The organism is Saccharomonospora sp. CUA-673, assembly GCF_001942305.1.
GTDB lineage: Bacteria > Actinomycetota > Actinomycetes > Mycobacteriales > Pseudonocardiaceae > Prauserella.
Genome location: NZ_MKKE01000024.1, coordinates 1 through 57,671, shown reverse-complemented (window position 1 = coordinate 57,671; position 57,671 = coordinate 1). Strand labels below are relative to the sequence as shown.

Below are 57,671 nucleotides of genomic sequence, written 5' to 3'. Positions count from 1 at the left end.
CCAGGCCGGCGGCCGCGCCCGCGGACAGTCCGTACGCGGCGACGAGGAACGGCTGGCCCAGTACGGCCGTGAACGACACGAACGTGCCCATGAGCACGAAATGCGTCAGCAGCGCGTGCCACACGCCGCGCGTGCGCCACGTGCCGCGCAGGCTCGCGCCGAGACGTTCCACCGGCGCAGGACGGTCGGCCCGGGCCGGACGCCGTTCGGGCGATTCCCGCAGCGCCACGGCGGTCGCGACGAGCGCGAGCACGGTCACGACGCTCGCGGCGAGGAACGCGCGCGTCCAACCCTGGGAGTTCAGCAGCGCGGCCAGCGGCGACGTCGCGACGAGCTGGCCGAGTCCGCCGATCATGCCGGTCAACGCGGCGACGAAGGCGTACCGGCTGCCGGGGAACCAGTTGCGCGCGATGCGCAGGACGCTGACGAACATGCACGCGTCCCCCGCACCGATGAGCGCGCGCCCCACCATCGCGCCGGGGTAGGCCGTGGACAGGGCGAACACGACCGACCCGGCGGCCATCAACGCCATGCCGCCGACGAGCAGCACCCGCGGGCCCCACCGGTCGTTGCCCACGCCGACGGGCACCTGCAGCAACGCGTACAGCGCCAGCTGCACCACCGCGAAGGCGGCCAGTCCGGTCGCGTCGATGTCGAACCGCTCCTGCGCCGTCAGACCCGCCGCCGACAGGCTCATACGGTGGAACATCGCCGTCAGGTAGCACAGCGCCCCGAGCGACCACATCGCCCAGGGCACCCACGCCGACCTGGCCTCGACTGAACGCACACCCGTCCCCTCACGCCACCCCGAGACACTGCTCCGCGGGGTGGATACAACTTGTATCTATGTCGTGTTCAACGATGCGGCTAGACTCCGGGCATGTCAACGCGCGACCGGTCACACCCCACTGCCGCCGAGGATCCGACCCGGCCCCGCCCGGCCAGTGAGCGCGTCTACGACTGGGTCAAGGAGCGCATCCTCGACGGCCGCCTTCCCGGCGGGCACCTGATCAGCGAGGGTGAGGCGGCGGGGGCGCTCGAACTGTCCCGCACGCCGGCCCGCGAGGCGTTCCTGCGCCTGGAGGTCGAGGGCCTGCTGCGGCTCTACCCGAAACGCGGCGCGCTGGTGGTGCCGGTCTCGCCGGACGAGGTCGGCGAGGTGACCGAGGCGCGGATCCTCACCGAGTGCCACGCGGCCGAGCGCGTCATCGCCCTCGGCACCGCCGTCGACGTCGCGGCGCGCATGCGCGGCATCCTCGCCACCCAGAGTGAGGTCGACCCGGACGACGTCACCGCCCGTTTCTCCACCCTGGACCGCGAGTTCCACGCGACCCTCGTCGAGGCGGCAGGCAACAGCCTCATCTCGCACTTCTACTCGGGCCTGCACGACCGACAGGTACGCATGGCCAACTGGGCGATCCACCGCATCCCGGGCAGGCGGGCCGCGATCCTCGACGAGCACGACGCACTGTGCACACTCCTCGAGGCCGGCGACGCGACGGGTTCCGGCGCAGCCTCACCGCCCACATCGGCACCACCCACGGAGCCCTGCTCGACAGCTGACCGGGGCTGCCTACTCTGGTGCCGTGCGTTTCGTTCTCGCCTCCGCATCCCCCGCCCGCCTGTCCGTGCTGCGCGCCGCCGGCCTCGACCCGGACGTCGTGGTCTCCGGCGTCGACGAGGACGCCGTGGCGGCGAGCCTGCCCGACCCGGCGCCGGCCGAGCTCGTCACCGCGCTCGCGGCCGCGAAGGCCCGTGACGTCGCCGCGACCCTGGACTCGTCGGCCGAGACCGTCGTCGTGGGCTGCGATTCGATGCTGTCGATCGGCGGCGCCTGGTGGGCAAGCCGCACACGCCCGAGGTGGCGCGCAAGCGCTGGGCCGAGATGGCGGGCAGCACCGGGGAGCTGCTCACCGGGCACGCGGTGCTGCGCCTGTCCGGTGGCGAGGTCGTCGCGGAGGCCACCGGAACCCGCACCACCGTCGTCCGGTTCGCGACCCCGCCGCAGCACGAGATCGACGCCTACATCGCCACCGAGGAGCCGCTGGCCGTGGCGGGATCGTTCACGTTGGACGGTCTCGGCGGCTGGTTCGTCGAGGGCATCGACGGCGACCCGTCGAGCGTGATCGGCATCAGCCTGCCGTTGACGCGCGAGCTGCTCGGCCGCGACGTGAGCGTCGTCGACCTCTGGCGGTAACCCGACCGACTGATGGACCGCACATAACGGACACACCACGGGACGGTCAACCGGCAGGCCACTGTGGACGTTCGAGCGCGGCGAAACCCGAAAGAGATTCGAATGTGGACTGTCGTCATTCGACAGTGGGACCCGCGATCCGGTCGCAGCAAAAACGTTGTGTGACAACGCGTCACTCGTTCATGTTCCCCCATGTCACGATCGCATGGGACGGCTTGCGCGTTACATCTCCGCAGGTTCACGATCTTCGTGGCGGGTCACCCCGGCCCACCGCATGAACGTGTTTTTCACCTAGGGAGACTGGAAATTGCGTAAGACCCTGGCTCGTACCACCGCCGCTACCGCCATCGTCCTCGGTGCCCTGACCGCCGGTGCCGGCGCCGCCTCGGCCACGACGGTCGACGTGCCGCAGGTTCCCTCCGAGCCGACCGGCGCCGACTACGTGAACGCCTGGAACGAGTCCGGTGCCCACTTCGGCGCCGGTGCCGCCGGCCTGGTCAGCTCCGCCTGGGCGGGCGCGATCCCGTCGATCCTCGGCGCCTGATTCGGCTCGCGGAACGGCTTCAGCCAAGCCTGATACCGAAATCCCGGACGTGGACGATGTCCCGTCCGGGATTTCGTGTGTCCGCGTCCGCCATATTTCTGCCTCCGCCATGCTTCTCCCGTCCTCTGTGTGTGGTCAGGCCGACATGCGATGACCGGCGTCGATGTCGCACGTTCGGGTTAGGGTCGAGGTCCCGAACCGACTCACCGAGACATCTGCAGACGAGGAGCTGGCGTGGATCAGCAGGAGTTCGCCGGGAAGGTCGCGTTCGTGACGGGCGCGGGACAGGGCATCGGGGCGGCCGTCGCCCGGCAGTTGCGGGACGCGGGGGCCACGGTCGTGGCCACGGACCGGAATCCCGACGTGGTCGAGCGGTACGCCGATGCCGAACGCATCACCGGATTGTCGTGTGACGTCACCGATTCCGCGCAGGTCGACGCGGCCGTGGCGCAGGCCGAGGACACGGTCGGGCCGATCGACGTCCTCGCCAACGTCGCCGGCGTACTCGCGAAGGGCCCGGTGTCGTCCTTTTCGGACTCCGACTGGCGGTTCACGTTCGGGGTGAACACCGACGGCGTGTTCCACACGTCGCGGGCCGTGGCGAGTCGGATGATCCCGCGCGGCCGCGGCAGCATCGTGACGGTGTCGTCGAACGCCAGTGGCGTGCCGCGACGGAACATGGCCGCGTACGCGGCGTCGAAGGCGGCGGCGACGATGTTCACCAAGTCGCTCGGTCTCGAACTGGCCGACCACGGCATCCGCTGCAACGTGGTGTGCCCGGGGTCCACCGACACGCCCATGCAGCGGGCGATGTGGGAACACGACGGTGGCGGCCCGGAGCCGATCCTCAACGGCGACCCGGCCAACTACCGGGTCGGCATCCCGCTGCGCCGCATCGCCGACCCCGACGACGTCGCCGACGCCGTGCTCTACCTGGCTTCCGACCGCGCCCGCCACGTCACGATGCAAGAGCTCTACGTAGACGGCGGTGCCACCCTCCGGTAGAAGCTCCCAAGGGCCCTTTGGTCCCGCTCAACGCGACTATGGGGCCCTCGGGAGCATCTCTCAGGTGCGGCGGGGTGGGGTCTTGGGGAGGCGGAGGGAGCCGAGGAGGGCCAGGACGCACAGGCCGAGGACGCACCAGAACGCGGTGGAGAAGGCAGCATCGACGTCACCGCCGCCGAGGGCCAGGCGGACCTCGAGGAGCACGGCGAGCCCGGCCGTGCCGATCGCCCCGCCGACGTAGTTGACGAGGCTCAACGCGCTCGACGCCCGTGGCAGCAGCTGTTTGTCCACACCGGAGTAGACGATGTTCATCACCGGTGAGGCGATCATGGCGGTGCCGAGTCCGCGCACGAGCAGCGTCGCGACGAGCCACCCGTCGGGCAGGTCGCCGAGCCGCGTCAGCGGCACGGTCGCCGCGATGATCAGCGTGAAGCCGGTCAGCACGAGCGTCCGCGGCGGGACTCGGTCGATCAGCGGTTTGACCACCAGCAGCGATCCGAGCACAGCGCCGACGCCCTGCGGCGCGAGCATCAGGCCCGCGTCCCACGCGGACAGTCCCCGTCCGGTCTGCAGGTACATCGGCAGCAGGAACATCGTGCCGAACACCGACGCCGCCGCGACGAACAGCGCCAGCACGGCCGCACTGAACGGCGGCGTGCGGAACAGGCGCGGGTCGACCAGCGGCACCCGGTTCGCCCGCAATGCGTGCACGAGGAACGCACCCAACAGCCCCGCGCCGACGACGACCGCACCCACGGCGAGCGGCGTGTTCCGGTCCTGCGAGCCGAGGTCCGTCAGACCGAGGATCAGCGCGGCGAGACCGGGCGAGAGCAGCAACGCGCCGCGCAGGTCGAACGGCGACACGTCGTCGGAGGCGGGCACCCGCGGCACGAGCCACACGGCGAGCAGCATCGCGACCAGCCCGACGGGGATGTTGATGAGGAACAGCCATTCCCAGTCGGCCACGCGCAGCACCGTGCCGCCGGCGAGCGGGCCGAACACGGGCGCGAGCATCGGCACGACACCGACGATGCTCATCAGCCGCCCGGTGCGCGCCCTGCCGGCGACCCGGGCGAGCAGCGCCTGTCCCGTCGGCGGCAGCAGCCCGCCGCCGAGGCCCTGCAGCACGCGGAACACGGCCAGCGACGCCGTCGACCACGCCAGCGCACACGCCACCGAGCCGAGCAGGAACAGGGCCACCGCGCACAGCCACACCCGTTTGGCGCCGAACCGTTCGGCCAGCCAGCCCGACGTCGGCGCGGCCGCGACGACCGCCAGCAGGTAGGCCGTGCTGGCCCACTGCACCTCGGTGATGGTCGCGCCGAACTCCGCGCTGAGCGTGCTCAGGCCGACGTTGACGATCGTCGCGTCGAGCGAGGCCATGAACGTGCCCAGCACGAGCACGAGCGCCATGGCCAACAGCCGCCCGTCGATCCGGTCCGACTCGACGGGTTCGTCGCGGGTCCCGGCGGTCATGCGGGGCCCGCCCGCAACCGCTGCGCCGCCAACGCCCGCTCCGCGACCGCCACCAGCTCGGCGACGTCAGTACCCGAATCAGCACGGCCCAGCAGTTCCGGCAGCGCACCCAGCGTGGCCTGCAACGCGGCGGCGAGGGCCGACGCGCTCGTGTCGGTGGCCATGCCGGGCCGGCAGGCCACGATGCCGCGCCACCCGGCGCCCTCGGGCATCACCGTCACCGTCACCGGGTGGTGGGTGAACTCGCGGAACCGCATGCCCGTCAGGCGCAGACCCGGCGCCGGTTCGGCGAGCCGGTCGGGGTCGACGGGGTAGTTCTCGAACACCAGCAGGCTGTCGAAGAGCCGCTTGACGCCGACGGACCGTTCGAGCGCGGGCAGCGCCACCGTGTGGTGGTCGACCATCGACTGCTGCCGGTCCTGCAGATCGCGCAGCGCGGCGACGAGCTCCCCGCTCGCCGAGGCACGCACCGGAACGGTGTTGGCCAGCAGGCCGATGATGTCCTCGACGCCGTCCACCTCGGGCGGACGCCCGGACACCATCGCTCCGAAGTGGACGTCCTTGCGTCCCGTGCGGGCGGCCAGCACCGCCGACCACGCGCCCTGCACGAGGGTGTTCACGGTCAGCCCGCGGGCGGCGGACGCGGCGCCGAGCGTGCGCACCGCCGCGGCGTCGAGGTCGAACGTCACCGGCTCGGGCGAGTCGACCGCTTCCGGCAGCGCCCGGTCGTAGCGGTCGACGGAGGCCAGTTCGTCCTGCCAGGCCGCGACGTCGGCGGCCCGGTCGCGCGCCGACAGCCACGACAGGTACCGGGCGAACGGCACCGGCTCGGGCAGGGGCTCGGCAGCGCCCGCGGTCCGCGCGGTGTAGGCGGTGAAGATCTCGCCCAGCATGCGCGGTGCGGACCAGCCGTCGCTCAGCAGGTGGTGCGTCGTGAGGACGAACTCGACGCGGTCGGCGGCGCGTCGCACCACGGTCGCCCGCACGAGCGAACCCGCCGTGACGTCGAAAGGTTCGGCCAGATCGTCCGCCAACACCCGCTCCACCGCGGCATCCACGGCATCCACGACATCCACGGCGTCCATGGCATCCACAGCGTCCGAGGAGTACACAGCGTCCGAATCGGACACGTCGACGTAGCGCACATCGGGTGCCGCGTCGGCGAGGATCACCTGGCCCTCGATCCGTGCCGGGAACGCGGCCCCCAGGTTCGGATGCCGCGCCACGAGGTCGCCGACGGCGGCGTGCAGCGCCTCGACGTCGACGTGCCCGGCGAGCGAGAACGTGGCCTGCACCGTGTACGGATCGTGTCCGCCGTCGGGAACCTGCCGCGTGTGCCGCAGCATCAGCTCCTGCAACGGACTCAGCGGGAGCACGTCGATGACCCGGTAGCGCGACTCCAGAGTGTCCACCGTGGACTGGGTGAGCCCGTCGAGGGTGAGGTCGGACGGCGTCCGCCCAGCACCGGCGAGGGCCTCCTCGTCCCCGGCGATCGCGACGAGTTCCGCTCGGAAGGTGTCGGCGAGCGCGGCGATGTCGTCGGTGGCGAACAGCGCCCGCGGCCACGTGATGCGCACGTGCAGGGCCTGCCCCTCACCGTCGTCCCAGGTCATCGCGTTGAACATGAGGCTGTGCGGCACGGGCAGCTCGTCGCCGCCGGAGCCGAACGGTGCCGAACCGGGCGGCGCCTGCCATGCCCGCGGCGTCTCGGGCGCGGCGGCGAACTGGCCGAGGTAGTTCCAGCTCAGCTCGGGCCGGGCGTACGGCACCTCGCCCGCGCCGGCGAGCACGCCGTGGCCGAGTCCGTCTCCCTGGGCGTGCAGGCGCTGCTTGACGTCCTTGAGCTGCGCCGACGTCGGCCCGTCCGGCAGGGTGATCCGCGCCGGGTGCACCGCGGTGAACCAGCCGACCGTGCGCGAGAGGTCGACCTCGCGTGCCGGGTCGGGCGCGTGCCGGCCGTGGCCTTCGAGGGCGACGTACAGGTCCGCCGGGCGCTTGCGCCAGCGACCGACGGCGCGTGCGAGTGCGGTCAACAGCACCGTGTCCGGGGTGCCGTGGTACGCCGACGGGACCGTGCTCAGCACCGCGGTAGTGGTCTCCGGGTCGAGTGCGAACTCGTGGTGCACCGCGGTGGAGCCGAGGTCGCGTGCGCTGTCGAACACCGTGCGGGACATGCGTTTCGGCGGCTGCTGCCCGACGGCCCGCCAGTGCTCGGTCTCGCCCGCGCGCGCGGCCGCGGCGCCCGCGAGTTCACGGGCCCAGCCGAGGAACGGGGTGGGCCGCGGCAGATCCCGGCCCGCGTAGGCGTCGGCGAGGTCGTCCACGAGCACCCGCCACGACACCCCGTCGACGAGCAGGTGGTGGGCCACCAGCACGAACCGGCCGAGCTCGGCGGGCCCGCGGTCCACCCACAGCGCGCGCACCAACGGGGCCGTCGTGACGTCGAAGCGGGACCGCACATCGGCTATCCAGCCGTCGATCAGCTCCCGCACGTCACCGCCGGCGCCAACCTCCGTGACGGTCAGGACGTCGGACGCGGTGACCGCTCCGGCCTCGGGGATGCGCAACACGGCGGTGCCGTCGGCGCTGCGGGCGAGGTGCGCGCGCAGCACGTCGTGGGTCCGCAGCAGGGCGTCGACCGCGCGGGTCCAGTCGTCCTTGCCGCCGCCTGCCGGGACGCAGATCTCGGTCCACTGGCAGAAGTCGTCGGGCCGGGGCGACCGTTCGAGCAGGTCCCGCATGACGGGCGTGAGCGGCGCGTCGCCTGTGGACGGTCCGATGTCGACAGATACGGCGTCGGCGGTCGTGCACCGGGCGGCGATGCCGGCGACCGTGCCGCCGTCGAGCACGTCCCGCGGGCCGAGCCGCAGACCCTGCCGCCGCGCCCGCGACACGACCTGGAGCGAGACGATGCTGTCGCCGCCGACCTCGAGGAAGTGGTCGTCGAGCCGGATGTCGTCGCTGCCGAGCACGTCGCGAACGATGTCCAGCAGCGCCTGCTCGGCGTGGGTCTCGGGCGCGCGTCCCTCGCCGTCCTCGCCGTGGTCGGGCGCGGGCAGGGCGCGTTCGTCGAGCTTCCCGCCCGGGGTGAGCGGCAACCGGTCGAGGGCCACGAACGCCGTCGGCACCATGTACTCCGGCAGTTCGGCGAGCAGATCGGCCCGCAGTCGCACCGCGTCCACGGTGTCGCCCTCGGCGGGGATGACGTAACCGACCAGCTGCCGGCCGTCGCGTACCACGACGGCGCAGCCGCGCACGTCGGGATGCCGGGTCAGCGCGCTCTCGATCTCGGCGAGCTCGATCCGGAATCCGCGCACCTTCACCTGCCGGTCGGCGCGACCCAGGAACACGAGCTGCCCGTCGGGACGCCACGCGGCGACGTCGCCGGTGCGGTACATCCGCGACCCCGGTTCGCCGTGCGGATCGGCGACGAACGCCTGCGCCGTCTGACCGGGCCGGCCGAGGTAGCCGCGGGCGAGCTTCGGACCCGCCAGGTACAGCTCACCGGGCACACCCGTGCCGACCGGCTGCAAACCGTCGTCGAGGACGTAGGCGCGCACGTTCGGGTCGGGCCGTCCGATGGGGACGGCGCCCCGCTCCCCCGGTTCGTAGTGCCAGGTCACCGAGTTGATCGTGACCTCGGTGGGACCGTAGGCGTTGAACAGGGCGCGCCGGCCCTTGCCCCACCGATCGGCCAGCTCCGGGTCGAGCCGTTCCGCGCCGACGACGAAGAACACGCCCGGATCGACGATGCGGTCCTCCGGCACGGCCGACAGGAACGACGGCAGCAGGTTGATGCCGGTGAGCCGGTGCCGCTCGATGTAGTCGAGCAGTTCGTCGCCGGGCACCCGCACCTCCTCGGGCGCGACGACGAGCGTGCCGCCCGAGGCCAGCGGCACCATCGTCTGCCAGAACGCGACGTCGAAGCTCGTCGACGCGAAGTGCAGGTAGCGGTCGCCGGACGTGACGCCGACGACCTCCTCCTGCAGCGAGATCAGATCCGGTACGCCGCGGTGCGGCACCGCGACGCCCTTCGGCTTCCCGGTCGTGCCCGAGGTGTAGATGATGTAGGCCAACGAGTCCGCGGTGAGCGTCGCCCGCGCCTCGACCGGGTCCGTGTCGGCTGCGGGATCGGTGTCGGTTCCGGTGCTGCCGTGCAGGACGTCGGGGTCGTCGATGCGCACCACGGCACCCTCACCGGGAACCGCGCCGCCGAGCTTGGCCAGCGCGGCGGCGTCGGTGACGAACGCGGCGGGCCGGGCGTCGGAGATCATGTAGGCGAGCCGGTCGTTCGGGTAGTCCGGGTCGAGCGGCAGGTACACCGCACCGGCCTTGAGGATGCCGAACAACGCGATGATCATCTCGACGTCGCGGCCGAGCAGCATACCGACCGGCGTCTCCGGTCCGACGCCGCTCGCGAGCAGGCGGCGGGCCAGCTGGTTCGCCTGCCGGTCCAGTTCGGCGTAGGTCAGGCTGCGGTCGCGGCACACGAGCGCTTCGGCGTCGGGCTGCCGGGCGACCCACCCGGCGAACGTCTCCAGCACGCCCTCGCGCGGCACCGCCGGGAGGTACTTCGTGCCCTGGTGCAGGATCTCGGCGGTCTCGTCGGCCGCCAGCATCGGCAGCCGGCCGACGGGCCGGTCGGCGTCGGCGACGAGCTCGGCCAGCAGCGTGTGCAGCCAGCGCGCGTAGCCGGCGACGGTGTCGTCGTCGAAGGCCTGCGGCTGGTAGCTGAGCACGAGGGTGAGCGCCTCGCCGGGCAGCGCGATGACGGTCAGCGGGTAGTGCGTCGCGTCGGTGATGTCCACACCGGACAGTGCGGCCCGCTCGTCGACCACGATTCCCGCGCCGTTGAACGGGAAGTTCTCCATCACGAGCATCGTGTCGAACAGTTCGCCGACCCCGATGGTGCGCTGGATGTCGGGCAGGCCGAGATGATGGTGGTCGGTGAGCGCGACGGACTCGTCGTGGATCTCGGCCAGCAGCGACGCCGCCGACTGCTCCGGCCGGTAGCGCACGCGCACCGGGATCGTGTTGCCGAGCTGGCCGATCATCGACTCGACCCCGTCCACCTCGGCCGGACGGCCGGAGACCGGGCAGCCGAACACGACGTCGCGTCGCCGCGTCAGCCTGCCGAGCAGCAGACCCCACGCCGCCTGCAACACCGTGGTCACGGTGACGCCGCGCTCGCGGGCGAACGTCTGCAGACCGGCGGTGAAGTCCTCGCCCAGCTCGACCCGCACGCTGCCGGGCCGGGTGACGCCGCGGCGGGCGGCGACGGGCGCCAACCGAGTCCCCTCGTCCACTCCCGACAGTGCCGCGCGCCAGGCCTCGAGTGCCGCGTCGCGGTCGCGTGCGGCGAGCCACCGGTGGTAGTCCTGCGGCGACGCCGACGACGGCACCGCCGGACCACCGCCCAGTTCGCGGTACAGCCCGAGCAACGTGCGGCCGACGAGCGGCATCGACCAGCCGTCGAGCAGCGCGTGATGGTTGGTGATCAGCAGCCGGTGCTCGCCCGGCCCCGTGCGGAAGAGGCGGAACCGGATCAGCGGCGGCGTCTCCGGGTCGAACGGCCGGGCCAGTTCGGCGGCTCGGGCGGCCTCGATGTCGGCCGGGTCCAGGTCGGCGACCTGCCAGTCGGGTTCGGCGTCGGCGGGCACGACCTGCACGACCTCGCCGGAGGCCGTCGTGCTCAGGTGCATGCGCAGTGCCGGTTGCCGGCGCAGCAACTCCCGCGCCGCGGCGCGCAGGCGCGTCTCGTCGAGTTCGCCGGTGAGGGTGAGCGCGGCCTGGACGACGTAGACGTCCGTGTCGCCCTCGTCGGCGGCGAGGGTGTGGAACGACAGTCCGGCCTGCAGCGCGGTCGCGGGCAGCACGTCGGCGACCGGTCCGTGCACCTCGAAGGCGTCGATGTCGGCCTGGTCCAGCGACACGAGCGGCAGGTCGGACGGGGTGAGCCCGCCGCCGTCGGGACCGATCCGCTCGGCGTGCGCGGCAAGCGCCTCGAGCGCCGCGTCCCAGGCACGCTGCAGCGCGGCCAGGGTGTCGGCGTCGACGAGCCGGCCGGCCGCGGTCCACTCCACCGACAGCACCGGACCGCCCGGTGTGGACCCAGCGGCGTGGGTGTCGGCGGTGTGGGCGGTGTCGGTCGTCTCGCCGGCCTCGTGGACGAAGCAGTTGAGTGCCAGGACCTGTTCGAGGGCCTTGGTCTCCGGTTCGACGACGGCGAACGCCTCGCGTTCGGGCAGCCGCCAGTCGCCACTCTCGGCCGCGCCGAAGCGGCGAGGTAGTTCAGCAGCACCTCGGGTGTCGTGTCGAGTGCGGTCTTCGCGTCCGGGTCGATGCCCGCGCCGAATCCGCTGTCGAGGTAGCGCAGGACGCCGTAGCCGATGCCGCCGTCCGGGACGGCGCGGCGGGCCTCCTTCACCGCGCGCAGCAGCCGGCCCGCGGTGTCGCCGCCGGAGAGCGCGTCGCGCAGGTCGACGTCCGTGCCCAGCGGAGTCGCGGGCACGCGCACGGGGAACTCGCCGGTGAACCAGCCGACGGTGCGCGACAGGTCCGCCCCGGGCACCTGCCCCTCCCGCCCGTGCGTCTCCACGGTGACCCCGAACGCCTCCCGCGGAACTCCCGCGCCGCGAGCACTGCGGAGAGCGAGGACGAGGCTGCCAGGAGGACTTCGTCGGTGCCGGTTCGGTAGGCCGCCGGCAGGGTCGTCAGGGCTGCTTCCGACGCTCGGGGGCCGGCGACCGTTGTCGCCTTGCGGGCCGTGGCGACCGTGTCGCGCAGCGGGTCCAGTGCGGGTAGACCGAGCGGGCGGATGTCCGGGTCGGTCGCCGCACGCCAGTGGTCCAGCTCCGCCCGCCGCGCACCGCTCTCGCCCTGTTCGGCGAGCGCCAGCGCGTGCGACCGGAACGACGTCCCCTCCGCAGGCAACGCCTCCCCGCGGGACGCGGCCCGCAGCGCCGGGATCAGCACCCGCCACGACACCCCGTCCATCACGAGGTGGTGCGCGACGAGCACGATGCGGTACTCGCCCAGCAGCGCCACCCGCAACAGGGCGCCCTCGGCCGGGTCGAGTTCGGCGGCCAGCGCGGACGCGACCCGTCCGGCCGATGCGTCCGCGTCCTCGACGGTGACGGCGCGCTCGGCCGCCGCGGCGAGCGCGGACTCGTCGGCGGGCGGGACCTCGAGGCCCGCGTCGGTGCGGCGCAGCCGGAGGGCGGCGTGCGTGGTCAGCACGGTGCGCAGGCCGGTCACGAGCGCGGCCCGGTCGACCGATTCGGTGGTGCTCAGCACCGTCCACTGTGCATAGCCGGCGATCGCGGCCGGGTCGGGGTTCGGGTCGAGCAGGCCGCGGATGATCGGCGTGGCGGGCACCTCGCCGACCGGTTCGTCGACGGCCGTCTCGACCTCACCGTCCAACGACTCCAGCCCCGCCGCGAGGGACGCGATGTCCCGGCGGGCCAGCAGATCGCGCGGCCGCAGGTCGAAGCCGTGCGCGCGCAGCCGGCTGCTGACGCTGATCGCGCTGATGCTGTCACCGCCGATGCCGAAGAAGTCGTCGTCCGGTCCGACCTCATCGGCGTCGAGGTCGAACACCTCGGCCACGACCGCGCACAGCACGCGTTCGCGCGCGGTGGACGGGCGGCGGCCGCTCGAGGTCGCTCGCGGCACGGGCAGCGCCGCACGGTCGACCTTGCCGTTCACGGTGACGGGCAGTTCGTCGAGCACGACCACGGCCGACGGGACCAGGTGGTCGGGCAGGCGTGCGGCCAGCTCGTCGCGCACGCGTTCCGGGGTGAGGTCGGCGGTCACACCGGCACCACCATCGGCAGACTCCCGTGCGGGCACGACGTAGCCGACGAGTCGTGGGGTCGCCGTCTCGGTGCGCACCATGGCGGCCGCGGCGCTCACGCCGGGCAGCGCGCCGAGCTCGGCCTCGACCTCGCCGACCTCCACACGGTGTCCGCGGATCTTGACCTGGCCGTCGGCGCGTCCGATGTAGACGAACCCGCGGTCGGTCCAGCGCGCGAGGTCGCCCGTGCGGTACATGCGCTCCCCCGGCGGTCCGTACGGGTCGGCGACGAACCGCTCGGCGGTGCCGCCGAACCGGCCGAGGTAGCCCCTGGCCAGTTGCGGTCCCGCCAGGTACAGCTCGCCCGTGCCACCGGGGGCGACCGGCTGCAGGGCGTTGTCCAGCAGGTACACCCGCATCCCGGCGAGCGGACGGCCGATCACCGGTTCGTCGCCGGCGATCTCGGCGTAGGCGGCGTCGACGGTGGCCTCGGTGGGCCCGTAGATGTTCCGGCCGTCCACACCGGACTCGACGATGCGCCGCCACAGCGCGGGCGGGGTCGCCTCCCCGCCGAGCACGACCAGCGCGGGACGGTGCGACCCGTCCAGCAGACCGGCGTCGGCCAGCGGCGCCGCCAGCGACGGTGTCGTGTCGACGACGTCGATGCGGTCGCGCGTGTAGGCGGCCAGCAGCGCGTCGGCGTCCTTGAGCATCTCCCCCGCGTACAGGTGCAGCTGATGTCCACACAGGAGCCACACCAGCTGGTCCAGTGCGGAGTCGAACGCGAACGAGTACGTGTGCGCGACGCGCAGTCGCCGGCCGGCCGACCGTTCGGTCTGGGCGACGACGGTCGCCCGCTGGTGGTGCAGCAGCGAGCGCAGGCCGCGGTCGGGCACCTGCACGCCCTTGGGCCGACCCGTCGAACCGGACGTGTAGATGACGTAGGCCAGATCGTCGGGGCGGCGTCCGCGCGCCCGCTCGGCGTCGGCGAGCGGCCCGTCCGGGAACGCCGCGGCATCGGAGACCTCGAGCGTCGGCCGTTCGCCGAGCTCGCGGTCGACCGACGGCTCGGTGACGAGCACGGCCGGGCGGGCGTCGTCGAGCAGCATGCGGAGCCGGTCGTCGGGGTGGTCGAGGTCCAGCGGCAGGAATCCGCCACCGGCGTCGAGCGCGGCGAGCAGGGTCACGACGTAGTCGACCGAGCGGGGCAGCGCGATCGCGACGAGGTCGTCCGGGCCGACCCTGCGGGCGCGCAGGGCCCTGGCCAGCCGGTGCACGCGGGCCGCCAGCTCGGCGTAGGTCACCTGCTCGTCGTCGTGGACGAGCGCGACGTCGTCGCCGCGCGCGGTCGCCAGCGCCGCCAGCACGTCCGGCACGGAGGCGGGCTCCCCCGGCACAGCCGGCGGGGCCCATGCGGTCAGCAACGCGGCCCGGTCGTCGGGCGAGACGACGGAGACGCCGCCCGCCGCCGGCGCGTCCTCGCCGGTCAGCTCCCGCACGAGGGTGCACACGGTCGCCAACCGCCCGTCCACATCGGACTGGGTGTGCGTGCGGGCGTCGACCTCGAAGCCGAGCAGCAGACCGCCGTCGCGCGTCGGCAGGACGCTCAGTCCCATGTCCTCGGGCGGCCCGCCCGCGACGTTGCGCATGACGCCCGTCGAACCGGCGAAGTCGAGCGTCAGGTCGAACGCCTTCAGGTTGACGCCCGCGCCGTGCAGGATCGCGCCCGCACCGACCGCGGCGAGGTCGCGCGGCAGGTTCTCGCCGCGGTAGCGCTGGTGCGCCCGCATCTCGGCCATCGCCTCGGCGACCCGGCGCGCGACGACACCCAGCGTGTCCTGACCGCGCACCTCGAGCCGCAGCGGCAGGACGTTGACGGCCATGCCCGGGGTGCGCAGTTCGGCGCCGCTCGTGCGGCACATCAGCGGCAACGCGAACACGACGTCGGTGCGACCCAGCACGCGGTGCAGGAACACCGCGTAGCAACCGAGGAGGGCGTCGCCCCACGTGACGCCCTCCCGGTCGGCGAAGGCGCGCAGCGCCGCCAGATCGTCGGCCGGCAGCACGGTCTTCGCCGACACGGTCTCGGCCAGCCCGGATCCGGGCGCAGTCCACTCGGGAAGGTCGGGCAGCGGCGTCATCCGGTCGACCCAGTACGCCCGGTCCTCGGCGGGCTTGTCGCCGGCGAGGTAGTCGCGGTCGGCGGCGACGAAGTCGGCGAACGAGCCGAAGTTGCACTTCGGCACGGGCTTGCCCGCGACGGCCGCCGTGTAGCGCGCCGCCGTTCGGCGCGCGAGCATCGCCGCGCTGTAGCCGTCGAAGACGAGGTGGTGCCCGAGCTGGGTGTACCAGACCTCCGTCGCCGACAGCACGATGATCGTCTGCGTGTACAGCTGCCGGTCGGTCATGCGCCGGGTCGCCTCGGCCAGGGCGAACCGTTCCGCCGTGACCAGTTCCTCGGCCGCGGCACGCGGATCGCTCACGTCGCTGACGTCGACGACGCGCGGACGGGGCACCGGCTCGTCGCTGACCCACTGCCGCGGGCCGTCAGCCGTGTCGGCCACGCGCAGCCGCAACGACTCCGCGTCGGCGATGGTGCCGGTCATCGCCTCGACCAGCAGCTCGGTGTCGACCGGCCCGCCGTCGGCGATCTGCACGACGTCGCCCACCACGTAGTACGGCGAATCCGGTTCGAGCCGCTGCGCGTTCCAGATGCCGAGCTGCGCACTCGTCAGCTCGTACGACTCCGGCGGCTGGGACGGCTTGGACAACACGTGCTCCTCGGTACAAGGGTTCTCAAAGGCAGGGGTTCTTGAAGGCAGGAAAGCCGCGCTGTGGTGGGAAGGCGCTCGGTTCCGGTGGTCGGTATCGGTGTCGGTGGCGCTATTCCGGGACGACCATCGGCGTCCCGCTGACCGGGTCGGGCACGATCACGCTCGGCAGATCGAACACGTCCTTGATCAACGCCGAGTCGACGACGTCGGCCGCCGAGCCCTCGGCCACGACGCGGCCGTCCTTCATGGCCACGAGGTGATCGGCGAACCGGCACGCCTGGTTGATGTCGTGCAGGACCGCGATCACGGTCCTGCCCTCGTCGCGCAGCCGCGACAGCAGCGCCAACAGTCGGTACTGGTGCGTGATGTCCAGAAAGGACGTCGGCTCGTCGAGCAGCAGGTACGGCGTCCGTTGCGCCAGCACCATCGCCACCCACACGCGCTGGCGCTGCCCGCCGGACAGTTCCGCCACCGGCCGTTCGGCGAAGTCCTCCACCTCGGCGGTGACCATGGCCTCGGCGACGGCGTCCTCGTCCTCGTCGGTCCACAGTGCCAACAGCGACTGGTGCGGATACCGCCCGCGGGACACCAGTTGGCGCACCTTGATGCCCTCGGGCGCGAGCGGATCCTGCGGCAGGAACGCGAGTTCGCGGGCGAGCGCCTTCGGCGGCAACGCCGACACCGACGTGCCGTCCAGCGACACGCTGCCCTTGCCGGGCTTGAGCAGGCGCACGAACGCGCGCAGCAGCGTCGACTTGCCGCAGCCGTTCGGCCCGACGACGGCGGTGAACGCACCGTCCGGGACATCCAGGCTGAGTCCGGTCGACACGACGCGTTCGCCGTAGCCGAGCGTCACATCCTGGGCACACAGCCGTGCGGTCATCTGCGCCTCACCTCCTGGGCCAGCAGCCAGATCAGGTAACAACCGCCGATCGCCGTGGTGACGACGCCGACGGGAAGGGACACCGGGGCCAGCAGCATCTGCGCGATCAGGTCGGCCACCTGCAACAGCACGGCACCGCACAGCGCCGCGGGCAGCAGCGGGATGCCGGGTGCGCGGGCGAGCCGCCGTCCGATCTGGGGTGCGGCGAGCGCGACGAACACGACCGGCCCCGCCACCGACGTCACCGTGGCGGTGCAGCCGACGCCGATGAACACCATCAGCAACCGCTGCCGTTCCAGTCCGACGCCCGTCGAGATCGCGACCGAATCGCCCAGCGCCGACTGGTGCATGGCGTGCGCGCGCAGCGCGATCCCGAGCAGCAGCACGCCGATGATCGCGGCGGGCATGACGAGGTCTTCCCAGTCGATACCGTTCAGCGAACCGGAGTTCCAGCCGACCGCGGCCATCGCGACCTCAAGCTCGGCGCGCAGGATCAGCCAGTTGTTCAGCGCCGTGACCATCGCGTTCACGGCGATGCCGATGACGACCAGGCGCATCCCGGACAGGCCGTTCGAGCGCGAGAGCACGTACACCACGACCGCGGTGATCAGCCCGCCGACGACGGAGCCGAACGCGACGGTCGCGCCCGCCCCGGCGAACACGGTCATCACCAGCAGCGCGCCGGTGTAGGCGCCCGCGTCCAGTCCGATGATGTCCGGACTGCCCATCGGGTTGCGGGTCAGGTTCTGGAAGATCGCGCCGGCGACGCCGAGTGCCGCGCCGAACAGGATCGCCGCGACGACGCGGGGGCCGCGCCATTCGGCGATGACCACCGACGGCTGGGTCCCGGTCAGCGCACCGAAGACCTCGCCGGGCGTCGACCAGCTCGATCCGAACGACAGTCCGATGTAGGCGAGCACCAGCATCGCCGCCCCGGCGCCGATGATCAGCCCGAGGGTGCGGCGTTCGATCCACAGTGCGCGCCCGCGCACGGGAATCCGGACCTGGTTCGGCCGGTGCGGCCGGTCGGCCTGCGGCGGTTCGGGCCGTGGGGCCGGTGCGATCAGCTCGTTGCCGCTCATAGTGATCCCGCCCCGTACTTGCGAACGACCCAGATCAGCATCGGCCCGCCGAGGAAGGCGGTGACGATCGCGACCGGCACCTCGCCGGTGTGCAACACCACGCGGGCGAGCGTGTCGGCGACGAGCATCAGGATCGGCCCCGCCACGGCCGAGAGCGTCACCAGCCACGGCACCGAGCCGACGGTGAGCCTGCGCAGCAGGTGCGGCACGATCAGGCCGACGAACAGGATCGGCCCGGCCACGGCCGTCGCGGCGCCCGCCAGGACGGTGATCAGCACGAGCGTCACGGTCCGCGTGCGGGCGACGTTCGCGCCGAGCGTGTGCGCCACGGTCTCGCCGAGTGCCACGGCGTTCAGCGACCGGGCGACGAGCAACGCGCCGATGAGGGCGAGCGCGATCGCGACGAGCGGGATCGTCAGATCGGTCTGTTCCCGGCCCGCCAGCGAGCCGACGGCCCAGAACCGGTACTTGTCCAATGTGTCCGGTGACGTGAGCCGGACACCCAGTGACACACCCTGCAGCACGGCCGACAACGCGACACCGGCCAGCAGCAGCCGCAACGTCGAGTGGCGGCGACGGCATAGACGACCACGGTCGCCAGGACCGCGCCCACCACGCCGAGGCCGAGTTCGTTGATCGCCGAGCCCGCCAGCCCCATGGCCGCGCCGAGGGTCAGGGCGAACCCGGCGCCGTGCGTGACGCCGAGGATTCCCGGTTCCGCCAACGGGTTCCGGGACAACGTCTGGATGAGCGCACCGCCCACCGCGAGCGCCGCACCGACCGCGATGCCGAGCAGCGTCCGCGGGATGCGGATCTCCCGAACGACCAGGTGGTCACCGGCGAGCGGGTCGAAGTCGACGAGGGCACGCCAGATCTCGCCGACCGGCACGTTCTGCGCGCCGACGGAGATGCTGGCGACGATCGCGGCGAGGAGCACGACGAGACCCCCGGCGAGGAGGGCCGGGCGGCCCAACCTCGCGGGGTGCGACTCGTCGGCGGAGTCCCGCCTGTCACTGAGGGTGCGGTCGGCACGGGCGCGACGTCACCTCTGCTGCTGCAGCAGCGGCGCGAACGTCTCGTCCAGCGCCTCGAGCGCCGTCGTGGCCTGGCCGTACGTCGCCGCCTCGGTGTACTTGATCGGGAATGTCTGGTCGTCCTGCACGGCGGGCAGGTTGTTCCACAGGTTCGAGTCGAGCACGTACTTGACCGGCTCGGGCAGCGAACCGTCGTGGTTGACGCTGTAGGTGATCGCGTCGGCCTCGCCGAGCGCCGAGGGCAGCTCCTCGAGCGACGGGTACTCGCTGACCGCGCGGGAACCCTCGCCCTTCTCTGCCACCTCGCCGAAGTACTCGACGCCGATGTCGTTGGCGACGTTGGTGCCCCACGAACCGTCGAACTCGCGCTGGAACGTGCCGTTCTCGACCTCGCCGTACCCGCCGATGTGGGCGAGCTGCACGCCGTCGAGCGCCTCGGCGTACTTGCCCTTCAGCTCCTCGGCCTTCTCCTCGTAGGTGGCCTTGACCTCGTCGAACTGCTCGAGCGCACCCGCGGCGTCGGCCTGCTTGTGCGAGACCTCCTTCCACTGGGAGGGCACGTCGGGGCCGATCGCGACGACCGGTGCGATCGACTCGAGCCGTTCGGCGTCGATCTCCTGGAAGATCGGCTGCGGGACGCCGATCACGATCAGGTCGGGGTTCTGCTCGGCGATCGCCTCGTAGTTGGTCTCGGCGGCCGTCTCGCCGGCGACCCGGGGCAGGTCCTGATAGGTCTGCATGTCCTCATCGGACATCATCGGCTCACCGCGCTGCCACGAGGAGATCCCGACGAGCGGCGCGCCGGCCTCGATGAGCGTCGGCACCGCGTAACCGGTCGCGACGACGCGCTCAGGGTTCTCCGGGATCTCGACGGTGCCGTTGTCCGCCTCGAACTGGCGCGTCTCGCCGGTCGCTTCCCCGCCGCCGGTGCCGCAGCCCGCGACGGTGGCGGTGAGGGCGAACGCGGCCACGGCGACGGCGCCCTTGGTGAGTCGGGAGGATCTGAGCAGAGTCATCGGTGTCGTCCTTGAATCTCGATGGGGATGGGGATAAGCAACCAGATTCAGTTAGGTCGTGCGGTTGTATGTCTTCGTGGTGACCAGGCTTCGAGGTGCGCCGCCGCTGCGACCGCGCCGGCCACCGGCACCGCCGCGGGTTCTCAGCGGGTTCCTGGCGAGGACAGCGCCGACGAGGAGATTGGGCATTCGTGAGGAGGGGATCCCGCAGCCAGGGGCCCGCTGAGGTTCCGCCACCCGCACCGGCCATCAGGCCGTCCACTGTCAATGTCCATGGCCGTGCTCGTGGTCGTCGTCGTAGTCGGCTACGCCGCGCTTCCAGTACCCGGTGATGTCGTGATCCGCTTTGGACAGACCGAGCTCGTTGCGGACCCAGCGGCGGAGGGGCTTGAGGGTGCCGGCCTCGCCGGCGAGCCAGACGTAGAGCCGTTCGGTGTCCGACGAGCCGGGCAGCGGCAGCGCGCGCACGGTGCGTTCGATGAGGTCGGTGGTGCCCGGCGCGGCGCCGTCGCGGTGCAGCCAGCGCACCTCGACGCCCTCGGGATGGTCGAGGGGGATTTCCTCGCCGGCGTCGGCGACCTCGATCACGGCCCACCCCTCGGTGGTGGGCGGCATCTCCTCGAGCCACCGCGCGATCGCGGGCAGCGCGGTGATGTCACCGGCCAGCAGGTACTTGTCGTAGCTGGTGGGCACGATGAGCCCGCCGGGCGGGCCGGCGACGTGCACCTGCTCGCCGCTGCGCGCGGTGCGCGCCCATTCGGCGGCCAGGCCGCCGTCGTGCACGGCGATGTCGATGTCGAGTTCCCGTGCGTCCGGGTCGAACCGCCGCACCGTGTACTCGCGCGACGTCGGCGACGGCCGCGGCCACTTCAGCATCGCCCCGTCGGGCTCCGGCAGCCGCAGCGTGCCGTCCGGGTCGGTGAAGATCAGCTTGACGTGCTCGTCGGGCGCGTGCGCCTCGAAGCCGTCCACACCGGACCCGCCGAGCGTGAGCCGGATCAGGCCCGAGCCGACGGGCGCGGTGCGCACGACCTCGACGGTGCGGATCCCGATCGGGTAGCCCACCTTCTCGCTGCTGCGCCCCGCCCGCACCTCGGCGATCCGGTCCAGGTGCCGGTGCCGGTGATCGACCCGCGTCACGACCCCTCCTGTGTCTTGCGGGACACCCGCACCCGGTCGGACGCCATGACCGGGGCTTCGCGATTGTCGGTCATGCGTCCTCCTCGGCAACCAGCGAGATCCAGTGGCCCAGTTCCGGCTGTTCGGCCAGGTCCGGGAACTCCACGCTGTCGACGCCGGCAGCGCGCCAGCGTTCGATCAGGCTCATGATGCGGATGGAGTCGAGCCCGGCGTCCATGAGGTTCTCGTCGTCGCCGATGCTCGCGGCATCGCGGCCGAGCAGTTCGGCCACGTCGGCACGGACGGTCTCCGCGGTCGGTGCCGCGGTGTCGGTGGTCGGATCGGTCATGTCGCGTCCTTGCTGTGGTGGATGTTCGGGTTACAGCGCGCCGGCGGGAACCGGTGCGGCCAGGGCATCCCGGGCGGTGGCGGTGTCCACAACGGACCCGCACACACCGGCCACGTAGGCGCATGCCTGGTCGTGGCGTTCCCGGGAGAAGTCGGCGACCGCGTCGGCGATGAGGAACGGGCGAACGTCGCGCATGAACGCCTCCTGCGCCGTGGCCTGACAGCCGATGTGCGCGTACACCCCCGTGATCATCAGCTGGTCCCGGCCGGCGGCGGCGAGGCGTTCGGCGAAATCGCTGCGCTGGAACGCGCTGTAGCGCCACTTCACCAGCACGGTGTCGCCGACCGCCGGCGTCAACTCGTCGACGACGTCGGCCACGCTCGGGTCGGCGTCGACGTGCGCGCGCATGCCCTCGCCCCAGAAGTCCGTCTGCAGCCCGCGTTCGGACTGCGGCGGGCTCGCCGGCTGGGCCGTGTAGTACACGGGAACGCCCTGCTCGTGGCACGTCCTGATCAGGGCGGCCATGTTGGCGACGGCCTCGTCGACCGGCGCACCCGCGAACGGCCGCAGGAAGTAGCGCTGCATGTCGTGCACGAGCAGCGCAGCCCGACCGGACTCGAGTCGCCAATCCACGCGGCCCGTCGGAAGTTCGTCCGATGTGGGCAGTCGGTACGGCTCGATGGTGGGCAGGGACATCGACATCACCCGTTCTTCGCCTGAGCGGCGAGCAGTGCCCGCAGCTCCCGTTTGCTCGTCTTGCCGACACCCGTGGTCGGGAACCGTCCGGTCAGCACGACCCGGTCGGGGATCTTGTAGGCGGCGACCCCGCGCTCGCGGACGAACCGGCGCAGCTCCGCCTCGGCGGGTTCGGCACCGTCGGCGGCGACCACGTAGGCGCACGTGCGCTCGCCGAGATAGTCGTCGGCCACGCCGACGACGGCCGCGTCGACGACGGACGGATGCGCCATGAGGTGGTTCTCGACCTCCTCGGGCGCGACCTTCTCGCCGCCGCGGTTGATCTGTTCCTTCACGCGCCCGACGACCTCGACGTGCCCGGACGGATGGAACTTGACCAGGTCTCCCGTGCGGTAGAAGCCGTCGGCGGTGAACGCCGACGCGTTGTGCTCGGCGGCGCGGTAGTAGCCGCGGATCGTGTACGGCCCGCGCGTCAGCAAAGCCCCGGCCTGGCCGGGTTCGACGACGTCGGCCGAGCTCGCCTCCGGGTCGTCCGGGTCGACCACGCGGATCTCGTCGTCGAGCGAGATCGGCCTGCCCTGGGTGGACAGCACGAGCTCGTCCGGATCGTCGAGTCGCGTGTAGAACACCAGACCCTCGGCCATGCCGAACACCTGCTGCAACCGGCAGCCCAACGCGGGTTCGATGCGTTCGGCGAGTTCCCTGCCGCACTTGGCACCGCCGACGAGCAGTACCTCCAATGTGGACAGGTCGCGCTTCGTGCGTCCTGCCGCCTGCACCCATGCCGCGGCCAACGGCGGGACGACGCCGCACATCGTGACGCCCTCGGCCTCGATCAGCCCGAACGCGGTGTCGGCGTCGGGCCGCGGCGAGAGCACCACCGTCGCGCCGGAGTGCAGCGCGCCGAGGATGCCCGGCGAGCTCATCGGATAGTTGTGCGCCACCGGCAACACGACGAGGTAGACACTGTCCGGCCGCAGCCGGCAGATCCGCGCGCTCTCGCGCACGCTGTAGAGGTAGTCGTCGTGGGTGCGCGGGATCAATTTGGACATTCCCGTGCTGCCGCCCGACAGTTGCAGGAACGCCAGTCCCGACGGATCAGGGTCGGCCAGCTCCTTGGGCTCGGCGGCCGCCAGCTCGGCGAACTCCGCGCTTCCGACGGCCAGCACATGGCGCACCGACGGCACGTCGCCGGCCACGGCCCGCGCCTCGGCCGCGAAATCGTGCCGCTCGTGCACGCCGACCGTGATGATCGCCGACGCCTCGGCGTGTGCGGCGAAATGCGTCAACTCCGAACGCCGATGCGCGGGCAACGCGAACACGGGCAACGCGCCTGCGCGCCACAGCGCGAAGATCACCGGCACGTACTCGGCGACGTTCGGCAGCTGCACGATGACCCGCTGCCCGTCGGCGATGCCGGTGTCGACCAACCCGGCGGCGAGGCGGTGCGCACGCTCGTCGAGTTCGGCGTAGGTCCAGCGGACCTGCTCACCGGTCTCCGCACTGACGCCCACCACCGCGGTGCGTTCGGCGTACGCCTCGGCCAGACCGCTCAGCCACGTGCCGAACGTCTGCCCCTGCCAGTAACCGAGTGCCCGGTACCGCGCGGCGTCCGCGGCGGGCCACGGCGTGAGGTCCGGGCCGGCGGTCATTCCGCCGCTCCCCGCGGGACCCCAGCGCGCCGAGGAGCGTGCGGAACTTGGCGCTTGTCTCGGCCAGTTCGGCGTCCGGGTCGGAACCGGCGACGACGCCCGCGCCGCATACACGCGCACGGTGCGCTCGGCCGCTCGGCGCAGCGGATCGTCACGACCCACTCGCCGTCTCCGTCGGCGTCGGTCCAGCCGACGAGTCCCGCGTAGTAGCCGCGGTCGGTCGGCTCGAGGTCGGCGATCACGTCCCGCGCGGTCGTCGTCGGCACCCCGCACACGGCGGGCGTCGGGTGCAGCGCCTCGGCGATCGCCAGCGACGACGACGCCGGGTCGTCGGGCGCGGCGAGCGTGCCGGTGATGCGCGTGGACAGATGCCACATCGTGGGCGTGCCGATGACCTCGGGCTCGGGCACGTCGAGGTCGGAGCAGACCGTGCGCAGCACGTCGACGACCTGGCGGATGACGATCTCGTGCTCGGCACGGTCCTTCTCGGCGGTGCGCAGATCGTCGATGCGGCGGCGGTTCTCGGCGTCGTCGGCCGAGCGGGGCCGCGACCCGGCCAGCGGGTTCACGACGACCGTGTCCCCGCGGCGGGAGATCAACAGCTCGGGGCTCGCGCCGAACAACGTGCGGGCGGCCGAGTCACCGGGGGCGGTGACGTCGACGGCGAACGCGTGCGCCGCCGGGTTCGCCTGCACCAGCCGGGCCAACAACGGCGGCACCGACACCGGCTCGTCGGCGGTCAGGTCGAGCGCGCGGGCCAGCACGACCTTGTCGAGGTCGCCGGTCTCGATGTGCAGGAGCGCCTTCCGGACGGCCTCCACATAGTGCTCGGGCTCCGGCGCCGGGGTGACATTCCACGGGCCGGGGGTCGGCGCGGTGGCCGTGCCGGCGTGGGCCTCCGGGCCCGGCGCGGGGGCACGGCGCACGACGGCGGGGACGACGAGGCTCGCCTGGCCGTCGTCACGGAAACCGATGGCCCCGGCAACGATCGGGTCCTCCAGCCCGGACTCGCGTGCCTGCGTCAGCGCCCGTGCGGCCGCCGCGGCGTGCGAGTCGTGCGCATTGCCCGGTTGTCGGCGCACCACGGAGTGCACCCCGTCGGCGAGCAGCGTGCCGCCCTGCGACGAGTAGTAGAACGAACCGGGAAGGTACGCCGCCAGCAGATCGGCGGCCGCGTACGCGGGCCGCGGCCGGACGAGGACCGGTGAGGACACTCAGACAACTCCCTCGAGAGACACCCTCGGACTCGGACGCTAGTTAGCCTTACCTAACGAACCAGAACCGTACGTTAGGTTAGCCTTAGATGAAAGACGCGCCCGTGAGATCCGGTTCACAGACCGGGACAAACCGCCGCACGGCGCGAGGGAGCAACGAGGTTCAGCTGCAGGGGATGAGTTCGGACTGGTCGACGTCGACCTCGGGCCAGCCGCGCAGCGAGCCGGGTGAGCCGTAGATGTCGGTGCAGCCGACGGTCCCGCCGGTCAGGTCGAACACCTCGACCAGCACGGGCGCCACCTGGCATTCGGCGACGCTGTCGACGTCGCTGCAGTCGTGGCTGACGACGACCACCTCGGGCACGTCGTCGGCGTCGACGTCGTCGAGGGTCACGCTGCCGGCATCGGAGAAGTAGGGCCGCTGGTCCGAGCGCCAGCTGTCGCCCTGCCAGATGAGCACCTCGCCGACCATGCCGCCGTCGTGCGGACCCCGCACCAGGCAGACGGGCGTCGTGGATTCCTCGCACCGCAGCGAGTCCCGGTTCAGCGGCACCCCCATCGCCGCGACGGTGACCTCGGCGACGCTGCCCGACGTCGGTCCGCCCGCGCGCAGGCGCGCCACGGTGCCCTCGGCGTCGGCGAGCAGTTCGACGGGCATGCCGTTGACGGATTCGGACGCGACGACCCGGCACGGCCCGCCACCGCAGCCGGCGTCCTGGGTGCCGGTCGGCATGGACAGCCCGTCGGCGGCGGCGCGATCGTCGTCGGGCCGCAGCAGGACGGCGACCACCAACGACGTCGCCACGACCACCGCGGCGACGGCCGCGGTGATCAGCACCGACCTCGGCGGCCGCGACCACGACTGGCTGAACACCCCACAGAGCCTAGAGGTGCCGCCGGAGGCGCACCCCTCGTCCGTGGGACATCGCGCGGTCGTGGGACATCGGACGTCACGGACCGCGCACGGCTACCGTCGGCGCCGTGACGAATCCCCAGCTCCCGCCCGTCGTGTACCTGCCGACCGGTCCGCACGACGGCGAAGCCACCCAGCAGGCCGACATCGAACTGCGCCGCACCCCGGACGGCCGGCTCGCGCTGCTCGCCTACTCCGCCGTCGACCGGCTCGTCGAATGCTGCGGGCCGCACCAACCGTGGATCCTCGCGCAGACCTCCGATCTGCCGAAGCTCCACGAGCGGCAGCCGTACGAGATGATCCTGCTCGACGCCGAGATCCCCGAGGAGTTGCGCCACCCGGCGTGACCCGCCCACCCCCACGCGCACCCGCCCGCGGCCCCGGTTCGGTGCGCTGACCTCCGTGACTCGGGTCTCACCGATGCCCTCCCCCGGGTCCGTAGACTCCGGCACGAGGACGTGCGTGACATGGAGGTAGGCGTGCCGCAACGAGGCAGCGTGACGAAGGTACTCATCGCGAACCGTGGCGAGATCGCGGTGCGCGTGATCCGGGCCGCGAGGGACGCGGGCATCGCGAGCGTGGCCGTCTACGCCGATCCGGACCGGGACGCACCGCACGTGCGGCTCGCCGACGAGGCGTTCGCGCTCGGCGGCGAGACGGCCGCCGACAGCTATCTGGTGTTCGACAAGCTGCTCGACGCGGCGAAGCGCTCCGGTGCCGACGCCGTGCACCCCGGATACGGCTTCCTGTCCGAGAACGCCGACTTCGCGCAGGCCGTCATCGACGCGGACCTGACGTGGATCGGCCCGTCGCCGCAGGCGATCCGCGACCTCGGCGACAAGGTGACCGCGCGGCACATCGCGTTGAAGGCGGGCGCACCGCTGGTGCCCGGCACGAAGGACCCGGCGGCAGGCGCCGACGAGATCGTCGCGTTCGCCGAGGAGCACGGACTTCCCGTGGCCATCAAGGCCGCGTTCGGGGGCGGCGGCCGCGGCCTGAAGGTCGCGCGCACCCTCGAGGAGATCCCCGAGCTGTTCGAATCGGCCACCCGCGAGGCGGTGTCGGCCTTCGGTCGCGGCGAGTGCTTCGTGGAGCGCTACCTCGACAAGCCGCGGCACGTCGAGGCCCAGGTGCTGGCCGACCAGCACGGCAACGTCGTCGTCGTGGGCACCCGCGACTGCTCGCTGCAGCGCCGGCACCAGAAGCTCGTCGAGGAGGCGCCCGCGCCGTTCCTCACCGACGAGCAGCGCGAGACCATCCACGCCTCGGCCAAGGCGATCTGCTCCGAGGCCGGCTACTACGGCGCCGGCACGGTCGAGTACCTGGTCGGCATCGACGGCACGATCTCGTTCCTCGAGGTCAACACGCGACTGCAGGTCGAACACCCCGTGTCGGAGGAGACGACGGGCCTCGACCTGGTGCGCGAGCAGTTCCGCATCGCCGAGGGCGGCGTGCTGCCGCTGACCGACGACCCCGCCCCGCGCGGACACTCCATCGAGTTCCGCATCAACGGCGAGGACGCGGGCCGGGGCTTCCTGCCCGCACCGGGCACGGTGACGCGGCTCGACTTCCCCTCCGGCCCCGGCGTGCGCGTCGACGCCGGCATGGAGACCGGCACCGTCATCGGCGGCCAGTTCGACTCGATGCTGGCGAAGGTGATCGTCACCGGCGCGACCGGGATCAGGCCATCGAACGGTCCCGAAGGGCCCTCGACGAGATGGTCGCCGAGGGCATCGCCACCGTGCTGCCGTTCCACCGCACGATCCTGCGCGACCCGGCGTTCGTCGGCGACGGCAAGAGCTTCTCGGTGCACACGCGGTGGATCGAGACCGAGTTCGACAACACCATCGAGCCCTACACCGGCGACGCCGACGCCGAGGACGACGCGGAGCCGCGGCAGAACGTCGTGGTCGAGGTCGGCGGCCGGCGCCTCGAGGTGTCGCTGCCCGCGGGCCTCGCGTCCGGCGGTGGCGGTGGTGGCGCCGCGGCCACGAAGGCCAAGCCGCGCAAGCGTGGTGGCGGCGGCAAGGCGGCCGTGAGCGGCGACGCCGTGACCGCGCCCATGCAGGGCACCGTGATCAAGGTCGCCGTCGAGGAGGGCCAGCAGGTCGAGGCGGGCGAACTGATCGTGGTCCTGGAGGCCATGAAGATGGAGAACCCCGTGACGGCCCACAAGTCGGGCACCGTCACCGGCCTGTCCGCCGAGGTCGGCGCCACCGTCACCCAGGGCACGGTCCTCCTCGAACTCAAGGACTGACCGAAGCTCCCGGGAGTGCTGAACAGGGGGCAACGGTTCTGCGACGTCGTGGCACCGGCGGGCGCGCGGCGCCTACGATCGACGTGTGGCCGCTGACCGATCCGAAGTCCGCCTCAGCGACGCTGAGCGCCAGGAAGCCCTCGACGCGCTGTCCGAGCACGTGCGGACGGGCCGGCTCGAGCTCTCCGAGTTCGACGAACGGTCGGCCCAGGTCAGCACCGCCAAGTTCCGCAAGGACCTGAGGCCGCTGTTCGCCGACCTGCCCGATCCGCGGCCGAGCGTCCTCGACGCCCCGCCGCCGCGGGCGAGCACCGCGCGCGCCCCGGAACCCCCGCGCACCTCGGCACCGCAGCCGTGGTCGCAGAAGCTCGCCTCCACCGCGGTGCCGATCGCCGCCGTGGTCGCGATCGTGCTGTTCTTCACCGTCGCCAAGGCGTGGGTCGTGTTCCTGCTGCCGGCCGTCGTCGCCTTCGTCGTCGGCGCCCTGGTCAACCGCCGCCGCTGATCGCGTTCCATATCGGACGTCCGAAGTAGACGCCGGACCGGGGTCGTCCGGCTCGAAACCGGACCGACCCCCGGCGGTGTCAGGACGTCGGGGCCGCCAGGCCGTCCCGGGCCTCGGGGGCGGCGACACGGCGGGCGTCGGCGGCCTCGTCGTCCGGCTGGGCCTGCGAGTCCCGTTCGGCCTCGACGCGTGCCCGGTACACCTCGATCTCGCGGGCCCGCTGGTCGGCGTCCCAGCCGAGGACCTCGCCCATCAGGTCGGCGACCTGTTCGGCGCTGTCGACGCCGCGGTGCGGGTACTCGATGGAGATCCGCGTGCGCCGCGCGAGCACGTCCTCGAGGTGCAGGCGCCCTCGTCGGTGGCCGCGTAGACGACCTCGACGCGCAGGTAGTCCGGCGCCGCCTCGATCGGCTTGAGCAGGTCCGGCCTGCCCTCGGCCAGACCGAGCACGTCGCTGATCAACGAGCCGTACCGGTCGAGCAGGTGTCGCACCCGGTACGGGTGCAGGCCGTGGTCGCCTGCGAGGTGGTCGGCCTGGTTGACCAGCGCGTGGTAGCCGTCCGCGCCGACGAGCGGCACCTTGTCGGTGATCGACTCCTGCACGCGCTCGGGCACGTCCACGACGGCGGCGTCGACGGCGTCGGCCGCCATCACACGGTACGTCGTGTACTTGCCGCCCGCGATCGCGACGAGCCCCGGGGCCACGCGCGCCACGGCGTGCTCGCGCGAGAGCTTCGAGGTCTCCTCGCTCTCGCCCGCGAGCAGCGGCCGCAGTCCGGCGTAGACACCCTCGATGTCGTCGTGGGTCAGCGGCGTCGCGAGCACCTTGTTGACGTGTTCGAGCAAGTAGTCGATATCGCCGCGGGTGGCCGACGGGTGCGCGAGGTCGAGGTTCCAGTCCGTGTCGGTGGTGCCGACGATCCAGTGGTTGCGCCAGGGAATCACGAACAGCACGGACTTCTCGGTGCGCAGGATCATGCCGCTCTCGGCGACGATCCGGTCCCGCGGCACGACGATGTGGACGCCCTTGCTGGAGCGCACGCGGAAACGTCCGCGGCTGCCGGACAGGCTCTGCAGCTCGTCGGTCCACACGCCGGTCGCGTTGATCACCGCGTGGGCACGGACGTCGACCTCCTGTCCGTTCTCGACATCGCGCACGCGCACGCCGGAGACCCGGTCGGCCTCGCGCAGGAACCCGACGACCTGCGTCGAGTTCCGCACGACGGCGCCGTAGTGCGCGGCCGTGCGGGCCAACGTCATGGTGTGCCGGGCGTCGTCGGCCTGCGCGTCGTAGTACCGGATGCCACCGATCAGCGCGTCACGTTTGAGCGCGGGCACCATGCGCAACGCGCCCGCGCGCGAGAGGTGCTTCTGGCCGGGAACCGACCGCGCGCCGCCCATCGTGTCGTACATCAGCAGGCCCGCCGCGGTGTACGGCCGCTCCCAGACGCGATTCGTCAGCGGGTACAGGAAGCTCACCGGCTTGACCAGGTGCGGCGCGATCCGCGTGAGCATCAGCTCCCGCTCGCGCAGCGCCTCGCGCACCAGGCCGAACTCGAGCTGCTCGAGATAGCGCAGTCCACCGTGGAACAACTTGCTGGACCGGCTCGACGTGCCCGACGCGAGATCACGCGCCTCGACGAGCGCCACCCGCAGACCGCGGGTCGCCGCGTCGAGCGCCGTGCCCGCGCCGACGACACCACCGCCGATGACCACGAGGTCGAACGTCTCGTCCTCGAGCCGCCGCCATGTCTCCGTGCGGGTCACCGGACCGAGTCGTGCCGGAGCCGCTGCCCTCGCGTCGCGTCCACGCTGCCCTGTCACGCCAGTTCCTCCTCGCACTGCTCACCACCACGTATCCCGATCATCGGATACGCCTCCAGCATGTCACGTTCACCGTCGCTCGCACGTTTGCGCACACGCGATGCGCCGAACGACGCTTTGAGCGATGAACCACATCCGAGTAGCGTTCCTCCCGAGTGGAACGGCAGGGGCGCCGTCCGGCACCCGGCCGGCCCGCGCCCACCAACCCGAGAGCGGAACCGGCCGGGCGGGTTCTGCAGTGCCGAAGCTGGAGGATGCGAGCTATGAACGCCGGATCGATTTTCGTATGGGAGATGCTGGGCACCTCGGTGCTCGTCCTCCTCGGTACCGCTGTCGTCGCGAACAACGTGTTGCGCAAGACCAACGGCAACGGCGGCGGCATCCTGTTCATCACCGTCGGTTGGGCCTTCGCGGTCTTCGCGGGCGCCAGCATCGCCGACCCGTCGGGGGCCCACATCAACCCGGCCGTCACCTTCGGACTCGCGGTCTCCGGCGAGATGGCCTGGGCGGACGTGCCGATCTACTGGGCCGGCCAGATGGTCGGTGCCGTGCTCGGTGCGATGTTGACGTGGCTGGCCTACAAGCTGCAGTTCGACGACCACCCCGAGCCGGAGAACACGCTCGGCATCTTCTCGACCATTCCCACGATCCCGAACAAGGTGTGGAACACGGTCACCGAGATCATCGGTACGTTCGTGCTCGTGGCGTGGATCCTGCTGAACCCGGGCTTCGGCCAGACGGCCGCGGGCGAACCGGAGTTCGGCAATGCCGCGCTCGGGTACGCGGGTGTGGCCCTGGTCGTGTTGGTGATCGGTAACTCGCTCGGCGGCCCGACCGGCTACGCCATCAACCCGGCGCGTGACCTCGGGCCCCGCATCGCGTACGCGATCCTGCCGATCAAGGGCAAGGGCAGTCCGCAGTGGGGCTATTCCTGGGTACCCGTCGTAGGACCGCTCATCGGCGGCGCGCTCGCCGGTGCCCTCTTCCTCGCCGTGAACGGCCTGAGCTGAGTTTGGAGCAACTGTGTCTCGTTTCGTCGCTGCCATCGACCAGGGCACCACATCGACCCGGACGATGATCTTCGATCACTCGGGCAGTGTGGTGGCCGTCGACCAACGGGAACACCAGCAGATCTTCCCCCAGGCCGGGTGGGTCGAACACGACCCGGAGGAGGTCTGGGCCAACACCAGGGCGACCGCCGCGGGCGCGCTCGCCAACGCCGACATCACCGCGTCCGATGTGGTGGCCGTCGGCATCACCAATCAGCGTGAGACCACCGTCGTGTGGGACCGCAACACCGGCAAGCCGGTGTACAACGCGATCGTCTGGCAGGACACCCGCACCGACCGGATCATCACCGAGCTCGGCGAGCTGGGAGGAGGTCAGGAGCGGTACCGGGACAAGACCGGTCTGCCGCTGGCGACGTACTTCTCGGGTCCGAAGATCAAGTGGATCCTGGACAACGTCGAGGGTGCGCGGGAACGCGCCGAGGCCGGTGACCTGCTGTTCGGCAACATGGACACCTGGTTGCTGTGGAACATGACCGGCGGCACCGAGGGCGGCATCCACGTCACCGACCCGACCAACGCCTCGCGCACCATGTTGATGGACCTCGACACGCTCACCTGGGACACCGGGATCGCGGACGACATGGGCATCCCGATGTCGATGCTGCCGGAGATCAAGTCGTCGTCCGAGCAGTACGGCTCGGTGCGCGAGCGCGGCGCGCTCGGCGGGGTGCCGATCGCGGGCATCCTCGGCGACCAGCAGGCCGCGACGTTCGGGCAGGCCTGCCTGTCGCGCGGCGAGGCCAAGAACACCTACGGCACCGGCAACTTCGTGCTGCTCAACACGGGCAACGAGAAGGTGCTCTCGGAGAACGGCCTGTTGACGACGGTCTGCTACAAGATCGGCGACAACGACACGGTGTACGCGCTCGAGGGCTCGATCGCCGTCACCGGTTCGCTCGTGCAGTGGCTGCGCGACAACCTCGGCATGATCGGCTCGGCCGCCGAGATCGAGGGCTACGCGCGCACGGTCGAGGACAACGGCGGCGCCTACTTCGTGCCGGCGTTCTCCGGGCTGTTCGCGCCGTACTGGCGGTCGGACGCGCGCGGCGCGATCGTCGGCCTCACCCGGTTCGTCAACAAGGGACACCTCGCCCGCGCCGTGCTCGAGGCGACGGCGTTCCAGACCCGCGAGGTCATCGACGCGATGAACGCCGACTCGGGCGTTCCACTGCGGACGCTCAAGGTCGACGGCGGCATGGTGGTCAACGACCTGCTCATGCAGTTCCAGGCCGACATCCTCGGCGTCGACGTCATCCGGCCGAAGGTCAACGAGACCACCGCGCTGGGTGCCGCCTACGCGGCCGGGCTGGCCGTCGGGTTCTGGGAGTCCGAAGAGGACATCAAGTCGAACTGGGCCAAGGACAAGGAGTGGCAGCCCGCGATGGATGACGAACGTCGCGAGAGCGAGTACCGCAACTGGAAGAAGGCCGTCACCAAGACCTTCGACTGGGTCGAATAACCGCCGTGTCAGCACCCCACGTCGCCGTGTTGGCACCCTGCGACGCCGTGTTGGCACCCTGCGTTGCCGTGTTGGCGTTCAGCGTTCGATGAGGCGGAAGCTGCCGCCTCCGGGGTCGGCGACCGCCGCGAGCCTGCCTCGCGGCGAGTCGACCGGCCCGTCGTGGACCGTGCCGCCCAGGTCGACCAGGTGGGTCACGGCGGCGTCGACGTCGGTGACGGCGAAGTACGTCGTCCAGTGTGGAGGGACCTGCGCGGTCACGTCGTCCGGCAGCGCTCCGATGCCGCCGACCTCGGCGGTCTCACTGCCGGCGCCGCCGACCCCGGCGCCGGAGCCGCCCCCGAGATCGCTGCTGTCGAGATCGCTGCCGTCGACGCGGATCGTGGCGTACTCGAACGGTCCGTGGGACGGTTCGTCGAAGCCGAGACCGAACACGGCGGCGTAGAACCGTTTCGCCGCGGTGTAGTCGCGCGTGACGCATTCGTTCCAGGCCAACGCGCCGGGAACGTTCGTGATCTGCACGCCGGTGGTGCGGCCGGCCTGCCAGATGCCGAAGACCGCGCCCGTGGGGTCGGCGGCGACCCCCATGCGGCCGGCCTCGCCGACGTCGCCGGGTTCGAGCACGAGCCGTCCGCCCTCGGCGGTGATGGCCTCGGCGGTGGCGTCGACGTCGTCGGTGGCCAGGTAGGTCGTCCACGACTGCGGCGCGGCCATGCCCGGCGGCGTCGGCCCGATCGCCGCGACGGCCCGCCGGTCGACCATGGCGATCGAGTAGTGCCCGTAGTCCTCGCCGGTGTCGACGAAATCCCAGCCGAGCAGCGCCGTGTAGAAGGCGCGGGTGGCGTCGAGGTCGCCGCAGGTCAGGTCGACCCAGCAGGGAGCGCCCACCGGCCACGCGGTGTCGCGGACGGCCATGCGGCGCTCCCTTCGTCGGTCTGCGCCCAGTGTGCCCCGGCCGGCAACACCCCGCAGGTCAGACGAACGGGCTCAGGCCAGGTCGTCGTGCTGCATGAGCTGACGTCCCGCCTCGGTGATCGATCCGGACAGCGACGGGTACACCGAGAACGTCAACGCCAGGTGCTCGACCGTCAGCTGGTTCTGCACGGCCAGCGCGATCGGCAGGATGAGCTCGCTCGCCGACGGCGCCACCACCACGCCGCCGACGACCACACCGGTCGCGGGGCGGCAGAACAGCTTCACGAAACCCTGGCGGACGCCTTCCATCTTGGCGCGCGGATTGGTCGACAGCGGCAGCATGATCGTGCGCGCGGGCACCTCGCCGGAGTCGATCGCCTGCTGGCTGATGCCGACGGTCGCGATCTCCGGGTGCGTGAACACGTTCGCGGCGACCGTGCGCAGTCGGATCGGGGCGACGCCCTCGCCGAGCGCGTGCCACATGGCGATGCGGCCCTGCATGCTCGCGACCGACGCCAACGGCAGCACGCCGGTGCAGTCGCCGGCGGCGTAGACGTTGGGGGCGTTGGTGCGGGACACGCGGTCGACCGGGATCGCCCCGCCACGGCCCGGTTCGATACCGGCGCGGTCCAGGCCGATGTCGTCGGTGTTCGGCACGGACCCGACGGTCATCAGCGCGTGGCTGGCGTCGATGGTGCGGCCGTCGGAGAGGTGGATCGTCACGCCCTTCTCGGTGCGTTCGACCCGGTCGGCGCGGGCGTGCTTGACGACCGACGTGCCACGGTTGGAGAAGCTCTCCTCCAGCACGGCGGCGGCGTCGGCGTCCTCGTGCGGCAGCACGCGGTCGCGGCTCGACACGACCGTCACCTTGACGCCCATCTCGGTGTAGGCGGACGCGAACTCGGCGCCCGTGACGCCCGAACCGACGACGGCGAGGTGCTCGGGCAGCTCCGGCAGGTCGTAGAGCTGGCGCCAGTCGAGGATGCGCTCGCCGTCCGGCACGGCGCCCGGCAGCACACGCGGGGTGGCGCCCGTGGCGATCAGGACGACGTCCGCGTCGAGGACCTCCTCGCCTTCCTTGCCCTCGACCGCGATCTTGTGCGTGGCCAGGCCGGGCGCCTCGTCACAGAACCGTGCGGTTCCGTTGATCACCCGGACACCCTCGCGTTGCACGCGGGCGCGGATGTCGGCCGACTGCGCGAGCGCGAGGCCGCGGACCCGGCCGTGCACGGTCGGCAGGTCGACCCTGGTGTCCTCGAGGTCGATGTTGACGCCGAGCTCCTTGTAGCCGTGCAGGCTGGCCCGCGCTCCCGACGAGGCGATGAACGTCTTCGACGGCACGCAGTCGTAGAGCACGCAGGCGCCACCGAGACCGTCCCGCTCGACAACGGTCACATCTGCACCGTGCTGGGCCGCTACGAGAGCGGCCTCGTAACCTGCAGGTCCGCCGCCCATGATCACGATCTTGGTCACGTCAGGTGTCCTCCTCACACGCCGTCTTCGGCCCACTTTAGGCGTGGCTGGGTTTCGAGTTCCGGCGAGGCCGATACGCTGTGACCGTGCCTCTCTATGCCGCGTACGGGTCCAACATGGAACCCTCCCAGATGGCCGAGCGAGCGCCGCACTCGCCGATGGCGGGGACGGGCTGGCTGGAAGGCTGGCGGTTGACGTTCGGTGGCGAAGACCTGCTGTGGGAAGGTGCGCTCTCCACGATCGTGGAGGAGCCCGACTCGCGGGTGTTCGTGGTGCTCTACGACGTCACGCCGCTCGACGAAGGCCAGCTCGATCGCTGGGAGGGCAACGAGCTCGGACTGCACAACAAGATCCGCCTGCGGGTGCAGACCATGGACGGGTCGGTGCTGGCGTGGCTGTACGTGCTCGACGCCTACGAGGGCGGACTGCCGAGCGCCCGCTACCTCGGCGTGCTCGCCGACGCCGCCGAGGCGGCCGGCGCCCCCGCCGACTACGTCAACAACCTCCGCACCAGCCCCTGCAAAGGCATCGGCCCGTAACCAGCCCCTACCGCGAGATCTGCACCCAGCCCCGCGAGGTCTGCACCGCGGCCCGCGAGGTCTGCATTCAGCCCGGTGAGATCTGCACCGCGGCCCGCGAACGCTGCGTTCCGATATCGAAGCCGCGCTTCCGGAAGGCCTGGGTGAGCTGAGTGAGGACTCGCGAGGGCTCGACGAGGTCGTCGGCCCGGGCTCGTACGACGATCCATCCCCGACGTCGCAGGTCCTCGTCACGGGCGGCATCACGTTCACGCCTGTGCTCGTGTGCCGCATAGCCGTCGTATTCGAGCGCGACGAGCAGCTCGGGCCAGGCGAAGTCGAGGCGGTAGACCTCCCTGCCGGTGAGGTCGGTGACCGAGTACTGCTGGCCGGGGATCGGGAATCCGCCGTCGACCACGGTAAGCAGCATCGCGCTCTCGGCTGGCGACTCGGCGAGTCCGTGGGCCAGTTGGTACAGCCGGCGGGCCTGACGTCGTCCGCGCCCGCTGGTGGCTGTGCTGATCCGCGCGTCGACGAGGGCGCGGAATGCCAGGCGGTCCGACTCGTTGAGCATGCGTATCGCCTGGTCTGCGCAGGCCAGCGCGGTTCGCGGCGGGCTACGGCGCAGGACCTCGGCGACCGCCGCGTCCGGAGTCAGTACCCGCAAGCCGTTGACGTCGGCGACATCCTGCGTTTCGTAGCTCCCCCGTTGCATGAGGAGGCCTGGACGATTGCGCGCCTTGCACTCCGGAGGCACCAGCAGGTGTACGGGCGAAGCCGACCCCGCATCGCAGCCGTAGACACGGAGAGCGCTCTCGCCGGCGACGACCGAGCTCGGGCCGATCGTCAGCTGGAACGCGGCGACCCTCGTCATGAAGTCGGTCGCCCGATCGGCCTCGACGACCACCGTGCGCGAGGCGCTTACCAGCGTTCCTTCGTCGAGAACGATGCGCATCCCGCCGCGGCCGAGAACCTCCAGGAGCTCCGCACGGAGATACGCGCCGTGCACGCTTCTCGGTAACTTGGTCATGCCGTCAGACTGTCCGACGGATCACGCCAGAACCGGACTCATCCCCAATTTGTGGATAACTCCCGCTGATGTGGATAACTCGACATCAGCGCTCCACAGGCAGGCACGCAGGTCTCGCGGGTCTGGATGCAGGTCTCGCGGGTCTGAATGCAGATCTCGTGGGGTTAGGGGGTTAGGGCCTTGAGGGCTGTGTGGATGAGGACTCGGGTGCCGGTGAGCAGGGCACGTTCGTCGGCCTCGAAGGTGGGCTGGTGCAGGTCGCGCTGGGGGCCCTCACCGGGCCAGACGCCGAGGCGCGCGAACGCGCCGGGGACGTGCTGGAGATACCAGCCGAAGTCCTCGCCGCCGGACGACTGCGCCGTGTCGACGAGCGCGTCGGAGCCGAGCGCGGCCGCGACGCCCTCGCGCAGCAGGCCCGTGCTCTCGGGCTCGCTGACGACGGGCGGCACGCCCCGCAGGTAGTTCAGCTCGTAGCCGACGCCGAGCGGCGCCAGGAGCGACTCCACGCCCGACTCGACGAGCGATTCGAGCTGCTTCCACGTGTCCTCGTCGGCGGTGCGCAGCGTGCCGCGCAGCAGGCCGTCCTGCGGGACGGCGTTGGCCGCCTCCCCCGCGTGCACCGATCCCCACACGAGCACCGTGCCCGAACGCGGGTCGACGCGGCGCGAGAGCAGCGCCGGCAGCGACGTGATGACCGTGCCGAGCGCGTGCACCAGGTCGGCGGTCAGGTGCGGCCGGGACGTGTGCCCACCGGGCGAGGTCAGCCGCAGTTCGATCAGGTCGGCGGCCGAGGTCAGCGCGCCGACGCGGGTGCCGACCTTGCCGACCTCGACGCGCGGGTCGCAGTGCAGGCCGAAGATGCGGTCGACGTCGTCGAGGTGGCCAGCGCGGATGACGTCGAGGGCGCCTCCGGGCATGACCTCCTCGGCGGGCTGGAAGATCAGCCGCACGCGGCCCGGCAGCCGGTCGGCGCTCGCCAGGGCGAGCCCGGCGGCCAGGACGATCGTGGTGTGCAGGTCGTGGCCGCAGGCGTGGGCGGCGCCGTCGACGGTGGAGGCGAACGGCAGTCCGCTCGCCTCGGTGAGCGGCAGGGCGTCGAGGTCGGCGCGCAGCGCGACGCACGGCTCCCCCTCGCCGATGTCGCAGACGAGCCCGGTGCCGGACGCCATGACCTGCGGTGCCAGTCCCGCGGAGCGCAGCAGTCCGGCGACCAACTCGGTCGTGCCGTACTCGCGGCGGGCGAGCTCGGGGTTGGCATGGATGTGCCGCCGCCAGGCGAGGATGTCGGCCGCGTGCTCGGCGAGCCAGGTCTCGAGCCACTCGGGCCCTCTGCCCGCGCCGAGATCGGCCACCGGCGCCACGCTCACCCCTGCCTCGGTGAGCACGGCGTCGGACGAATCAGCCGGAACCCCTTCTCCCGGAAGCCCTTCCCCAGGAAAGCCGGCCCGCGAGTCGAGAACGGTCACACCACACCTCCGCGCGACGTCGCACGTCACCGCATCCGTTCACGGCCGCGGACGTCGCTTTCAACACCTCTCGTCCAGTGTTGCACCGAACAGGTGAGCACGAGACCCGGATGTCGTAGCGGCGAGACCGACGGTAGGCAGATTGCGCCGAGCGGCGAGCGGAAGTTCACTCGGCGACGGCGCGGCGTCGACGACCGACCACTGAACGCGGCCGAATGCTCACTGACCTGCGAACTCACCCGTCGGTGTGACTTCGAGGGAAGCCGTCAGCCGCCGTCCTTCCTGGCCCGCTTCCGACGGATGACGCGGCCCCAGATGATGATCCCCAGCAGTCCGGCGGCGATGAGCGCGACGACGAACTTGCTCCGCGCGTTCTCGGCGTCGGCGCGGGTCTGCGGGTCGAGTTCGGGCCCCGAGTCGTCCTGCGCGAGCGATCCGACGGCCGGGCCCGCAGCGGCACCGGCGTAAGCGCCGGCCCCGACGCCGCCGGCACACTCGACGGAACGCCCACCGAGGCACTCGCCGACGCAGCACTCACCGAGGCGCTCGCGGTGGCGGCCGACAGGGCCATGCCGGCCAGCACCAGAACCACGACGGCGAGCACGGCGGCCACGAGGCGGAACGGGGACAGTCGGGTAGCAGGCATCACAGCCAGTGTGCCCCTGAATCGCCGGTGTGGTCACCCGCCACGCGGATGCTCGCCGAACCCGTACCCGAATGCGCCGAGGATCCGTTCGGCGGCGAGGGTGGCGGTGATGCGGCCGTCGCGGACGTCGCGTTCGACCTCGGGCACGACGGCCTGCACGTCGGGGTGCTCGCCGAGCCGGTCGAGCAGCTGGTCGCGCACCATCGCCCAGGTCCAGTCGACGAGCTGGCGGGAGCGTTTCGCGTCGAGTCCGCCGGAGGCTTCGAGGGTCGTGCGGTGCTCGCCGATGGTCGCCCACACCTCGTCGAGCCCGTCGCCGGTCATGCCGCTGCAGGTCAGCACCGGCGGGGTCCATTCGGCGTCGGGTCCGTAGAGCATCCGCAGCGCGCCGGACAGTTCGCGCGCGGCCTTGCGGGCGTCGCGCAAATGGTCGCCGTCGGCCTTGTTGACGGCGATGACGTCGGCGAGTTCGAGGACGCCCTTCTTGATGCCCTGCAGCTGGTCGCCGGTGCGGGCGAGGGTGAGGAACAGGAAGCAGTCGACCATGCCCGCGACGGTGACCTCGGACTGGCCGACGCCGACGGTCTCGACGAGCACGACGTCGTACCCCGCGGCCTCCATCAGCACGATCGTCTCGCGGGTGGCACGGGCGACGCCGCCGAGCGTGCCGGACGTCGGCGACGGTCGGATGAACGCCGACGGGTCGACGGCCAGGCGTGCCATGCGGGTCTTGTCGCCGAGGATGGACCCGCCGGTCCGGGTGGACGACGGGTCGACGGCCAGGACGCCGATGCGGTGGCCGTCCTCGGTCAGCCGCGTGCCCAGCTGGTCGATGAAGGTCGACTTGCCGACCCCGGGCACGCCGGTGATGCCGATCCGCCGGGACCCGCCTGCGTGCGGCAGCAGTTCGACCAGCAGTTCCTGGGCCTTGCGGCGGTGTTCGGGCTTGGCCGATTCGACGAGGGTGATGGCCCGCGACAGCATGCCGCGGTCGCCGGCCCGGACACCCTTGGCGTACGTCGCGACATCGATGGCGTTGCGGCCCGCCACTAGCCTTCCTGCTCCAGCTGGTCGAGCAGGTCGACCGCGGCGTCGGCGATGACCGTGCCGGGGCCGAAGATCGCGGCGGCGCCCGCGGCGCGCAGCTCGCCGTAGTCCTGCGGCGGGATGACGCCGCCGCACACCACGAGGATGTCGCCGCGGCCGAGCGCGGCGAGTTCGGAGCGCAGCGCGGGAACGAGCGACAGGTGGCCCGCGGCCAGCGACGACACGCCGACGACGTGCACGTCGGCCTCGACGGCCTGCGCGGCCACCTCGGCGGGCGTGGAGAACAGCGGTCCGACGTCGACGTCGAAGCCCAGGTCGGCGAACGCGGAGGCGATCACCTTCTGGCCGCGGTCGTGACCGTCCTGGCCCATCTTGGCGACGAGGATGCGCGGCCGGCGCCCCTCCTGCTCGGCGAACGCGTCGACGCGCTCGCGGGCGGCGTCGATCCCGGCGCCGCCCTCGGACTTGCCGGCTTCCTCGCGGTACACACCGGAGATCGTACGAATCTGCCCGGAGTGGCGCCCCCACGCCTGTTCCAGCGCGCCGGAGATCTCGCCGACGGTGGCCTTGGCGCGCGCCGCGTCGATGGCGAGCTCGAGAAGGTTCCCCTCCCCCTCTGCGGCGGCGGTGAGCCGGCGGAGTGCGTCCTCGACGGCGCCGGAGTCGCGTTCGGACCGCAGCCGTTCCAGTTTCTCCAGCTGCTGCGCGCGGACGTCGGCGTTGTCCACCTTGAGCACGTCGATCTGCTCGTCGGTCTCGGGCCGGTACTTGTTGACGCCGATGACGGGCTGGCGTCCGGAGTCGATGCGCGCCTGGGTGCGGGCGGCGGCCTCCTCGATGCGCATCTTCGGGATGCCCGCGTCGATGGCCTTGGCCATGCCGCCGGCGGCCTCGACCTCCTCGATGTGCGCCCACGCGCGGCGGGCGAGGTCGTGGGTGAGCTTCTCGACGAACGCGCTGCCGCCCCACGGGTCGATGACGCGCGTGGTGCCCGATTCCTGCTGCAGCACCAGCTGCGTGTTGCGGGCGATGCGGGCGGAGAAGTCGGTGGGCAGTGCGAGCGCCTCGTCGAGGGCGTTGGTGTGCAGCGACTGCGTGTGTCCCTGCGTGGCGGCCATCGCCTCGACGCAGGTGCGCACCACGTTGTTGTAGACGTCCTGGGCGGTCAGCGACCAGCCGGAGGTCTGCGAGTGGGTGCGCAGCGACAGGGACTTCGCGTTCTGCGGGTCGAACTTCTTGACCAGCTTGGCCCACAGCAGCCGCGCGGCGCGCAGCTTGGCGACCTCCATGAAGAAGTTCATGCCGATGGCCCAGAAGAACGACAGCCGTGGGGCGAACGCGTCGATGTCGAGGCCGGCTCCCTCGCCCGCGCGCAGGTACTCGAGTCCGTCGGCGAGCGTGTAGGCCAGTTCGAGATCGGCGGTCGCTCCCGCCTCCTGCATGTGATAGCCGGAGATGGAGATCGAGTTGAACCGCGGCATGCGTTGCGAGGTGAACGCGAAGATGTCGGAGATGATCCGCATCGACGGCTGCGGCGGGTAGATGTAGGTGTTGCGGACCATGAACTCCTTGAGGATGTCGTTCTGGATGGTCCCCGCGAGCTTCTCGGGCGCGACGCCCTGTTCCTCGGCGGCGACGACGTAGAGCGCCATCACCGGCAGCACCGCGCCGTTCATGGTCATCGACACCGACATCTTGTCGAGCGGGATGCCGTCGAAGAGCTGGCGCATGTCGTAGATCGAGTCGATCGCCACGCCGGCCATGCCGACGTCACCGGCGACGCGCGGATGGTCGGAGTCGTATCCGCGGTGCGTGGCCAGGTCGAATGCCACCGACAGGCCCTTCTGCCCGGCGGCGAGGTTGCGGCGGTAGAACGCGTTGGACGCGGCCGCGGTGGAGAATCCGGCGTACTGGCGCACGGTCCACGGCTGGTTGACGTACATCGTCGGGTACGGGCCGCGCAGGAACGGGGCCGCGCCGGGGTAGGTGTTCAGGAAGTCCACGTCGGACAGGTCGTCGGCGGTGTAGAGCGGTTTGACGCCGATGCCCTCGGGTGTCTCCCATTCGAGCGCGTCGGCGCCCTTGCCGGTGGCGGCCTGCACGGCCTCGGCCCAGCGCTTGCGGTCACCGGCGGCGGGTGCGCCGAGGTCGACGTCGGAGAAGTCGGGGATGCTCCCGGGGACAGTCATCGCGCCACTCCATCCTTGAGGGAGACATCGTTACGGGTGTCGGTGTCGGTGGAAGCGGTATCCACACCGAGCCGGCCGAGGATGCGGGTCAGCGCGTCGAGCACGTTGCTGCCCATGCGGATCGTGCCGTCCACCTCGACGCCGTCGGGGGCCTTGCCGGCCAGCCACACCTCGGCGGCCCCGGCCTCGCGCAGCGCGGCGGCGACGTCGGCGGCCTGCTCGGCGTAGGTCGCGTCGGCACCGCACAGGATCGCCACCGGGCTGCCGTTCTCGCGGAACCGGGCGACGAGGGTGTCGAGGTCGGCGGTCTCGCCGGGGTCGAGGGGCTCGATGCCGCCCGCGCGCAGGAAGTTGGCGGTGAACGTGGCCCGCGCAGTGTGTTGGGCGAGCGTGCCGAGCGTGGCGAGGAAGACGGTGGGCCGGGTACCGGTCGCGGCGAGGTGGGCGTCGGCGGCGTCGCGCAGCGCCTCGTACTCCTGCGCGTACCGCACCCGCGGCAGACCACCCTCGCCCGAGTCGTCCACTGTGGAGGGTGTGCGGTCGAGGAGTTCCTCGTCGGCCAACGGGAACTCGCTGACGCCGGTGATGGGGTCCTTGCGGGTGGCGATGCGGGCCGAGCGGGCGTTCCACGTCTCGGCGAGCCGGGCTGCCAGTGCGCCGGAGTCGAGTTCGGCGGTGATGCCGCCCGCCTTCTCGATGGCGGTGAACTCGCGCCAGGCGGCGTGGGCGAGCCGGTCGGTGAGCGTTTCGACGTACCAGGATCCGCCCGCGGGGTCGACGACGCCGGCGAGCCTCGTCTCCTCCTGCAGGATCGACTGGGTGTTGCGGGCGATCCGCAGGGACAGGTCCTCGGGGCGGCCGAGCGCGTCGTCGAACGGCAGCACGGTGACGGCGTCGGCGCCGCCGACGCCCGCGGCGAAGCAGGCGATGGTGGTGCGCAGCATGTTCACCCACGGGTCGCGGCGGGTGAACATCGCCGGCGAGGTGACCGCGTGCTGGCGCATGGCGGCGCCGTGCCCGGTCACGCCGGACACCTCGGCGACGCGGGCCCACAGCCTGCGGGCGGCGCGGAACTTGGCGATCGTGAGGAACTGGTCGGCGGTCGCGGCGAGGCGGAAGTCCAGCTGCGCCGCGGCGGTGTCGGCGTCGAGTCCGGCGGCGGTGAGCGCCCGCAGGTAGGCGACGCCGGCGGCGATCGTGGCGCCCAGCTCCTGCGCGTCCGAGCCGCCTGCCTCGTGGAACGGCAGTCCGTCGGCGACGACGGCCCGCAGCTGCGGATACCGGGCGGCGGCGCGGGCGCCAGTTCGGCGGCGGGGGCGAGGTCGTGGGCGGTGCCGGTGCGGGCGTGCAGGCCGACGGGGTCGGCGCCGAGGTTGCCGCCGACCTCCGCGTCGGGCACGCCCTGCTCGGCGTGCACCTCGAGCAGCGCGTCGGCGGCGGCGACGTAGTCGGCGCCCGCGTCGAGGGTCACCGGGGCCAGGTCGGGACGCACCTCGTTGAGCGCGTCGGCGAGGCCGTCGACCGGCAGGCCACCGCGGCCGACGCGCAGCCAGACGGACGTGACGCCGCCCTCGAGGTCGGCCAGCAGCTCGCGGTTCACGGCCCGCACGTCGGCGTGCCCGTGGCGGGCGCGGACGTCCCAGCCGGTGCCGACGTTGCCGTCGGGGCGGCGGCCGCGCACGAACGGCGACAACCCGGGAAAGCCGGACTCCGGCACCTCGCCGTCCGCCACGTCGGAGGCGGTGTACAGCGGCTGGATCTCGATGCCGTCGTACGTCGTCGTGGTCAGCAGGCTCTCCGGCGGGCCGTCGAAGCCCTCCGGCAGTGCGCCCGTCTTGGTGAGCACCCCGGCGACGAGACGCTGCCAGTCGGCGCGTTCGGCCTGGTCGAACTCGGCAGCGAGCGGCAACGTCTGTTCCATACGGTGATGGTAGGACGCGGCGCCCCACGTCAAGTGTGAGGCTGATCGCGAGGTCGCCTCGCGCGCCGCCCGTCACGGGCACGCGTTCGTGGGAGGCCCGGGCGCCGCCGGGCGGCCGAGCCGACAGAATAGGTGCGTGTCCGCAGACCAGCCCCGTGTCGTCGCAGGCCGTTACCGGCTCGAATCCGTGCTCGGTTCCGGTTCGATGGGCACGGTCTGGGTCGCCCACGACGAGTTCCTGCAGCGTCAGGTCGCGCTGAAGGAGGTGCGGGTCCCACCGGGTGTGCCCGCCGAGCAGGTCGCCGAGCTGCGGGAACGCACGCTGCGGGAGCGCGCGCCATCGCGGTGCTGTCTCACCCGAACGTGGTCGTGCTGCACGACGTGGTGCGGGAGGGGCACGATCCGTACGTCGTCATGGAGCTGCTGCCCTCGCGCAGCCTCGCGTCGGTCGTCGAGCAGGAGCCGCTGACCACGGCGCAGGCCGTGACGGTGGCCGAGGCGGTGGCCGCGGCCCTCGAGGCGGCGCACACGGCGGGCATCACGCACCGCGACATCAAGCCGGGCAACGTGCTGATCGCGCGGGACGGTCGGATCAAGCTGACCGACTTCGGCATCGCGCGCAACGTCTCCGAGGTGACGATGACGCACACGGGGATGATGCTCGGCTCCCCCGCGTTCATCGCCCCGGAGGTCGCGTCCGGTGGGGCGGTGACGTACGCGGCGGACCTGTGGGGCCTTGGCGCGACGCTGTTCGCCGCGACGGAGGGCCGCCCGCCGTACGACGAGGGCGGCGATCCGCTGGCCACGGTCACGGAGGTCGTGCGCGGCAATCCGCCGCGGCCGTCGGCGGGACCGTTGGCGCCGGTGATCCAGGGCCTGATGGACAAGGATCCGTACCGGCGGATGCCCCTCGCCGAGGTGCGGCGCAGGCTCCGGCCGCTGCTGCCCGCGCACGGCACCGACGTGTTCCCGGCGGCGCTGTTCGACGAGTACGACAAGCCGGGCAAGCACGCGTTGCGCGAGGGGCCTGCGGACCGGGACGCCGGCGCCACGCAGATCATCCCGCGGCTGCCGGTCGACGAACCCGAACCGGTGGAGGCGTTGGAAGCCGCCGGGGCGGCCTCGGCGGCCTCCCCCGCGCCGGCCGCCGGCGGTGAACTGGCCGCCGATCCGGGGCCGTTGCCGTTCCCGCCGAGCGGTCCGCGGCATGCGGCCGAATCGGCCGCGGGGACGCCGTCGCGGCGCAAACTGGTGCTGATCACCCTCGCCGTCACCGCGGTGTTCCTCCTGGCCACGGCGGGCGGGTTCCTGTTGATCAGGTCGGTGTCCGGGCAGTCCCTCGGACCGCCGGAGCGCCCCGCGGGCGGCTCCGCCGACCAGGCGGCGATGGCCACCGTCGAGCAGCAGCCGTTGCAGGTCCGCCACGGCGACGCGACGAACCTCCGCGGCGCGAAGGGCGGCCTGTTCACGGTGCGCGTCCCGGCGGACTGGCAGCGGTTCATCACGCAGCAGCCCGCCGACGTGCTGCCGACGAGCACGCGCATCCAGTTCGTGTCGATGGACGGTGCGCGCACGCTCGACGTCGAGCGGTACGCCGGCGAGGACCTGCCGACCGACCAGTACGTCTCGCTGCTGCGCGCCTCGTGGAACGCCGAGGACTTCACGCTCGTGCAGCAGGAACCGCTCGACGAACGGGACGGCGTGCGCATCGCCTACCGCACCGCCGAACGCGGCAGCGGCGAGGACGGCGAGACGCGCGCGATCAACCGCACGACGACGGCCGAGGTGTTCACCACCAGCACGGGGTTGTGGGTCGTGGGCGTGACCGTGCCGCTGGACCAGGAACGGCTGGGCCGGCAGGAGTTGTTCGACCGCATCGTGCCGACCTTCCGCCAGACCGACTGACCAGGCCCGACTCAGACCGACGCACACGGACCGACCGGGTGACCGCGGCCGTAACATCGGCGCCGTGACTTCCCCATTCATCACCAGCGAGGCCCACGAGGCCGCCGAGACCATCGCCACGCGCACCGGCGTGGACCGCCACGACATCGCCGTCGTCCTGGGGTCGGGGTGGCGCCCGGCCGCCGACATCATCGGCGCCCCGGACACGGAGATCGAGCTGGACGACCTGCCGGGCTTCGAGAAGCCCGGCGCCGTGGGCCACGGCAGCACCGCGCGGTCGCTTCGGCTGGGCGACAAGCGTGCACTCGTGCTGCTGGGCCGCACCCACCTGTACGAGGGCAGGGGCGTCGCGAGCGTCGTGCACGGCATCCGCACGGCCGCGGCTGCGGGCGTGGGCACGGTCCTGCTGACCAACGCGGCCGGCGGCCTGCGCGACGGATTCGAGGTCGGCCAGCCCGTGATCATCGCCGACCACCTGAACATGACGGCCACCTCGCCCGTCACGGGCGCGAACTTCGTCGACCTCGTCGACCTCTACTCGAACCGCCTGCGCGACGTGTCCAGGACCATCGACCCGTCGCTGGCCGAGGGCGTCTACGCGGGCCTGCCCGGACCCCACTTCGAGACGCCGGCCGAGATCCGCATGCTGCGTACCCTCGGCGCGGATCTTGTCGGCATGTCGACCGTGCTGGAGGCCATCGCGGCGCGCGCCGCGGGCCTGGAGGTGTTCGGACTGTCGCTCGTGACGAACCTGGCGGCCGGCATCACCGGCGAGCCGCTCAGTCACGAGGAGGTCATCGAGGCGGGCAAGGCGTCCGCCGAACGCATGGGCGCATTGCTGCGCGACCTGGCCACGCAGGCCTGAGTCCCCGGTATCGAGAACCCGGCGGCGAAACCGAGTAGCTGGAAACCCCTGCGTCGCACGTCCGCGGGCCCGTGACCGGAGACGGTCGCGGGCCCCGGGCGGCGACTACTTCGAGGTGGTCGTGCCGGTGATGATCGGCACGTCGGTGACTTCGGTGCACATCGTCGGGAGTCCTTTCCTGATGGCGGACGGTGCCCGCAGGCCGTGGACGCACCGCCGATGGCGGGTGACAGCGCTGTCGGGCGTCCCGGATGAGGCTCCACGGGTGAAACCAACTCGAACCGACGACAAATCTGTCCGACACCGGCCGGCGCGACAATAACCCGATCGAGTAGGCCGGTCGGACGATTCGCCCAGCTTGTCACGTCATGACAAAACTGCATCTTGCATCGCTCACATCGGCGCAGCCGAATCGGACTTGAGGGTGTTCTACACCACTGCAAACTCGAGGAAAATTCAATAATCCTGGTGCGGGCAACCATGCCCGGCGGCCGTGACGATTCGATTCACGACAATTCAGACGCCGGATGCTGTCGCGCGCCGCAGGAGGTCCTGCGCGAGCAGTCCGGCGGCGAGCCACACCCGCCCGTCCGGGTCGTACATCCGGTCGCCGTAGAGCTCCTCGAGCTGGTGCACGCGGTACCGCACGGTCTGCGGGTGCACGGCCAGCTGCGCCGCGATGTCGGGCGCGCTGCCGCGACGGCGGATCCATTCCAGCAGCGTCTCGGCGAGGCGTTCCCGCTGGCGCCGGTTGACGCCCGACAGCGGGGCCAGCGCCCGTTCGCCGAGCAGACGCGCCAGCGGCGGATCGCTGAGCAGCCACAGCGTGAGCAGGTGCTCGTCGCCGACCAGCGGCAGGTCGACCTGCTCCCCTGCCTGCCCGTCGACCTGCCCGTCGACCGCAGTGTCGTCGGCGGGCGCGGTGTCGACCTCGACGACGCCGGCGTCGCGCAGTTCGACGAGCCGGCGTGCCCAGCGCAGCGAGTGCGCGGCCTCGGCGACGGGCACCACCGGGCCCTGCACGGCGCGCCAGCCGCGCAGGTCCACGGGCACGAGCGCGTCGCCGCGGTGCGGGATCACCACGCACGGCACATCGCCCTCGAGGTTGACGAGGACGTCGTCGGGCAGGTCGGGCGGGTCGGGCATGACGGTCGGGTCGTCGGGACGTTCGACGACGGCCACGGCGAGCCGGTCGGGCAGCGCCCATTCGGCGGTGCGGGCCAGCTCCTCGAGGATGTCGTCGGCGACGGCGGCCTCCTGCACGAGCACCTCGAGCAAACGCTTGCGGCGCCGTTCGAGGGCGCCCGCCGCCCTGGCCTGTGCGGCGGTGTAGCCCTCGTGGGAGAGCTCGGACAGCTCGTCGATGTAGGCGAACAGCACGCCGGCGAGCTCGACCATCGTCTCGACCTGTACCCCGGCGGCGAGGCCGATCTCGGAGAGACGTTTCCACGCGACGCGCACGCCGATCCGCAGCGACGAGTGCAGTACCTCGAGTCCGCGCCGTTCGGACGCCTCGAGCCGGCCCAGCTGCCGGAACACCTCGCGGGTGCTCTCCGAGGCGGGCGCGTTGTCGAGCAGCCGGTCGAGGAACTCGAAGATGCCCTGTTCGACGCCGTCGCGCACCGCCTCGCCGAACACGCCGCGCAGCGGCCGCTGGTACTCGGGGATCGCGTACTGGATCTGTTCGATGATCCGCTGGGCGACCGGCCCGGCGGCTTCGCGCAGCGCAGGTCCCAGCGGGGCCAGTTCCTCCCGCGCGGACGGACTCACGAGTGCGGCGTTGTGCTGCACGACAGGTGCACTTCCCTAGGTCAGAGCGTTCTCGCCACGGGCCCCGACACCCGCGCGGCAAACGGGGGCGACGCTATCGAGCCCGCCTGTTGCCTGACAACATGTTCCGGTGCCAGAGGCAGCAGAACAACCCACGCGACTGACACCCGAATTGCGGGACGCGGCCTACCGGTGGATCACCGACGATCCGGAGCAGGCGACCCGCGACGAGCTGCAGGACGTGCTCGCGCGCGCGATGGGCGCCGATCCGGACGCCGTCGCCGAGCTGACCGACCGGATGTCCGGGCCGTTGACGTTCGGCACCGCGGGGCTGCGCGGGCCGGTGCGGGCGGGTCCGAACGGCATGAACACCGCCGTCGTCGTCCGCACGACGGCCGGCGTGGCGCAGTGGTTGACCGATTCCGGGCATGCGGGCGCGACCGTGGTGATCGGCCGCGACGCCCGGCACGGTTCGGACCGGTTCGCCGCGGCCGCGGCGGAGGTGCTGACGGCGGCCGGGTTCGCCGTGTCGGTGCTGCCGGGTCCGTTGCCGACGCCGCTGTTGGCGTTCGCGGTGGACCATCTGGGCGCGGCGGCGGGCATCCAGATCACGGCCTCGCACAACCCGCCTGCCGACAACGGTTACAAGCTCTACGACCACACGGGCGCGCAGATCGTGCCGCCCGCGGACCGGCGGATCGAGGCGGCCATCGCGGCGGCCCCGCCGGCACGCGAGGTGCCGCGCGCGCAGGGCGCGCGCACGGTCGACGTCCTGGACGCCTACCTGCGCGCGGTGACGCCCCTGGCGCGCGGCGCGGAGCGGCGGGTGCGGGTGGCGGCGACGGCGCTGCACGGCGTGGGCGCCGATGTGCTGGAGACGGCGCTGCGCGAGGCCGGGTTCACCGATGTGCATCTGGTGGAGGCGCAGCGCATGCCGGACGCCGACTTCCCGACGGTCGCGTTCCCGAACCCGGAGGAGCCGGGCGCGACGGACCTGCTGCTGGAGCTGGCCGCCGACGTCGACGCGGACGTCGCGATCGCGCTCGACCCGGACGCGACCGGTGCGCGCTGGGCGTGCCCGGCCGGGACGGGACGTGGCGGATGCTGCGCGGCGACGACACGGGCGTGCTGCTGGGCGAGCACGTGCTGTCGAACGCCCTGGGTTCCGGTGCTTCCGGTGGTTCCGGTGCCGCCGGTTCGGCTGGTGACGCCCTGGTGGCGACGACGATCGTGTCGTCGTCGATGCTCGGCGCGGTCGCGCGGGCCCACGACGTCGGGTATGCGGAGACGTTGACGGGGTTCAAGTGGTTGGCGCGGGCCGGGGACGGTCTGGTGTTCGCGTACGAGGAGGCGCTGGGCGTGTGCGTGGCGCCGGGGGTGGTGCGCGACAAGGACGGCATCTCGGCGGCGGTGGTGGCGTGCGATCTGGTGGCGACGTTGCGCGCCGAGGGGCGGACGGTGCCGGACATGTTGGACGCGTTGGCGGTGCGGCACGGGGTGTTCGTGACGGATCAGGTGTCGTTGCGGATCGCCGATCTGGCCGAGCGGGAGGCGCTCATGGCGGGGTTGCGGGCGGCTCCGCCTGCGACGTTGGCCGGGGTCGACGTGGCGTCCGAGGACCTGTTGCCCGATGCGGACGTGCTGCGGTTGCGCGGCGAGGGGCCGGCGGGGGCGGTGCGGGTGTTGTTCCGACCGTCGGGCACGGAGCCGAAGTTGAAGACGTATCTCGAGGTGAGCGCGCCGGCCCCGGCGTCGGCCGACGGGCTGCCCGCGGCGCGGGAGCGGGCTGCGGCGTTGTTGGCCGAGCTGCGCGGTGAGGTGGAACGACTGTTTGCCTCGGGCCCTGCGACGGGGGCAGGGTGACGGACGTGGCCACGTTGCTGATCGTGCATCACACGCCGTCGCCGGGCATGCAGGCGATGTTCGAGGCGGTCGTGTCGGGTGCGACGGATCCGGAGATCGAGGGTGTGGACGTCGTGCGCCGGCCGGCGTTGTCGGCGTCGGCGGCGGACGTGCTGGCGGCGGACGGTGTCCTGTTGGGCACGCCCGCGAACCTGGGATACATGTCGGGCGCGTTGAAACACTTCTTCGACACGGTGTACTACCCGTGCCTGGATGCGACGCGGGGCCTGCCGTTCGGCTACTACGTGCACGGCAACGAGGGCGTCGAGGGCGCGGAGAAGGCCATCGCGACGGTGACGACGGGCCTGGCGTGGCAGCAGGTGGCGTCCCCGGTGACGGTGACGGGCCAGCCGAGCGCGGACGACACGGCGGCCTGCTGGGAACTCGGCGCGACGACGGCGGCAACGCTGATGCAGTGAGCGCCGTGCGGTGGTGCGGCCGGCGTTGGTGCGGTGACGGACGTGGTGTGACGGACGCGCGACACGACCGCCCACGGTGGTGCAAGATGCCGCCGCGAACCCGGTACGGTGCGAATCACGGGCCCCGCCACCTCCCCCTCGCGGCGGGGCCCGCCCCATGTCTCGGGGCGCGGTTAGCCCGACGGAAGCCCGGGCTCAGCCCTGAGGCACCCGCGGTTCGACGATCTCGACAAATGTGTTCGCCAGTTCGCACGAAGGCTCGGTCTGGGGACCGCTTACGACGACGTCGACGCGGGATTTGTCCGTGACACCGATGGCGATGGTGCAGCCGCCAGGAGCGGGGGCACGCATGTACTCCCGCCCACCTTCCTCCGCAGGTTGCAATCCCTCTCCGAGGTCATTGACGTCGTTGACGCCGCCGTCCTCCCGGATCGCAACCCCCAACGGTGGGCTTGCGTTCAGCAGTGCCATCGGCCGTGGCCGGCCAAGTGCAAACGCGGGCCGTTCCGGATTCGCTCGGCTGCGGCTCATCGACATCCGCGTGCGGCTGGATCTCTGACATCTCGAGCAGCGAGCACGGGTCGAGTTGCGAGAGTTCGCCGTTGGGCGCCGACGGCGCCGCGCTTGTAGCTGCAGGAGGGGTACTCGGTGGTGCGTTGTCCGCTTCCGGCGTTCCACTCTCCGCGTCGGAACATCCGGATAGGGCAATGATGCCCACCATCGCAAAGGCGGGCATGGCTACGTGCGGACGACGCACTGGGCAAACTCCTACGTGTTGAAGGTGCTCTTCTGATCGTCTTCGGCCCGCCGGTAGTTCTCCATCGCCGTCCTGAGGGCCTCATCCGACTGGCGGAGGGTTTCCAGCAATTGGTCGAGCACCGGAAGGAGTCCCTGGGCGCCACTGTTGCTCTGCTGAACGTGGCGCGCGACCTGCTCCGCATACGGCCCCGTGCCCAACATCGGCTGTTGGCCAAGATATTGCGCTTCCTGCATGATCGTAAACAAGTCGGACTGCGCCTCCGCCAGGGCTTCCTGGATAGCTTCGCCGCATCCTCGCTGACACGGAAGCCGTTGCCCTTGGCTGCATCAAGCAGCGCGGTGGATTGCTCCTTGACCTTGCCCACGTCTGCGCCGATAGCCGCACCGACACCCATCGTCTTGCCGGCGCTGCTGGTGGACTCTGGGATCGGGCCGAAATCAGGCATGTCGGTTCCCCTCCGTCAAATGTCTGATGTGGTCGGTGGTCACTCGCCGATGACCGGCGGGGCGGTGCGCTGGTCGGTGCCGAACAGGCTGTCCGGGTCGGCCTCGACGAGCCACGACGGGCGCTGGTGCTCTTCCTCGTCGCCGCCCTGCTGGTTCGGACGTGCGCCGGCGCCGCCCATCATTCCGGCGCCACCCGCACCGCGGGCACCACCACCGGCCGCTGCCGCCGCACCCGGGCCTGCACCGGCGCCGCCCATGCCGGGCTTCGCCGCGCCCGAACCGGAACCGGCACCGGGCGCGCCGCCGGCAGCACCAGCAGCACCCTTCGCCGCACCCGCGGCCGAACCACTGCCGCTACCGGTCGGACCGAAACCACCCGCTGCCGCGGGACGGCCGAGCTTCGAGTTGTAGGGCGTGTTGCCACCGGCCGCCCCACCACCGGCCACGGGGCCGACGGGGCCCATGCCACCGAAGCCAGCACCGGCGCCCGGAGTACCCGTGGGCATCCGCGCTGCCGGAGCGTTCGCGCCACCGGGTCCGGTGCCGACCTGGCCCTGCCCCGTGGTGTTGCCGGGCATCGGCGTGGGCACCACGCCCGGGTTACCACCGGCCGGACCGCTCACGTTGCCGGGACCGCCGCCGCCCGGGATCACCGGCGCGCCACCGGTCGGTCCGCCGCTGAAGCCGGACGCACTGGTCGTCGCGTCCCCGGGGATGTCGATCACGCCGGTGCCACCACCGATACGACCGTCACCGCCACCACCGTTGGTGAACTGCGGCGGCGGGGAATACGCGGGCTGTTTCGAGGCGGCGTCGTAAAGATTGCCGTCGTAGGTGTTCATCACCTGCACGGCCTCCTGGTGCGCGGCATCGGCCTGCTCGCGCTTCTCCACGGCCTGCTGGAACGCGCCGATCGGGTTCACCGGGTTGGACTTCATCGCCTCGCCGAAGTCACCCATCAGACCGTGGGTCTCGACCGGTTCGGGCATCGAGTTCTTCGCCGTCTCGGCAGCGTTCGACTGGGCGTAGGTCGCCTCCGATGCCAGGCGCGCGTTGGTGGCCGTCGAGTCGGCCCACGTAGACATTTGGCCGAAGTAGCCGAAGGCGTTCTCGGCGGCCTCGCCTTCCCACTCGTGCCGCGTCTTGCCGACGCTCTCGTTCATCCGTTCCGACAACCGCTGCAGCACCGTGTTGATGCCGTGCAGGATCGTCGACATCTCGTTCAGCTGACCGGGGTCGATGTTCTGGGTAACGAAACCCTTGAGCTCGGCGTGCTGGCGACCGTCGTAGTGCTGGCCGGACGCGGTCAGTCCTTCCATGACATCCGCGTCGCCGACCAGCTCCTCGATCTGCTGCTCATTCATGCCGGCGGCGCGCATCTGGGCGATCGCTTGCCCGAGCGGCATGCCAAACGGGGTGCTCTGCATGCCCTGTGCGTGGAGCATCGCCTCGCGCTGCTGCGGCGACATGTCCTCGAAGGCTGCCGTATCCGCTGGGCCCTGCTGGCTGCCCTGGAACTCTGGCATGGCTCTTACCCCCACTTGATCACTGCGTGGCCGTCGGCATCCACCGGGTCACGATACGTGGACGCAGGAAACGTGTCAGCGGTTCCCCGGAATTGTAGGCATTAGGTCGGTGCCTCAACTTGACAACCGCGAAGATCACTGCGAGTACCCGACCACCGACCCACACGCCCCGCGCCCACAGACGTCACACCGCCAGGTCGGCGGGGTGATACCGCCCAGTACGGTCACCCGTATGCGCACACGTCGACTTCTCGCGGGTTCCCTTGCCGCCGCGGCTCTGACCGCGACCGCCTGTTCCGGTTCCGACGCATCGCTGCCCGACGGTGCGCAGCTCGTCGACGACGCCGCCGCGGCGACCGCCGAGATCGACAGCACGCACTTCGCGCTGCAGGTCAACGGCGACATCCAGGGCCTGATGATCCAGTCGCTCGACGGCGACCTCACCGCCGACGGCGACGCCGAGGGCAGCGGCACCCTCACGCAGGCCGGCCAGCTCGTCGAGATCGACTTCGTGCTCGTCGACGACACCCTGCACATCAAGGGTCCCACCGGCGGCTACCAGCAGCTGCCCGAGCGATGGTGACCAGCGTCTACGACCCGTCCGCGATCCTCGACCCCGAACGCGGCGTGGCGAAGCTCATCGAGAGCCTCGACAGCCCCGAGACCACCGCGCGCGAGGAGGTAGACGGCGTCGAGGCCCTCAAGGTGGAGGGCAAGCTCGAACGCGACGTGCTCGCCGAGATCCTCCCCGGCGTGCCGTCCGCGGCCGACGTCGCGTTCTGGCTGCGCGACGACGACACCCGCCTGCCCATCAAGGCCACCGCCACGTTCGGCGACGCGACCGTCGACATCTCCCTGTCCGACGTGAACGAACCCGTCGACGTCACCCCGCCCGAATAACCCGACCGGCCGCCACCCGTGACACCGACACCCGACACCGCACCCGCCACCCCACAGCGCGGACGGACCCTCGCCATCAGCGCCGGCGGGCTCGCGGTGCTGCTCGGCGCGCTCGACACCTACGTCGTCATCGGCCTGCTGCGGCAGATCATCGAGGACCTGCAGGTCCCGCTGAACCGCATCGAACGCCTCACCCCGATCGTCACCGGCTACCTGCTCGGCTACGTCGCCGCGATGCCGCTGCTCGGCCAGGCCTCCGACCGCTTCGGCCGCAAGACCCTCCTGCAGGCGTGCCTCGGCACGTTCATCGTCGGGTCCGTCATCGCGGCCCTCGCCGAATCGGTGCCGATGCTCGTCACCGGCCGCGTCATCCTCGGCATCGCCGGTGGCGCGCTCCTGCCCGTCACCATGGCCCTCGCCGCCGACCTGTGGGCCCAGCGCAACCGCGCGGGCGTGCTCGGCGCCGTCGGCGGCGCGCAGGAACTCGGCAGCGTCCTCGGCCCCGTGTACGGCATCGCGATCGCCGCGATCGCCGGCTGGCGCGCGGTGTTCTGGGTCAACGTGCCCCTCGCGCTGCTGGCGATGCTCGTCATCCACCTCACGCTGCGCGGCGGACGTCCCGAGACGCGGCAGAAGTCCGACCTCGTCGGCGCCTCGCTGCTGGCCGTCACGCTGGGCCTGCTCGTCGTCGCCCTCTACAACCCCGAACCGCAGGACCAGGTGCTGCCGCCGTGGGGGCTCGGCACGCTCATCGCCGCGGCCGTCGTGTTCGCCGCGTTCGTCATCTGGGAGATCAAGGCCCGCACCAAACTGCTCGACCCCACCGGCGTGCAGCTGCGGCCGTTCTTCGCCGCGCTCGGCGCCAGCCTCGCCGCGGGTGCCGCGTTGATGGTGACCCTCGTCGACGTCGAACTGTTCGCCCAGACCCTCCTCGGCCAGCACGACACCGGCGCCGTGCTGTTGCTGCTGCGCTTCCTCGTCGCCCTGCCCATCGGCGCCGTGCTCGGCGGACTGCTCGCCGGCCGCATCGCCGAACGCTGGGTCGCCTGCGCCGGACTGCTCCTCGCCGCGTTCGGGTTCTGGCTGATGTCGCACTGGCCCGCCGACGTACTGTCCAGCCCCCACGAGCTCGGCCCGCTGCTGATCCCCCGCCTCGACACCGATCTGGCCATCGTCGGACTCGGGCTGGGTCTGGTGATCGCGCCCCTGTCGGCCGTGGTGCTGCGGGTCGTGCCCGACGGCCAGCACGGCGTCGCGTCCGCGGGCATCGTCGTCGCGCGGATGACCGGCATGCTCGTCGGCATCGCCGCCCTGTCGGCCTGGGGACTGCACCGCTTCCACAGCATCACCGCCGACCTCGACGTCCCGCTGCCGATGCTCTACCCCGACGACGACGCCTACCAGCGCGCCATGGCCGACTACACCGCCGCCGTGCAGGACGCGATGCTCACCCAGTACACGGAGATCTTCGCGCTCACCGCGCTCGTGTGCCTCGCCGGCGCTGCACTCGCCCTGCTCAGCGCCCCACGACGTCCTCGATAGACTCGGCGGGTAATCCTGCCCGTACAGCTGTTCAAGGACTTTCCTGGTGAAGATCGACAACAGCCCCGCAAGGGGAACCCGTGACCTGCTCCCAGCGGCGGTGGCGGTGCGTGACCATGTGCTGTCGACGATCACCGAGGTGTACGGCCACTACGGCTACCAGCGCATCGAGACGCCCGCGCTGGAACGCATCGAACGGCTGTCCGGCGGCCAGGGCGGCGAGAACGAGAAGATGATCTTCCAGGTTCTCCGTCGCGGGCTGCCCGAACGCCTCGACGCCGGGGCCCAGCTGTCCGAGCTGATCGACATGGGCCTGCGGTTCGACCTCACCGTGCCGCTGGCCCGGTTCTACGGCCAGCACCGCGCCGACCTGCCCATGCCGTTCCGGTCGTTCCAGTTCGGACCCGTGTGGCGCGCCGAACGGCCCCAGAAGGGCCGCTACCGGCAGTTCTACCAGTGCGACATCGACATGGTCGGCGAACCGGGCATGCTCGCCGAGGCCGAACTGATCGAGGCGACGACGCAGGCGCTGAACCGGATCGGCCTGACGGGGACGACGGTGCGCATCTCCGACCGCCGGTTCCTGTCGGCCCTGGCCGCCGAGGCCGGTGTGCCCGCCGAGGCGCAGGACGGCTTCTTCATCACGCTCGACAAGCTCGACAAGGTCGGCTGGGAAGGTGTCGCCGCCGAGCTCGACAAGCGCGGCTTCGGCTCCGACGTCACCGCCGCCGCCCGCGAACGCATCGACGCCCTCGGCGACGTGCCCGGCGACAAGCTCGTCGACACCCTCGCCGACGTCGTGCCCAGCCTGCCGCAGGCCGTGCTCGACGACCTCGCCACCACGTCGGCCTGCCTGGTCGACATCGGCAGCGAACAGGGCGTCACGTGGGAGTTCGACCCCACTCTCGTGCGCGGCATGGGCTACTACACCGGGCACATCTTCGAGGTCACCGCGCCGGGTGCCGCGGGCTCCGTGGCCGGTGGCGGACGGTACGACCAGCTCATCGGCCGCAGCCTCGGCACCGACGTCCCGGCGTGCGGGTTCTCGATCGGGTTCGAGCGCATCGTCGACCTGCTGTCCGAACCGCCCGTGCAGGACCGCCTGGCGCTCCTCTACGACGCGGAGGTTCCGACGTCGACGGTGCTCGCGACCGCGCGGGACCTGCGCGCCGACGGCCGGTCCGTCGCGCCCGTGCCGCGCAGCGGCAAGTTCGCCGCCCAGCTCAAGCGCATCGACACCGCCGGGTTCACCTCGTTCGTCCACCTCCGAGCCGACGGCGACGGTGGCCTCGAGGAACGCCCCGTCACGTAATCGCACGGGCCCGAAACAGAAATGGGCCGGCCGCGGAGATCCGCGCGGCCCATTTCTGTGTCTGTTTTGTCTTATCGTGAGTGGGTGCGTACGAACAAGGGAAAGGCCCGTGGGCGACCATGACGGTCAGCTCCAACGGGCCTCTCACCTTTTATTATGTTGAGTTCGGCGGTGTCCTACTCTCCCACACCCCTACGAGTGCAGTACCATCGGCGCTGGCAGGCTTAGCTTCCGGGTTCGGAATGGGACCGGGCG

Annotated in this window: 38 protein-coding genes, 1 rRNA gene and 8 pseudogenes (1 of these 47 running past the window's edge); 18 read left to right on the top strand and 29 right to left on the bottom strand. The window is 71.6% G+C overall.

The window, feature by feature from the left end; genetic code table 11:
- A protein-coding gene (locus tag BJF85_RS13085; RefSeq protein ID WP_255375601.1) for a nitrate/nitrite transporter crosses the window boundary here: on the bottom strand, nt 1-787 show its 5' portion. The gene continues 521 nt to the left of window position 1, outside the view; only the first 787 of its 1,308 coding nucleotides appear in the window; it begins with the start codon at nt 785-787; the stop codon falls past the left edge of the window.
- Nucleotides 788-880: 93 nt separating this feature from the next.
- On the opposite strand from BJF85_RS13085, the gene BJF85_RS13080 reads away from it, so the two are divergent.
- The 4 genes and pseudogenes from BJF85_RS13080 (at nt 881) to BJF85_RS13065 (ending at nt 3,746) form a co-directional block, all read left to right on the top strand.
- The gene (locus BJF85_RS13080; protein WP_075847743.1) at nt 881-1,759 is read left to right on the top strand and encodes an FCD domain-containing protein; all 879 of its coding nucleotides are present in this window, start codon (nt 881-883) and stop codon (nt 1,757-1,759) included.
- Nucleotides 1,650-2,197, top strand: a pseudogene (locus BJF85_RS13075) (Maf family protein); the annotation flags it as partial. The gene BJF85_RS13080 and the pseudogene BJF85_RS13075, both read left to right, overlap by 110 nt.
- Nucleotides 2,198-2,504: 307 nt before the next feature.
- Nucleotides 2,505-2,741 carry a hypothetical protein gene (locus tag BJF85_RS13070; protein ID WP_075847741.1) on the top strand — a complete coding sequence of 79 codons (237 nt, stop codon included), beginning with the start codon at nt 2,505-2,507 and terminating at the stop codon, nt 2,739-2,741.
- 234 nt (nt 2,742-2,975) lie between these two features.
- On the top strand, nt 2,976-3,746 hold the full coding sequence (locus tag BJF85_RS13065; RefSeq protein WP_075847739.1) for a 2,3-dihydro-2,3-dihydroxybenzoate dehydrogenase: 771 nt from the start codon (nt 2,976-2,978) through the stop codon (nt 3,744-3,746).
- A gap of 60 nt (nt 3,747-3,806) precedes the next feature.
- On the opposite strand, the gene BJF85_RS13060 is transcribed toward BJF85_RS13065, so the two are convergent.
- The 13 genes and pseudogenes from BJF85_RS13060 to BJF85_RS13005 form a co-directional block, all read right to left on the bottom strand.
- Nucleotides 3,807-5,222: a DHA2 family efflux MFS transporter permease subunit gene (locus tag BJF85_RS13060; RefSeq protein ID WP_075847737.1), complete on the bottom strand. Its 1,416-nt coding sequence runs from the start codon at nt 5,220-5,222 to the stop codon at nt 3,807-3,809.
- A complete protein-coding gene (locus BJF85_RS31415; RefSeq protein WP_369822159.1) occupies nt 5,219-11,305 on the bottom strand; it encodes an amino acid adenylation domain-containing protein in 6,087 nt (2,028 codons plus the stop codon). The genes BJF85_RS13060 and BJF85_RS31415 overlap by 4 nt, the downstream gene beginning before the upstream one ends.
- A gap of 340 nt (nt 11,306-11,645) precedes the next feature.
- On the bottom strand, nt 11,646-15,788 hold the full coding sequence (locus tag BJF85_RS31410; protein ID WP_369822158.1) for an amino acid adenylation domain-containing protein: 4,143 nt from the start codon (nt 15,786-15,788) through the stop codon (nt 11,646-11,648).
- A gap of 112 nt (nt 15,789-15,900) precedes the next feature.
- Entirely contained in the window at nt 15,901-16,674 is a 774-nt protein-coding gene (locus BJF85_RS13050) for an ABC transporter ATP-binding protein (protein WP_075847735.1), read from the bottom strand.
- Nucleotides 16,671-17,756, bottom strand: coding sequence for an iron chelate uptake ABC transporter family permease subunit (locus BJF85_RS13045; RefSeq protein WP_083666339.1), 1,086 nt, complete (start codon nt 17,754-17,756; stop codon nt 16,671-16,673). The genes BJF85_RS13050 and BJF85_RS13045 overlap by 4 nt, the downstream gene beginning before the upstream one ends.
- Nucleotides 17,753-18,729 (bottom strand): annotated as a pseudogene (locus BJF85_RS13040) (FecCD family ABC transporter permease). Before BJF85_RS13040 ends, BJF85_RS13045 begins: the two are co-directional and overlap by 4 nt.
- Before the next feature lie 69 nt (nt 18,730-18,798).
- The gene (locus tag BJF85_RS13035; protein WP_075847733.1) at nt 18,799-19,806 is read right to left on the bottom strand and encodes an ABC transporter substrate-binding protein; all 1,008 of its coding nucleotides are present in this window, start codon (nt 19,804-19,806) and stop codon (nt 18,799-18,801) included.
- Between the two features lie 264 nt (nt 19,807-20,070).
- A complete protein-coding gene (locus BJF85_RS13030) occupies nt 20,071-20,946 on the bottom strand; it encodes a siderophore-interacting protein (protein WP_075847731.1) in 876 nt (291 codons plus the stop codon).
- 70 nt (nt 20,947-21,016) lie between these two features.
- Nucleotides 21,017-21,274: a phosphopantetheine-binding protein gene (locus BJF85_RS13025; RefSeq protein ID WP_075847729.1), complete on the bottom strand. Its 258-nt coding sequence runs from the start codon at nt 21,272-21,274 to the stop codon at nt 21,017-21,019.
- Nucleotides 21,275-21,304: 30 nt separating this feature from the next.
- Nucleotides 21,305-21,976 (bottom strand): isochorismatase family protein, encoded by a 672-nt coding sequence (locus tag BJF85_RS13020; protein WP_075847753.1) that lies wholly within the window; start codon nt 21,974-21,976, stop codon nt 21,305-21,307.
- Nucleotides 21,976-23,622, bottom strand: a complete 1,647-nt coding sequence (locus BJF85_RS13015) for a (2,3-dihydroxybenzoyl)adenylate synthase (protein WP_075847727.1) — start codon at nt 23,620-23,622, stop codon at nt 21,976-21,978. Before BJF85_RS13015 ends, BJF85_RS13020 begins: the two co-directional genes overlap by 1 nt.
- A 16-nt stretch (nt 23,623-23,638) precedes the next feature.
- A pseudogene (locus tag BJF85_RS13010) lies at nt 23,639-24,836 on the bottom strand (isochorismate synthase); the annotation flags it as partial.
- 163 nt (nt 24,837-24,999) lie between these two features.
- Nucleotides 25,000-25,710: a hypothetical protein gene (locus BJF85_RS13005; protein ID WP_083666337.1), complete on the bottom strand. Its 711-nt coding sequence runs from the start codon at nt 25,708-25,710 to the stop codon at nt 25,000-25,002.
- A gap of 107 nt (nt 25,711-25,817) precedes the next feature.
- On the opposite strand from BJF85_RS13005, the gene BJF85_RS13000 reads away from it, so the two are divergent.
- The 3 genes and pseudogenes from BJF85_RS13000 to BJF85_RS12990 all read left to right on the top strand — a co-directional run bounded on the left by BJF85_RS13000 (nt 25,818) and on the right by BJF85_RS12990 (nt 28,511).
- A complete protein-coding gene (locus tag BJF85_RS13000) occupies nt 25,818-26,096 on the top strand; it encodes an SAV_915 family protein (protein ID WP_075847723.1) in 279 nt (92 codons plus the stop codon).
- A 120-nt stretch (nt 26,097-26,216) separates the two neighbouring features.
- Nucleotides 26,217-28,006, top strand: a pseudogene (locus BJF85_RS12995) (biotin carboxylase N-terminal domain-containing protein).
- A gap of 85 nt (nt 28,007-28,091) precedes the next feature.
- Nucleotides 28,092-28,511, top strand: coding sequence for a DUF1707 domain-containing protein (locus tag BJF85_RS12990; RefSeq protein WP_075847721.1), 420 nt, complete (start codon nt 28,092-28,094; stop codon nt 28,509-28,511).
- Between the two features lie 79 nt (nt 28,512-28,590).
- Here the strand turns inward: BJF85_RS12990 and BJF85_RS12985 are convergent.
- Nucleotides 28,591-30,335: pseudogene (locus BJF85_RS12985) on the bottom strand (glycerol-3-phosphate dehydrogenase/oxidase).
- A 263-nt stretch (nt 30,336-30,598) separates the two neighbouring features.
- On the opposite strand from BJF85_RS12985, the gene BJF85_RS12980 reads away from it, so the two are divergent.
- Both BJF85_RS12980 and glpK read left to right on the top strand, forming a co-directional pair.
- Entirely contained in the window at nt 30,599-31,345 is a 747-nt protein-coding gene (locus BJF85_RS12980) for an MIP/aquaporin family protein (protein ID WP_075847719.1), read from the top strand.
- A 13-nt stretch (nt 31,346-31,358) separates the two neighbouring features.
- Nucleotides 31,359-32,864 (top strand): glycerol kinase GlpK, encoded by a 1,506-nt coding sequence (gene glpK / locus BJF85_RS12975; protein ID WP_075847717.1) that lies wholly within the window; start codon nt 31,359-31,361, stop codon nt 32,862-32,864.
- A gap of 78 nt (nt 32,865-32,942) precedes the next feature.
- Here glpK and BJF85_RS12970 read toward each other — a convergent pair whose 3' ends face one another.
- On the bottom strand, nt 32,943-33,779 hold the full coding sequence (locus BJF85_RS12970; protein WP_075847715.1) for a VOC family protein: 837 nt from the start codon (nt 33,777-33,779) through the stop codon (nt 32,943-32,945).
- A 72-nt stretch (nt 33,780-33,851) separates the two neighbouring features.
- Nucleotides 33,852-35,252, bottom strand: coding sequence for an NAD(P)H-quinone dehydrogenase (locus BJF85_RS12965; RefSeq protein WP_075847713.1), 1,401 nt, complete (start codon nt 35,250-35,252; stop codon nt 33,852-33,854).
- An 86-nt stretch (nt 35,253-35,338) separates the two neighbouring features.
- Between BJF85_RS12965 and BJF85_RS12960 the strand changes: the two genes are divergently transcribed.
- Nucleotides 35,339-35,791, top strand: a complete 453-nt coding sequence (locus BJF85_RS12960) for a gamma-glutamylcyclotransferase (RefSeq protein ID WP_075847751.1) — start codon at nt 35,339-35,341, stop codon at nt 35,789-35,791.
- A 67-nt stretch (nt 35,792-35,858) separates the two neighbouring features.
- Here the strand turns inward: BJF85_RS12960 and BJF85_RS12955 are convergent, their stop codons facing one another.
- The 6 genes and pseudogenes from BJF85_RS12955 to BJF85_RS30080 form a co-directional block, all read right to left on the bottom strand.
- Nucleotides 35,859-36,800 (bottom strand): endonuclease domain-containing protein, encoded by a 942-nt coding sequence (locus BJF85_RS12955; protein WP_075847711.1) that lies wholly within the window; start codon nt 36,798-36,800, stop codon nt 35,859-35,861.
- Between the two features lie 164 nt (nt 36,801-36,964).
- On the bottom strand, nt 36,965-38,266 hold the full coding sequence (locus BJF85_RS12950) for an amidohydrolase (protein ID WP_075847709.1): 1,302 nt from the start codon (nt 38,264-38,266) through the stop codon (nt 36,965-36,967).
- Nucleotides 38,267-38,532: 266 nt separating this feature from the next.
- Complete coding sequence (locus BJF85_RS28465) at nt 38,533-38,949, bottom strand: hypothetical protein (RefSeq protein ID WP_075847707.1); 417 nt, start codon at nt 38,947-38,949, stop codon at nt 38,533-38,535.
- On the bottom strand, nt 38,946-39,962 hold the full coding sequence (meaB, locus tag BJF85_RS12940) for a methylmalonyl Co-A mutase-associated GTPase MeaB (protein ID WP_255375599.1): 1,017 nt from the start codon (nt 39,960-39,962) through the stop codon (nt 38,946-38,948). The genes BJF85_RS28465 and meaB overlap by 4 nt, the downstream gene beginning before the upstream one ends.
- Nucleotides 39,962-42,148 carry a methylmalonyl-CoA mutase gene (gene scpA / locus BJF85_RS12935; protein ID WP_075847705.1) on the bottom strand — a complete coding sequence of 729 codons (2,187 nt, stop codon included), beginning with the start codon at nt 42,146-42,148 and terminating at the stop codon, nt 39,962-39,964. The genes meaB and scpA overlap by 1 nt, the downstream gene beginning before the upstream one ends.
- A 62-nt stretch (nt 42,149-42,210) precedes the next feature.
- Nucleotides 42,211-44,069 (bottom strand): annotated as a pseudogene (locus BJF85_RS30080) (methylmalonyl-CoA mutase family protein); the annotation flags it as partial.
- Nucleotides 44,070-44,274: 205 nt separating this feature from the next.
- Here BJF85_RS30080 and BJF85_RS12920 point away from each other — a divergent pair.
- Both BJF85_RS12920 and BJF85_RS12915 read left to right on the top strand, forming a co-directional pair.
- A pseudogene (locus tag BJF85_RS12920) lies at nt 44,275-45,974 on the top strand (serine/threonine-protein kinase).
- Nucleotides 45,975-46,038: 64 nt separating this feature from the next.
- Complete coding sequence (locus BJF85_RS12915) at nt 46,039-46,839, top strand: purine-nucleoside phosphorylase (RefSeq protein ID WP_255375598.1); 801 nt, start codon at nt 46,039-46,041, stop codon at nt 46,837-46,839.
- Nucleotides 46,840-47,355: 516 nt separating this feature from the next.
- Here the strand turns inward: BJF85_RS12915 and BJF85_RS12910 are convergent.
- Nucleotides 47,356-48,630 carry a helix-turn-helix domain-containing protein gene (locus tag BJF85_RS12910; protein ID WP_075847699.1) on the bottom strand — a complete coding sequence of 425 codons (1,275 nt, stop codon included), beginning with the start codon at nt 48,628-48,630 and terminating at the stop codon, nt 47,356-47,358.
- A gap of 139 nt (nt 48,631-48,769) precedes the next feature.
- On the opposite strand from BJF85_RS12910, the pseudogene BJF85_RS12905 reads away from it, so the two are divergent.
- Nucleotides 48,770-50,472 (top strand): annotated as a pseudogene (locus tag BJF85_RS12905) (phospho-sugar mutase).
- Between the two features lie 5 nt (nt 50,473-50,477).
- A complete protein-coding gene (locus BJF85_RS12900; protein WP_075847747.1) occupies nt 50,478-50,930 on the top strand; it encodes a flavodoxin family protein in 453 nt (150 codons plus the stop codon).
- Nucleotides 50,931-51,125: 195 nt separating this feature from the next.
- On the opposite strand, the gene BJF85_RS28460 is transcribed toward BJF85_RS12900, so the two are convergent.
- The 4 genes from BJF85_RS28460 to BJF85_RS12880 all read right to left on the bottom strand — a co-directional run bounded on the left by BJF85_RS28460 (nt 51,126) and on the right by BJF85_RS12880 (nt 53,662).
- Nucleotides 51,126-51,401: a hypothetical protein gene (locus BJF85_RS28460; protein ID WP_075847697.1), complete on the bottom strand. Its 276-nt coding sequence runs from the start codon at nt 51,399-51,401 to the stop codon at nt 51,126-51,128.
- On the bottom strand, nt 51,328-51,651 hold the full coding sequence (locus tag BJF85_RS31405; protein WP_255375602.1) for a DUF3558 family protein: 324 nt from the start codon (nt 51,649-51,651) through the stop codon (nt 51,328-51,330). The genes BJF85_RS28460 and BJF85_RS31405 overlap by 74 nt, the downstream gene beginning before the upstream one ends.
- 47 nt (nt 51,652-51,698) lie before the next feature.
- Nucleotides 51,699-51,935 (bottom strand): hypothetical protein, encoded by a 237-nt coding sequence (locus BJF85_RS12885; RefSeq protein ID WP_075847693.1) that lies wholly within the window; start codon nt 51,933-51,935, stop codon nt 51,699-51,701.
- Nucleotides 51,936-52,174: 239 nt separating this feature from the next.
- On the bottom strand, nt 52,175-53,662 hold the full coding sequence (locus BJF85_RS12880; protein ID WP_075847691.1) for a hypothetical protein: 1,488 nt from the start codon (nt 53,660-53,662) through the stop codon (nt 52,175-52,177).
- Nucleotides 53,663-53,894: 232 nt separating this feature from the next.
- Here BJF85_RS12880 and BJF85_RS30075 point away from each other — a divergent pair, with 232 nt between their 5' ends.
- From BJF85_RS30075 to hisS, 4 genes are read left to right on the top strand one after another with little or no spacing between them, the layout of a single operon-like run.
- Nucleotides 53,895-54,245, top strand: coding sequence for an LppX_LprAFG lipoprotein (locus tag BJF85_RS30075; RefSeq protein WP_255375597.1), 351 nt, complete (start codon nt 53,895-53,897; stop codon nt 54,243-54,245).
- Nucleotides 54,239-54,562 carry an LppX_LprAFG lipoprotein gene (locus BJF85_RS30070; RefSeq protein WP_255375596.1) on the top strand — a complete coding sequence of 108 codons (324 nt, stop codon included), beginning with the start codon at nt 54,239-54,241 and terminating at the stop codon, nt 54,560-54,562. Before BJF85_RS30075 ends, BJF85_RS30070 begins: the two co-directional genes overlap by 7 nt.
- An 18-nt stretch (nt 54,563-54,580) precedes the next feature.
- Nucleotides 54,581-56,104 carry an MFS transporter gene (locus tag BJF85_RS12870; protein ID WP_075847689.1) on the top strand — a complete coding sequence of 508 codons (1,524 nt, stop codon included), beginning with the start codon at nt 54,581-54,583 and terminating at the stop codon, nt 56,102-56,104.
- A 46-nt stretch (nt 56,105-56,150) separates the two neighbouring features.
- The gene (gene hisS / locus BJF85_RS12865) at nt 56,151-57,416 is read left to right on the top strand and encodes a histidine--tRNA ligase (RefSeq protein WP_075847687.1); all 1,266 of its coding nucleotides are present in this window, start codon (nt 56,151-56,153) and stop codon (nt 57,414-57,416) included.
- Nucleotides 57,417-57,579: 163 nt separating this feature from the next.
- Here hisS and rrf read toward each other — a convergent pair.
- Nucleotides 57,580-57,671, bottom strand: a 5S ribosomal RNA gene (gene rrf, locus BJF85_RS12860); the annotation flags it as partial.

What these genes read in the sequence shown, in the direction of transcription:
- BJF85_RS13035 (WP_075847733.1), bottom strand. Translation starts at nt 19,806, where the DNA reads ATGACTCTGCTCAGATCCTCCCGACTCACCAAGGGCGCCGTCGCCGTG.
- BJF85_RS13025 (WP_075847729.1), bottom strand. Translation starts at nt 21,274, where the DNA reads ATGACCGATCCGACCACCGACACCGCGGCACCGACCGCGGAGACCGTC.
- BJF85_RS31405 (WP_255375602.1), bottom strand. Translation starts at nt 51,651, where the DNA reads ATGGTGGGCATCATTGCCCTATCCGGATGTTCCGACGCGGAGAGTGGA.
- BJF85_RS12880 (WP_075847691.1), bottom strand. Translation starts at nt 53,662, where the DNA reads ATGCCAGAGTTCCAGGGCAGCCAGCAGGGCCCAGCGGATACGGCAGCC.
- BJF85_RS30075 (WP_255375597.1), top strand. Translation starts at nt 53,895, where the DNA reads ATGCGCACACGTCGACTTCTCGCGGGTTCCCTTGCCGCCGCGGCTCTG.
- BJF85_RS28460 (WP_075847697.1), bottom strand. Translation starts at nt 51,401, where the DNA reads ATGGCACTGCTGAACGCAAGCCCACCGTTGGGGGTTGCGATCCGGGAG.
- BJF85_RS12970 (WP_075847715.1), bottom strand. Translation starts at nt 33,779, where the DNA reads ATGGCCGTCCGCGACACCGCGTGGCCGGTGGGCGCTCCCTGCTGGGTC.
- BJF85_RS13045 (WP_083666339.1), bottom strand. Translation starts at nt 17,756, where the DNA reads ATGAGCGGCAACGAGCTGATCGCACCGGCCCCACGGCCCGAACCGCCG.
- BJF85_RS13020 (WP_075847753.1), bottom strand. Translation starts at nt 21,976, where the DNA reads ATGTCGATGTCCCTGCCCACCATCGAGCCGTACCGACTGCCCACATCG.
- BJF85_RS13080 (WP_075847743.1), top strand. Translation starts at nt 881, where the DNA reads ATGTCAACGCGCGACCGGTCACACCCCACTGCCGCCGAGGATCCGACC.
- BJF85_RS13050 (WP_075847735.1), bottom strand. Translation starts at nt 16,674, where the DNA reads ATGACCGCACGGCTGTGTGCCCAGGATGTGACGCTCGGCTACGGCGAA.
- BJF85_RS13060 (WP_075847737.1), bottom strand. Translation starts at nt 5,222, where the DNA reads ATGACCGCCGGGACCCGCGACGAACCCGTCGAGTCGGACCGGATCGAC.
- BJF85_RS13015 (WP_075847727.1), bottom strand. Translation starts at nt 23,622, where the DNA reads ATGACCGCCGGCCCGGACCTCACGCCGTGGCCCGCCGCGGACGCCGCG.
- BJF85_RS30070 (WP_255375596.1), top strand. Translation starts at nt 54,239, where the DNA reads ATGGTGACCAGCGTCTACGACCCGTCCGCGATCCTCGACCCCGAACGC.
- BJF85_RS12955 (WP_075847711.1), bottom strand. Translation starts at nt 36,800, where the DNA reads ATGACCAAGTTACCGAGAAGCGTGCACGGCGCGTATCTCCGTGCGGAG.
- BJF85_RS12980 (WP_075847719.1), top strand. Translation starts at nt 30,599, where the DNA reads ATGAACGCCGGATCGATTTTCGTATGGGAGATGCTGGGCACCTCGGTG.
- scpA (WP_075847705.1), bottom strand. Translation starts at nt 42,148, where the DNA reads ATGACTGTCCCCGGGAGCATCCCCGACTTCTCCGACGTCGACCTCGGC.